The sequence below is a fragment of the Salipaludibacillus sp. CF4.18 genome, assembly GCF_051262595.1.
Lineage (GTDB): Bacteria > Bacillota > Bacilli > Bacillales > Salisediminibacteriaceae > Salipaludibacillus > Salipaludibacillus neizhouensis.
Map to the genome: position 1 here is coordinate 115,344 of NZ_JBIMEV010000005.1, position 57,671 is coordinate 173,014.

A 57,671-nucleotide genomic window follows, 5' to 3' on the forward strand; every position below is an offset into this window, starting at 1 on the left:
ATGAAAATTCAGAGCAAGTTGCAAATGCAGTAAAATGGGGAAATGTTATGCTTGAATTTTGGACTAAATGGAAAGCAAAGAAGGATGCTAAGCAATCAACGGAATCATTTCAGTCGGATTCAAACAATGTTTAAAAGGTATTAAACAAACGAGGGGGAATGAGCAATGAGTGAGCAGAATATGAATACAAAGGATTTTTTCATTGGGGTTTTAATAGGTGGAGTTGTAGGAGCATCTGCCGCGCTATTATATGCACCAAAATCAGGTAGTGAGTTGCGTCAAAATATTAATGATCAAGCGAAAGTAGCTAAAAATAAAACTACTGATTGGACAAATCAGGCAGTGGAAAAAGGAAGTTCAATGGCTTCAACGGCAAAAGAAAGTACCACAAGTATTGCAAGAAGTGTATCTGATCAATCTTCTCAATTGATGGACAGAGTAAAAAAGCTTTCAAAATCTGTCCGCAGGGATATGGAAGAATTAACGGAATCAGCAGATTATCTTATGGATGATATGGATGGAATTGGTGAAGACATCGCAGCCTCGGTTAGGAAAGAAGTAGAAGATTTACAACTTTCTGTTGAGAAATTAGTCAAAGAAGTGGAAGAAAAAGAACGAGCCAGAAACCAACAGTCATAGACTTCCTAGGAGGAGTTACAATATGGAAATGAAAAAACTTGAAAGTAATGAGGAGTTATCGCAACTCTATGATACAACGGACATTTTCTTCTTAATGAAAAACAGTACTACTTGTCCTATCAGCAGTGAAGCCTATTCAGAAATGGAGTCTTACACGAAGGAGGAAGGTGCTCTTCCAGTTTATTATTTAAATGTTCAGGAATTAAGGGATGTATCAAATCAAGTTGCTGAGCACTTTCAAATAAAGCATGAGTCTCCGCAAGCATTTCTGATTCAAAAAGGAAAAGTAGCATGGCATAGTTCGCATTGGCACATAAAAAAAGATGCCTTGAACAAAGCGGTATCAGATAATAAATAACAAAAAGCACGAGGGATTAAATCCCCTTGTGCTTTTTATTATCGGCTTCTTAAAGTTTTATCTCAAACATAGTAGCAAAAATAATTTTAATTGATGTCTACCCAATTTAGTTCAAGGGTATCCCCGTGATGAATGTCAGAAGAAAAGGTTGTTTCATTATTATTTCTTATTAATACAGGTTTTTTACTTTTAGTATTGGATCGATCGATATGAACTTTTGAAAATACATCTTGGAAAATAAATGAGACACTTTCTTTTTTACTGACCGTAATTTTATCTTCATGTCGTAATTGAGAGTAAGCAGTGAGTAATTCTTTATCTCTGAAACACTCATAAAGATCTTTTTCCAAATGAACAGGTTGGTTATTAAATGTGACAATTATCTCTCTGTTAGCTGGTTCATATACTTTTTCTAATGCTGTTTTAAGTAGAATATTTTCATGAATGTCTTCTTTAATTTTGATGGAATCCGAATTTTTGATTGGTGTCGTATAGGATGCTTCCTTATCATTGATGAAAATAGTTGTTTTATTTTCGAATAACGTCACCGCCTGGTCATTGAGAAATACCTGAATTCCTTCTGAATCAAAGGAAGGCTCCTTGTTTTCGATAAAAGTAATAACATCTTTTACTGATGATGGTGGAACGTATTCAATAACGTCACGGTCTGCTAATGGTTCTTGCACATCCGTTATTTCTCCATTTTTATAAAGTATAAATGGTATATTTACCTGATCTCCATTGTAATCAATGGTTAGAAATTGTTTCGTATCCACTAAATCTTCAATTGTTCCTGTGGCATCCTTTCCACTAGAACCTTTTTCTATTCCAATAACATCACCATGGACTAAAGCTGAATCAAGTTCTGTATCCTGACCGTTATTTCTTAGGATTGGTGGCGTACCATGTTCTCCAGGTATCGTAACTACCCTGTCATTGAACTTTATCATCATCGCCATTCCTGGTTTTCCAAAAAGCTTTGTAAGTTCTTGACCACTAGATAAAAGTCCATCCCCGACTGTTAATTTCTTAATGTCGAATAACCGAACCGGCTGGTCATTTACCTTAATGCTTATGTATTCTACAGGTGTTTCTTTTGCCGCAATAGCTATGCCGATTGGCGTGACAAGTTCAGGTGTGGCTTCATACTCATGTTCAAAGGTTAATCCTTTAATTGCGTCGATTCCTCGGATAGCAACTCTATTAGCTGGAAGTTGTAGATGCTCTGCAATCTTGTCAGTAAGTCCTGGAGTCATACTTCCTCCCCCGACTAACATGACAGCTTTTGGAGTTTTCCCGTTTAACGCTAATATTTCATCACTAATTTTTTCTGCTAATGAATAAATAGAGTTATCAATAGAAGCTACTATGTCATCCTTTGAATGATAGGTTTCCATCCCTAAAATATCAGTTAAAACCACTTCATCTTTCGTGGATAATTCTCTTTTTATTTTTTCAGCATCTGGAAAGTCCAAAAGGTACAGGTCACTTAGTGCTTCCGTTATCTCATCTCCTGCAGTTGGAACCATTCCATAAGCGGTTACTGTTCCGTAATCCGTAATAGCAATATCTGAGGTACCTGCGCCAATATCAACTAACGCTACGTTTAATCGTCGCATAGACGGAGGGATTAATACGTTAATTGCTGCAATAGGTTCTAATGTAAGGGCTTCTAGTTCTAAGTTTGTTCTTTGCAGTGCAGAAATAAGGGATTCTACGACTACTTTTGGTAAAAAAGTAGCAATTACTTCGACTGAGGCAGTATCTCCTCTTTGGTCGACAAGACTTCCTATTGGTTCATTATCTAAACGGTAATCAATAACAGAATAACCCACACAGTAGTCAGTAACTTTATAATTTGATGCATTTGTTTCATTGGCTAATTGAAATTGAGCTTTTTGAACAGCACTTAATTCCAAGTGTAAAATAGATGGCTTATCAAAAATTGTTTTTCCTTTAATGTCGATTTGTTCCGAAGCTCGCTTTGTTTTCAAAGATCTACCGGCAGCAGCAACACATACTTTAGTTAACAGACCGTATTTTCCTTCTAAAAACTCTTTTACCTGACTAATGACTTCGGCTACGGCAAGTACATTATGTATTTGCCCATCAAGCATGGATCTTTCTTCGTGTTCTAGGCTATATACATCGAGTACATGATAGCCTTTTAATCGTTTTTCAAGAATGAGACCAACGACGGAACGGGTACCTATGTCCAAGGCAAATACCAAGTCTGGTGACGATTCATTCATCTACATTCACCTCATTATATTTTAAAAATGGTTATTAAGATACATAGCACTTTATCCGAAACTATATCTAAATTTATTGACGCTTTCACTATTCTTACTAGCAATTATAACAGTTTTCTAGTGGTTAATTGAACATTATCAAAAAAAATTTTTTGAGATAAATGGCGGCAGATTAACCTTCAAACGCTTTAGCGCTTAAAAGCGGTTATCTAATAAAGGAAAAATGATGACATTTTACAATTTATCATATATAATGGGGCTACAATAAAAAAAGTCATTAGAAGAGAATTCAAAGAGAAAGAAATTTGAAATACTTACTAGAGGACTTTGTGCAAAGAGAGGAGATTTTTAATATGGGAAATGAACAATTGGAAGAGTTGAGAACACAGTTGGATGGAATTAATGATCAACTGTTAGAGTTAATTAATGAGAGGGCCAGTATCGCTCAAGAAATCGGTAAGGTTAAAGGTTCACAAGGACTTAACCGATTTGATCCGGTGAGAGAACGAAAAATGTTAAATTATATTGCTGAAAAAAATGAGGGTCCATTTGAAACAACTACCCTTCAACATATTTTCAAGGAAATTTTCAAAGCTAGTCTAGAGCTTCAAGAAGATGATCACTCAAAGGCAATGCTAGTATCGCGTAAAAAGAAGCCAGAAGATACTATCGTTACTATCAAAGGTGAAGAAGTAGGAAATGGTCAGCAACGTTTTATTGTGGGACCATGTTCTGTGGAAAGTTATGAGCAAGTAGACGAAGTAGCAAAAGCAATCAAAAAAGAAGGAATTAGATTCTTACGTGGTGGAGCATTTAAACCCCGTACTTCGCCATACGACTTCCAAGGTCTTGGATTAGAAGGTTTGAAGATATTAAAACAAATTGGAGATAAGCATGATCTTGCAGTAATTAGTGAAATTGTTACTCCACATGATATTGAAACAGCAGTAGATTACCTCGATGTTATTCAAATTGGTGCACGTAACATGCAAAATTTTGAGTTACTTAAGGCAGCAGGCAGTGTGAATAAACCAATCTTATTAAAACGTGGGCTTTCAGCAACTATTGCGGAATTCATCAATGCTGCTGAGTACATCGCTTCGAAAGGAAACAGCAATATCATCCTTTGTGAACGTGGTATAAGAACTTATGAAACAGCAACTAGAAACACATTAGATATTTCAGCAGTGCCAATTCTTAAACAAGAAACTCACTTACCAGTATTTGTAGATGTGACACACTCAACAGGACGCCGTGATTTATTATTCCCTACTGCAAAAGCAGCTTTGGCGGTTGGTGCAGATGGCGTAATGACAGAAGTTCATCCAGATCCAGCGGTTGCTTTATCAGATTCAGCACAACAGATGGATATTCCACAATTCCATGAGTTTATGGATAACTTAGAGAAATCCGGACTTTATAAGCGAGAAAAAACAGCAGTAAAATAAAAGTTAATTTAAAAGGATGCCTCAAAAGGTCAATAAGATCTTATGAGGCATTCTTTTCGAGCAATGAGCTAAGTCGCTTCTTTTTGTAAGTGGATAAGTGATGCAGAGCCATTATCTTTCATAATTAAAAGGAAAGAGCACTGAAAAAGTAAAATTAACTTTTCCAGTGCTCTTCTTTTGAGTAAATGGTAATATTATTTTATGAAAAGCGGAGAATGAATCGTGTATCATCCAAATAAAGGGATATTTATCCGTCAAATCCGGTTATTGATTAAGAATTTTGTAGATACTTATAAACATAACAGGTGTGCATGTCGATATAATGAAAGAATTTGCGTGCCTCCGAAAAGTGTCGTATCATAGCATTAAGTTATGAAAAAATGAAAGCCATAATATGTAAGATCCCAAGGAGGAGCAATTTATGAATATTACCATTTATGATGTAGCAAGAGAAGCAAGTGTATCAATGGCAACCGTATCCAGAGTAGTAAACGGAAACCCGAACGTGAAACCAACTACTCGGAAAAGAGTACTGGAAGCCATAGATCGTTTAGGATATCGACCAAATGCTGTAGCAAGAGGTCTTGCTAGTAAAAAAACAACAACAGTCGGTGTTATCATCCCGGATATTTCAAGTATCTTTTTCTCTGAATTAGCCCGAGGTATTGAGGATATTGCTACTATGTACAAATACAATATCATTCTATGTAACTCAGATCAGAATAAGGAGAAAGAAATTCATCTTATAAATACATTATTGGAAAAGCAAGTAGATGGTATTGTATTTATGGGTGGCGAAATAACTGCAGATCATGTAGATACATTTAAAAAATCTCCAGCACCTATCGTTTTATCAGCTACAATTGATGATAAAAAAGAATTTCCATCAGTTAATATTGACTATAAGCAGGCAGCATATGATGCAGTTAAATATTTTATTGATCATGGTCATGAAAAAATTGCAATGTTAACTGGTACGTTGGAAGATCCGATTAACGGGTACTTGAAGTTTGCAGGATACAAGGAAGCACTTTTGGAAGCTGATATTGAAATGAATGATGATTTCGTTGTAATTGGAGATTACACGTATGACTCGGGATTAGAAGCAATGGAAACCTATTTGAAATTAGCGGACAAGCCATCGGCAATTTTCGCATCTACCGATGAAATGGCATTAGGACTTATTCATGGGGCTCAGGATGCTGGTTATAAGATCCCTGAGGATTTTGAAATCATCGGTTTTGATAATACAAGGCTAGCTACGATGGTTCGTCCGACATTAACAACAGTAGTACAACCAATGTATGATATTGGTGCAGTATCCATGCGTTTATTAACAAAGTTGATGAATAAAGAAGAAGTATCAGATAGTGTCGTGCTATTGCCCCATCGTTTAGAAGAGCGGCATTCGACTTCCTTTCAGGAAAACGACTAAGGGAATCGTTTTCTTGAAATTATTTTATTATAAAAAGGAATTCGGTCCATTAAAAGTGTGAAAAAAGTAGTAAGAAGTCTTCACATAACATGATTTTCCGGACATTTGATTATCTTCTTAATGGGGTTAATAAGAGACATCATGTAGGGTTAGGGTGAGGTTTATGAAAAAATTAGATATATTAACTCCAATTGGAATTTTTATTGGGATAACAGCTGTTTTGTTAGCTGTATACTCCAATACGGGTGGCGGATCGATCCTTGATTTTGTGCAAATTGCTTCTATACTGGTTGTATTTGGTGGTTTATCAGGTGCGATTTTAATTAACTTCTCTCTTGCTGATTTACGCCTTTTACCAAAGGTGATGAAAGAAGCATTTCAGAGTAAGAATCAAAATTTACAAGATCTAATTGATACTTTTGTAAATTTATCCGGGATAGCAAGGCGTGAAGGACTTTTAGCGCTTGAAGCTGGATTAGAGGATGTACAGGACCCTTTCATTGAGAAGGGAGTACTTCTTGCAGTAGACGGTATTGAACCCGATATCATTAAAGATATTATGATGGCTGAAGTAGTTGCTATGGAGGAACGTCACCGCAAGGGGCGTAATATCCTTGAAAAAGCAGGCGAGTATGCACCTGCTTGGGGAATGATTGGTACATTAGTCGGTTTAGTACTTATGCTTCAAAACTTAAATGATCCAACAACTCTTGGTCCAAATATGGCAGTTGCTTTATTGACAACGCTCTATGGTAGTCTTTTAGCAAACTTAGTATTCATACCTATGGCTAATAAACTGGCAATGAGCACGGAAGAAGAAGTATTTATTAAACAAATTGTTGTTGAAGGTGTTATTGGGGTTCAGTCTGGTCAAAATCCTAAAATTCTTCAAGAGAAGCTTAGTGCTTTCCTTCCAAACCATATGAAAGGAAAGAAAGAGGAAGATATAGAGGAGCCTGTATTAAATGAATAGGCGACCTCAATCCCGAGAAGACAAAGGTGCTCCAAAATGGATGGTCACCTTTTCAGACTTAATGACATTAATTCTTGTTTTTTTTATTATGTTATTTTCGATGTCTGTAGTTGATGCCAACAAGTTTCGAGCGATAGCAGAATCATTTCAGGATAGAGCAGTGTTTGATGGTTTTCCGTCTGTTATTCCTTTTGAAAATCCTTCTGATAATGCGGAAGTGAATGACGATACAGATGAATCACCAGATCCATTTGAAGAAACAACAGATCCATTTGAAGCTTATATAGACGAAGATGAAGAAAAAATGAATCAGGAATTAGATAATCTTATGGATGATGTTAATGAATTTTTAGAAGTGAATGAGTTAACTGAGGAAATTTCGGCTTCAAGAGATGATCGAGGAGTAGTTCTTGTTCTCCAAGAACAAGCATTGTTTGAGAGTGCAGCGGCGGAAATAATTCCCGATGCTTATCCGTTTTTGGATAAGGTCGGAACGCTTCTTGATACGATACCTAATATGGTGAAAGTAGAAGGACATACAGACAGTAGACCTATTAGTACAGCGCAGTTCCCTTCGAACTGGGAATTGTCAGGAGCGCGGGCAAGTAGTATTATTCGCTATCTGGTAGATAGTGAGTCCTTAGCACCTGAGAGATTCTTAGCAGTTGGCTATGGAGATACTCGTCCAGTAGTACCTAATACAACAGTCGATAACTTACAACAAAATCGTCGAATTGTGATTGTCATTTCAGACCCAAATTATGGTGATGATGACCTATATTAATAAAAAAGCTTAGAAAACTTCTAAGCTTTTTTTATTTGTTTCATTTTCAGCTTGGTGTTTTCAATCGAACAGAGAGGCTCGAATCCACTCTAGGAGGCTGCTTTCCGCGGCAACGACTTCAGCCAAACTCCTCGGGGTGGTGAAAGATCACGCTGTATTAAATGTCCAAGTTGCAGATATACTTAAGAGTTTTTATAAATATTTTGTTTGTCAAAAATCGGTTTAAGAGCTTTCAAGAGCATGCGTTCATTTTTTTCTATGATTTCTTTCTGTCTGGGAATATCCGGGTATATTCCTTCAGAGTCATGCCATTCCTCAGGTAATTTTACGGGAGCTTCTTTTTCCCATTGGCTGATCCAAGAGGATGGAATGGACTGAAAAGTCTTGTCCGTTTGTTCCGTCATTTCTAACCATAGATGAGACCAAGCCCTTGGCACGACTCGCCATATATCATAACCGCCACCGCCAACAGCAATCCATTTACCATCGCAATACTCATGTGCAAGTTCATGTGCAATTTTTGGTATTTCCTGAAACATTTTCATCGTCCCGCAAAGATGAGTCAATGGGTCGTAATAGTGAGCATCCGCTCCGTTTTGAGTCAGAATGACATCCGGTTTAAAATAAGCGATGACCTCTCTTATTGCCGCTTTATAAGCTAACAACCAAGATTCATCCTCAGTAAATGCTTCAAAAGGTACATTAAAAGAGTACCCTAAACCTTCTCCATGACCTCGTTCATTTACGTGTCCAGTACCAGGGAAAAGAAACCTGCCACTTTCGTGAAAGGATAATGTGCACACATCAGGATCATTATAGAAAGCCCATTGGACGCCGTCACCGTGATGGGCATCAGTGTCGATATACAGAACTCTAGCATCATATTTTTTTCGAATATACTCTATCGCAACAGAACTATCATTATAAATACAAAATCCAGACGCCTTTCCACGAAATCCATGGTGAAGGCCGCCACCTAAATTTAATGCATGTTTATAACCATTGGCAAATACTTGATCAACAGCCTCTAATGTTCCTCCTACTAACCACGCTGCCGCGTCGTGCATTTGCGGAAATACAGGAGTATCCTCGGTACCTATTCCATATGTTGTTCGGTATGAAGAGCGAAATTGTCCCTCACTAGCACCAACAACAGCCTGTACATAGTCTTCATCATGTACCAATAATAGCTCATCTAAGGTAGCCATTCTAGCGGGAATAATCGATGAAGGGTTTAACGCACCGATTTTAAACAGAAGGTCATTTGTAATAGATAATCGGTCCTGATTAAACGGATGATCTTGATGAAATTTATATTTTAATTGCTCCGGTGAAAAAATAAATGCTGCTTCTTCTCTCATACTTTCATCTCCAAATCTACAGGCCAGATTACTTCATACCTCTTCTTTTTCAATGTGTTGAGAAGGGGTCGCATATTCAAACTTTGAATGCGAAATACGAGTATTTTTTTTTCGTTCGTTTCAAAAGATTGATAGACGAGAGCACTTTGAATATTTAGCTGATGATCACTAATAATTGAAGAAACTTCTGCTAATTTACCAGTTTCATTTGGTACTTCTACTTCTAATCTGGATGTAGGCAAATTTGCTCCTGTGAGACGAACCAGGGTATGCAAAAGATCAGTCTCTGATATAATACCTTCGAGTTTCCCATCTGTTTCAACCGGAAGACAGCTAATCTTATTTTCTATCATCGTGTGAGCAGCTTCTTCTACAAAATCATCCGGCATTGCTGTAATCATATCTGTGATCATTACTTTAGAAACCGGTAGATTATGAAATTTCTCATTGTTATTTTCAAAAATTGATGGCTTCACATCACGAAGGTCTCTATCTGAAATGATTCCTATAAGGTAAGAATTTTCATCTATAATAGGTAAATGTCGAATTCGATTTTTATCCATCAGTTCTATGGCTTTGTAAACAGGCATAGTCGGATCAGCTGATATAACTTCTTTTTTCATAATGTGATGTAGGTTCAAAAGAAATTCATTCCTCTCATAAAAGATAAGCAAGTTAAAATTACTTTGGCATCAAAACATATATTTGTGTTTAAATCGAACCCTATTAAACTCATGAACTGCGTCAGGACCAACTCTCTTGCCGATTCTTGCCATCAAACAGTTAGCGGGGTGAGAACATATTTCGGGATCGTCCGTGGCATACCATTCCAATCCGCCGGTATTCATGACTTTTTCCATTACTTTTCGATAATCCCATATAGATAGTCCGGTGCCTCTAAGGTCCCAATGCCAATAATATTCGGTTGTGATTATAATATAGTCTTCAACAGCATCATCTGACATAGACACTTTTAATAAATTTTTGGCTAGCTGATAACCACGGTATTTATTTGAAACTTCGATCGCACCTAACTCTAGTAAATTGTCCAACTTGACTTCTGACCATCTTTCTAACGGATCCGGATACAGAAAAATGGCATATCCGACAATTGTATCTCCATCACGAGCAATAATAATTCGACTTTCTTCGAGCTCTGCAACCTTCAGCAAGGCAACCTTCTGTTGTTTAGGAGGTCTAAAAGCAACTAGGTTATCGTCGAAAGCGCTGTCATTTAGACGTTCTTTTGTTATTGGGCCTTCAATCACTATCTCATTCCCATCTTTAGTTTGAATAGTTAGTGAATGATGTCGCTTTTTGTGTTTCATAGCCATCTCACCCTTCAGGCATTTACGAATTGTAACCTTTCTTTTACTATACCATAACCCTATCTTTTTGAGGAAATGCCAAGGGATATTATATAGGTGAAATAATTTATTATTGGTGTGACTTGTGGAGTACTAAAAGAAGCATAAAGCGGCGACGATGCATGCAGGAAAAGGATCAAACGGTCTTCATTCGAAGAGGCTGAAACGCTTCCCATGGAGAGAGAGCATGGGCCGAAAGCGAACTAAAGCGCCTTTCTGTTCTTTCGTAATTAAAACAATCAAAAGAAAAGGACACTGAAAAAGTAATATCGACTTTTCAGTGCCTTTTCTGTTCTTCTGGTGTCAAAAATGTTACCCACGTTCTTAAATCAATTTCCTGTGCTGTTAGCATTGTTACTGGTGTTTGAATTACTATTGTTGTTACTGCCATTGTTATTAGCACTTTCGTTATCATTGGATTGAACCTCATTACTAGTCTCATCATCATCTTCTTCTTCTGGAGTAGCATTTGAGTTGTTATTTTCAGAGTTATTAACATTATTGTTACCTTCAGGTTGTTCAGGTTCAGGCTCAGGATCAGGTTCAGGTTCCGGTTCTTGTTGATTGTTTTCATTTTCTGCATCTGGTGCACTGTTATTGTTATCTGTATTATTATTTGCATTATCATTATCATTGGCATTGCTATCATTGTTTTCTTGACCTTCGTCTTCGTTGTTTTCTTCAGGCACTTCTTCTTCCACAGGTTCTGGGGCACTATATGTGCCCATGATGACTTCTGCGCTTCTGGAAGATTCTCTACCAGCAGAGTCTACGGCAGTTACATAGTAAGCACCTTGGCTTCCTGAGTAGCTGTTACTCTCATCCCAACGAACACTGCCTACTTTGGTAAAACTAGAGCCCTCTTCAGCAGAGTAGTAGATGCGATAGCCGACAACATCACCATCTGGATGGTTATTCCATGAAACATTTCCATTTGAAGATGATACGGATTGCAGCGAACCTGGTGTTTTCCCATTATTAGGAGCCTCACGATCAGGAACAAGATTATTCCAGTCATCTGGAATATATTCCGAAATATCACCATCATCAGCAAAGTCGAAAGAGTCTTCATCGATGGATACGCCGCTTTTTGTGAATTCATTTGGCGTAGAATCAAGTGCTTTATAGATCCCTTCAGCTACTGTCACGTAATCAACTCGCTGAAGACTGTCATCTTTTTCTGTTGGAACATACCTTGAATCAAATATGTCTGTTGTAACAAATCCAGCCTCGCGACATAAATCAGATGCAAGCTTGCCTGATAGACCGCAAATAGTTGCACTGACAATCCCACCAGGAGACTCAAAACTCTCCTCAGGTGCCATTAGATTAGGATCAACCTCATGGGCAGCATTAGCAAGGGCAGCCCAAAGCTTTTGTGTGCGCTGTCCATAGCTTAGACCATAAGCTTGTTGATCAATAGGGGTACTGTCATCATAGCCTAGCCAAATACCTTGTGTAACATTAGGATTTAAAGCTACAAACCAGGCATCTTTAACATCTTGTGTAGTACCTGTTTTTCCCGCCCAGTCTGCACTAAAGTTTAAATATCCCGGAACAGCTGAACCGGTACCCGGAGATTTCAAAACATCGCGCATAACGTCGAGAGTGAGATAGCTTGCTTGTGGTGAAATTACTTCCACTTCATTTTGCTCTTGTTCAAAGACAACGTCACCATCAGCGGTTTCTATTCTGTCAATAATATGGCTCTCGAGTCGCTTCCCATCATTAGCAAACGTTGAGAACGCACTTGTATTCGCTTCAGTGGATAAACCTAATGTCCCAAGAGGTGTGCCTTCAAATGGTTCTCCTAGGGCCATAAAATCTTCAAAACCGTAGTTAAACATTGCTTGTTGTGCTGTTTCATAATCAACATCATAAAACTCTCTAACGGCAGGGACGTTTCTTGATCTCACAAGGGCTTCTCTAGCAGTGATTAACCCTGAGTGCCTGAAATCAAAGTTATTAACAGTTTTCCCGGCATGTCTGTATTCAAAAGGAGTATCAGGAGTGATGAAGGCAGGTTGTAACGAACCTGTTTCAAAACCAAGGGCATAGGTCAATAACGGTTTCATTGTCGATCCAGTGTGCCGTATTGATTGAGTAGCGTGACTGTAGTTTTGAACGTCATAATCCCGACCAGCAACAAAACTGATAATTGCCCCTGTTTTATTATCTATTAAAACAGAACCTGTCTCTTCTAAGATAGAAACTTCTTCTGTTTCTCCATCCTCAGAAGTGACTTCTTCTGTTCGATCCACAAAGTATTCATAATCAGCAACTGCTTGCTGTTGCGCATCGTAAATCTCTTTATTAATTGTAGTATGGATTTTATATCCATTTCGTTGAAGAGCTTTCGCAGCTTCTTCTGCATACCTGTTTTCTAATAGTTGGACTCGGGATTCATCCTCAATTTCGCTAAGATCAATGTCATCTTCTTCCATCAAAACAATAGCTAACTTATCTACTGCCCGATTACGAACCTCATCAGTAATGAATGGGTATGCCTCATAGCTGCTAGGTTCAGGTTCAGTGAAATTCGCCCGGAAATCGTAGTCATTTGCTTCTTTTAATTCTTCCTCTGAAATATAACCTTTGGAAAGCATGCTGTTTAAAACGATATCCATTCTATTTAAAGCAGCTTCAAAATCTTCCTTTACTTCGCCATCTCCGGTAAACGGTGTATAAGCAAATGGACTTTGAGGTAACCCTGCGATAAATGCTGCTTGTGGGATATTTAAATCAGAAGCATCCACTCCAAAGATTCCTTGTGCGGCTGATTGAGCACCAGCAATTTGTTGACCTGAAGCATCTCGGCCAAATGGCACAATATTTAAATATGCTTCAAGAATATCTTCTTTTGCAAAGAAATTTTCTGTTCGCAGAGCCAACAGAATTTCAATAGCTTTGCGATCATGTGTTACTTCACTAGTAAGCAACTGATTTTTAATTAACTGTTGGGTTAAAGTACTACCACCTGTTTGCGTGGATGCGTTTGAAAAATCTTGATAAACAGCACGAAATAGTGCTTTCGGAACGATTCCATTATGTTCGAAAAAATATTCGTCTTCCGTAGCGATAACAGCATCGATTAAATGAGGAGAAATATCCTCCAAATCTACTTCACGTCTTTCCAGTGGACTTGGCATATCACCCAAGTATTCCTCACCAGCAAAGTATATTTCAGTTGCTTCTTCATAGTCGTAGATGCTTTGTTCCATTTCTTCAAAGCTTTGTATAGGTTCGTCTTGAACCAATGAAGCGAAGTATCCAGCACCAGCGCCACCGGCAAATGCTGCACCAACTATGCCCAAGATCGCAATAATTAAGAATAAGTTCCAGAATACTTTAGATGTTACTCGGACACCTTTTAATACATATCTCGGCTCTTTCCGTTGAAAGAGTTTTTTTAACGAAAATCGGTCTTCACTCATCGTTCATACCTCCTAAAAAGTCAATCATATTATAGCATATTAGTTAATTGATAAGTATAAGTAAACGAAATAAGTTTTATGTTTTTATTGACTTAGTCTGTGATATTGTGGTAAAAATAATAAACATATCAATTTGATACTTGCATTCAATGAAGAGGACCTAGTAGTTAATGTCTCCCTGTTTCAGAGAACCGGTGGTGCTGTGAACCGGTACAAAGACAGAAATGAATTACCACCTTGGAGAAAATCTATGGAAACATAGAACGTAGAGAGGCGTTAACTCTATTTTGAGCTGGGAAAACAACTTTTTCCAATCAGGGTGGTACCGCGATCAATTCGTCCCTTTATACTGAAGGGGCTTTTTTGTGTTTCTGGGATTGTTAACGCAGTTGAAAAGTATTCAATTTTGTTCCTGTAACGATTTCCATGATAATTGGTCATTAAAAGCTTAATAATAAAATGAACATATGAGGTGAATCACATGACATTACTAGAGGATTTAAAATTTAGAGGGCTTGTAAACCAGATGACAGATGAAAAAGGTTTAGAAAAATTGTTAAGTGAAGATAAAGTAAAGCTTTACTGTGGTTTTGATCCCACAGGAGACAGCCTCCACATTGGCCATTTATTGACAATCTTAACATTACGTAGATTTCAACTAGCAGGACACCGCCCATACCCGTTAGTAGGAGGAGCTACAGGTCTAATAGGGGACCCAAGTGGTAAAAAAGCGGAACGAACACTCAATGAGCAAGAGGTAGTAGAGGGATTTAGCGATAAAATCAGAGATCAACTATTGAAGTTTCTTGATTTCAAGGGTGAAAGTAAAGCTACGCTTGTAAACAATTATGAGTGGATAGGTTCTATGACTGTGATTGATTTCCTACGTGATGTTGGAAAATATTTTGGAGTAAATTATATGCTTGCGAAGGAATCAGTGGAATCACGTATTTCTTCAGGTATCTCTTTTACCGAATTTAGCTATCAAATCCTGCAATCCTATGACTTCTATCGATTGAACAAGGAAGAAGGAGTTAAACTTCAAATTGGTGGAAGTGATCAATGGGGGAATATCACAGCAGGTCTTGAGCTAATTCGCAGAATGTCTGGAATGGAAGAAAGCGAACGACCTGACGCCTATGGATTTACAATCCCACTAGTGACAAAAGCAGATGGATCTAAATTTGGGAAAACGGAAGGGGGAGCAATCTGGCTTGATCGAGATAAAACTTCTCCTTATGAATTCTATCAATTCTTATTAAATACAGAGGACCAGGATGTTGTTAAATTTCTGAAGTACTTTACGTTCCTTTCCAAAGAAAAAATAGATAAACTAGAGGTGGAAGTTCAGGAGCGTGCTCATGAACGTGCTGCCCAGAAAAAACTGGCTGAGGAATTAACTAGGGTTGTTCACGGAGCAGAAGCAGTAGAAGAAGCATGGAAGATTAGCGCCGCTCTATTTGGTGGAGGGGATTTAAAACAACTGACAGCAAATGAAGTGCTTCAAGGATTTAAAGACGTTCCTTCTTACAAAGTTAGTGAAGAAGGACTTGGATTAGTTGAACTTTTAGTTGAAGCTGAGATCGCATCTTCTAAACGCCAAGCGAGGGAAGACATTAAAAACGGAGCGGTTTACATCAATGGGGATCGTTGTCAGGAGATTGACAAGGTAATGGACGAAACAGATAAAATTGATGGGGAATTTACAATCATTCGCCGCGGGAAAAAGAAGTTCTTTCTAATTAAGTATTAAAACTAATAGGTTAACGGGTACCTTCACTATGGAAGGTACCTTTTTGGTGTTTTAGGGGCGTTAGCTGGTCTTAGCAGGTCGTAGAGAGGAAATGAGACTGACACTCGGTGGCGTGGAGCTGAAATGATCGCGTTGTGCGATGAAATGAATGGAAGAGGAGCTCAAATGAGTACGTTGCCCCGGTCATCAAATAAAAACGATTAAGTCCAACGTTGAGATAGAACGAAACGATCATTATGAAACAACAAAAAAACACAGCCGCATTGGGCTGTGTCTGAAATATTAACGTGAATACCACTCAACGATTAGTTGTTCATTGATTTCAGCAGGTAATTCAGAACGTTCAGGTAAACGAATGAACTTTCCTTCTAACTTGTCTGCATCAAATTCAACAAATGATGGTGTAAAGTCGTTCATTTCAAGTGCTTCTTTCACGATGTCAAGGTTACGAGACTTTTCGCGAAGTGTAATTGTTTGACCAGGACGTACGCGGAATGACGGGATGTCAACGCGAGCACCATCAACTAGGACGTGACCGTGGTTAACAAGCTGACGAGATTGACGACGAGTACGTGAAAGACCTAAACGGTAAACGATGTTATCCAAACGTGATTCTAATAGAATCATGAAGTTCTCACCGTGAATACCATCTTGTTTACCAGCATTAACGAATACCTTTTTGAATTGTTTTTCGTTCATGCCGTACATGTGGCGAAGCTTCTGCTTCTCTTGAAGCTGAAGACCGTATTCTGTTACTTTTCTTCTTGAGTTCGGGCCGTGTTGTCCAGGTCCGTATGGGCGTTTTTGAAGCTCTTTTCCAGTTCCGCTTAGAGAAATTCCTAAACGACGGGAAAGCTTCCAACTTGGTCCAGTATAACGTGACATATTGAGATCCTCCTTAAGGATATATAAGATTTCGTGAAATAATTAACAGTAGTAATCCCATTCACGTAGACATTTCATTTTCGGCACCTTCGCCTCGACAGCTGTAGGTTACGCAATACCCCTCGCATGTGCGGGAATGAAATGAGCTATATGATGTTTACTTTGGCTGTCTTATTTGCACAACGAATATTGTATAATTTTTAAGGCTCAATGTCAATACTACACAGATTTTAATAATAGTTTCTCTCTTCTATTATAAAATCCTAACATGATTTTCTGCGAAAACTTCAAACTAGGATACAAAATCAAAACCACCTTAGAAGCTTCCCAGAATCATAAAAGAATTAAAAATACAAAAAGCAAACTGTAATCTATTAATAATAAAAAAATTACCGATTTAATAGGAAAGACTTGATGAAAACGTGTATAATTAAGTTATGAATACAAAATTATATTAGAGATGAAAAGTGAGGGGAAAGAATGGCTAAAAAAGAACAATGTGATAAAAGTTCTAGGGGGGGAAGTCTTTGTCTGGTCGCTAAAATGCTGGAGAAAACTGGATTCACGAATGAACTAAGCCAATTCTCGCTAACATTTATACATATGTTAAAAGAGGAATTAGACTTACAGGAAGATTTTATTCTTTTCTTTAAAGATTCGTCACAACCATGCTTTCAACCTTATGAATCATCAAACATAAATGTACTAAATAGTAAAGACTATGAAAAGGTAGAAGCGTCTTCAATTCTGGAAGTATTTACGAACGAAGAAATGGAAATACGTCCCTTTTTAAAAAAACATGAGGTTACTTTAAAATCTCAATTATTTACGAATATTAAAAGTGACTATGTTTTATTCCCTTTGTATGCTAACAATGAAATGTTAGGCTTCGTTATGGTCCTTCTTTTAGAAAACGATAATTTTTCAACTAGTTCCGTTGAAGCTATTGCAGATATAAGTGAGCTGCTAGCTCCATGGTTTAAAAGATTGATAGATTATAAAGAAACGATGAATGAAAAAATTCAGAAAGAATTACTTCTAAAAGTAAATCGGAAGTTCTATTCGTCGATGGATGTTAACGGTATTTTAAAGGAAATTCTTCATGCATTAAGTGAAGCATATCCAACATTTACTATAGAATTACTTTTATCTAATGATTGGAAGGTTTCTGAATACTTATCAGCTCAGCCACTTGATATAAATGATGGTAAAGAAAATTATGCAGCAGAAGCCTATCTAACTGGAAATGTGTTAACAATGGATCTAATTGAGAAGAAAAAAACAATGCTGTATATTCCCCTTAAAGGAAAACAAGGAGTATACGGAGTATTTAAAATGACAGCTACATACTCTCAAATATTCAAAGATCAAGAAATTGATTTCATTCAAGTGTTAGCAGATACCGGTGGAATCGCAATTGAAAATGCAGAACTGTATCAGCAATCAAGGAAACATATAGCTGACCTTCAATTAATCAATCAAACGTCCCATGAGTTAAATGGTAATTTAAAATTAGATGAAGCAATAGGCATTCTTGTAGAAAAAATGAAGAAGGCATTTTCAGCAGATGAAGTTTGTTTTCAGATGGCGGATCGGCACTTGTTAAATGATCATTCGGAAAATAAGCTTTTTTCCTGTGAACAAGTTAAAGTCTTAAGTGAGCAACTTTTGACTCAAATGGAAGAAACGCAAAAAGAAATATTTCACAGCGATTTTCAAAAAACTACTAACGAAGTCGTTCCATATAAATCAGTAATAGGTGTACCAATGCTTCATGATAATCATATTTTAGGCGCCGTAATTGTGTTCGGTAAAGAAGAATATGCATTCAGCTATGATGCATTTAAACTGTGTCAATCACTTGTGCATCACTCTACTTTAGCTTTTGTTAATGCGATGTTACATGCTGAAATGAAAGAATTGATCATAACAGACTATCTTTCAAAATTGTATACGAGAGAGTATATGGATGAACAGGTTCTTGGATCTATGAATGCAGATGGATTTGGCTCATTTGTTTTATTGGATATTGATAATTTTAAAAAAGTTAACGATCAGTACGGTCACCAATCTGGAGATGATGTCATTATTCAAGTAGCTAAGGTGATTATTGAAAACATTAAATCCGGCTATGATATCCCTGTGCGATGGGGAGGAGAAGAATTGGCAATATATTTGCCTCGAACAAAGATAGTAGATGCTAAAAACGTAGCGGAAAGAATTAGAAAAAAAGTGGAAATACTTACACTTCCAAAAGTGACGGTTTCCTGCGGTGTATCTTATTGGTCTAATACATTGGGAGTACCTTCAGCGACTAAGCTTTTCAACCAAGCAGACAATGCCATGTATGAAGCGAAGAATTCCGGTAGAAATACCGTCATAGTTTATCAAGAAACGGATTAGTAAATTAAAAGTGAACTGTAAATGTGTCTCTAGAACCGTATAAAATTAAAGAATCTAGTTATTGCGATGCCGCTAGTCTCAATGGAAAAGATCTTATGAGATAAAGCGGCATAAGCTAACACTTACTGTAGTCCTGAATTACAAATGTTTAAGCAAGGTAGAAGCAAATTGTTCGAGTCCTTTTTGGTCTTCTTCAGAGAATCTATTTTTACTAGGGCTATCGATATCCAGAACGCCAATAAGACTTCCATTTTTCAATAAGGGCACCACAATTTCAGAGTTTGAAGCTGCATCACAGGCTATATGACCTGGAAACGTGTGAACGTCCTCGATACGGAGAGTACGTTCCTCTTTCGCAGCAGTTCCACAAACACCTTTTCCATATTTAATTCTTACGCATGCAGGCATGCCTTGAAATGGTCCTAATACTAATTCATTTTCTTTCCACAAGTAAAAACCAACCCAATTTACATCAGAGAGAAATTGATTCAACAAGGAGGAAGCATTGCTAAGGTTAGCAATTTGATCTTTTTCGCCTTCTAGAAGGGCATCTAATTGCTTAGTAAGTAACGTATACTTTTCCTCTAAAGATCCTTGATACGTATTTGTTTGAAACATACATCGTCATCCTTTCAGACATTTTGAAAAAGTATATCATATCGCTTATTGCAATGAAATATATAATCTTGTCGATTAGTTTTTGCAGGAGAATAATTTGCAATCATGAATATGTTATATAGAGAGTAATAGATAGGAGGAAGTGACGACGATGGAGAAAAAAGCCTCTAAAGAAAAAGTCCTTGAAGCGGCCATTTCACTTTTTAATGTGCAAGGCTATTCTGGTACCTCTGTAAGAGATATTGCGAAAAAAGCGGAAACTAACGTTGCCCTAATATCATATTATTTTGATGGGAAACAAGGATTATTAGAGTATTTGATGACAAAATTTTTAGAGGGATATGTTTCAGCAATTGAATTACAGGTTCAAAAACGAAGAAATGATAGCGAAGCGGTGTTCGATTCATTATTAAAAGCTATATGGGGCGTGATGATTTATCAAAAGAAACATCACGAATTAGCAAGATTTGTACATCGGGAAATCACCTTGGATACAACTCTCGTTCGTGAATTGATGGCTTCTTACTTAGCGAAAGAGAAGCATTTATATGAGTTGTTACTTGAGATGGCGTATGAAGAGGGGGAGTTGAAGACCTTGCCGAATGAGTATTTTGTGCTGCAACTGCGCGGAATGTTGACATTGCCTTTTTTACATCCTCAATATATTCGGGAGGTCTACCATCTCATGCCTCATGAAAATGATTTCCTGGATCAGTATTTCTCGGAATTGTGTCAGTGGGTTTCTACGCATTTTAATGACTCTGTTACGAGTGTTCCATCAATTGTGAGGTAGACACATTCCTAATTAAATAAAATTATCAAGTTCAGCCTTTCCAATTCCAATTTGTTTAGCTTGGTGTGAATCTGAGCCGTATACACATTGGATGCCTAACTGTTTAGCACGCAACAAGACTTCAATAGGGGGATAGACCTCCATACAATGTTGTTTAACAAGCCCGGCAGCGTTTACGTCTAGTGACATGTTATGTTCTTTCATACTACGTAACACGAGATTGATATAGTTACTGTCATCAAAGTTTGTAGGGAAAAGTTTTTGGAATTTCCTTACCAAAGTCATATGTCCTAAGCGTTTAGGCTTGAAAGGTCCGAGATCCCATCGAATAGATCGGAGCAAACATAAATAATACAGTTTATAAACATCTTCTACTGTGTCGCATTTTTTAATTAAAAATTCAAAGCTCTCAGGTGAAAAGTCCATACAAGTATAGTGGCCTTCTGTTGTCTGAAGAAAGTGAAGAGATAAAATCGAATCATCAATAAAAGGTCCCCACTCATCTAAAAATTCTCGTGTTTCTTGCTCAAAACCCTCTATATAATCTACTTCCAATCCCGTGTAGATAGTAATGTGCTGGCTATATTCCTGCTTCATTTCGTTACATGCTTCTATGTATTGAGGTAATAAATCAAGGGCTAATCCACTGTCCTTATCAGGAACTGGATCTGAAAAACCCCGTGGTAAAGGCGCGTGTTCTGTGAATGATATGGTTGAAAATCCTTGTTTAATAGCTTGTTCAATATAGCTGCTAAACATATCTTTTGACCCATGGGGACAAAAAGGGGTGTGAATATGACCATCTCTTCTTATCATAATTAAATGTCTCCTTTTAGCTTTTTAAAAATTAATATTCGAAAGAAGTGAGTGACATTTCTTTTGGGAAAAATAGAAATTATTTCGACAAAATTATCTTATTACGTGATATGATAGGGATAAGTATATGTAGAACCTGAAGAAAAATGTAAAAAAAGATAATTAAGTAAGTAAATATAGTGAAATAAATAGCTAGGTTAATAGTTTGTCGATTTTACGATTAGGATATATTATATCATAATTTTATGAATATTTTCATGAAAATGCGTTGGAGGAGGCCTCATATGTTTATGTATGTCATTTATGGCTCTATTCTTCTATTTTTAATTATAATTATTTATGGGGCTTGGTCGCGAAAAAAATTATATAAAGAAGTAGACCGATTAGAGAATAAAAAGATGAAGATGATGAATGAACCAATAACGGAAGAGCTTTCGAGAATTAAAGGGTTAAGGATGTCCGGTGAAACGGAAGAGCGCTTTGGACAATGGCGGGAAGAGTGGGATAATATTGTAACGATCCAACTTCCGGATATGGAAGAAAAGCTGTTTGATATTGAAGAGTTGGCTAACAAGTACAGATTTTTTAAAGCAAAGCAATATGTTAGATTTGTAGATACTGAACTTGATGCTGTCCAGCAGCAAATGAAAGAAATGGTTCAGGAAGTAGATCAATTAATACATAGTGAAGAGCAAAACCGTAAAGATATAGATGGTGTGAAGGACCTATTTCACGAAACAAAGAAGAAATTGTGGGTACAAAAAGGAACCTTGGGTCAAGCGGCATCAACTTTTGATCAAAAGTTGAAAGAAATCCAACTAATGTTTGAAAGCTTTGACGAGGAAACAGAAAAAGGTAATTATTTTCAAGCGCGTCAACTACTTTTGAAAATGTCCGAGCTTTTAAAGGAATACCAAGATGTGATGGTGGAAGTCCCTCAATATCTAGTAAGAATAGAGAAAGAAATTCCTAAGCAATTAGAGGACTTGGAAAAAGGTTTTACCGAGATGGAGAAGGAAGGTTACTCCCTTCATCATTTTTCATATCAACTACAAGTAAATGAGATGAAACGGCGATTGATTGTTCTTTTACCTTTAGTGGAGAGTTTAAATCTTGAAGAAGTAAAAGAGCCGATAGAAACTACAGATAGTGAAATAAACGATATCTACGAAAAACTTGAACACGAGGTGTTATCTAAAAACTTTGTTGAGAAAGAATTACAAGTATTAAGAGAACATCTTTCAAAGCTACCACAATCCTATCAATCACTAAGCGCTGAAATTGAAACATTGAAATTAAACTATCAATTAACAGAAGATGATGACAAACAGCAAATTAAAATAGAGAAAAATATTAAAGAACTTTTTAATCAACTCTCTGTAATTGAAGATGCTATGGAGGAAAAGAAACAGTCCTTCACAACATTGAGAAGTATGACACAGGATTTTAAGATTGAACTTGATAATGTCGAAAGTGAAGTGAAAGAAATGCATGATAACTTTCAACACTTGCGAAGTGATGAACGAAAAGCAGAAGAAACAATTCGTCAAATGCAAACGGATTTGACTCAAGGGCAGAAACGATTGAAGCAAAGTAATATTCCTGGAGTTCCAGAGTTACTGCTGATGCAATTGGATGAAGCGGAAGAAATATTAAATAAAGCATTAGAGAGTTTAGACCAGATTCCAATTTCCATTCAGAATGTTAATAAACATGTGGAAGAAGCTAAAAAACATATTGATTCGTGTCTAGAAAACTTAGATCAGACCATTAAGAAAGCAAAGAAGGCTGAACTTGTCATTCAGTATGGGAACAGATATCGCAGTGAGTATGATCACGTCAATATTAAGCTATTACAGGCGGAGGACCGCTTTCGGCATTATTTGTACGAGGAGTCGCTTGAATTTGCTTTAGAAGGTGTGGAATTAGTCGATCCGAAGGTTTTAGAGAAAGTTCAAGAACTGGAAAAGCTTCAGGTGTCTTATTATTAGGGGGGCTTTTATGAAAAAAGGATACATGAAACGAGTACTCTAATCATAAACGTTCTGAGAAACAACTTGCATTTACTTCAAATACTTCAGAAATAAAAATCAAAGACTCGGAAAAATGGTTGACCGAAGCTATACCTATTAATGAAAAAGGAATTTTACCAGGAGATTTTAACGATTTGACTTCTAACGGTGTCATATCCGTAGATGTTATACTAGACGCATTAGAAGAAGAAAGAAATAGCGAGTGAAGGACAAAAGCCGGTACATTGAGGAATCTCTCAATATACCGGCTTTTTGCAAGGTTAAAAAGTATAAGTTGACATCTACCTTTACGCTTGGTAAATCAAGGGGCGAAAGCTCATGCCGTATTGAATAAAAGACGGCTAGGCCGTTTTCTTACTGACTTAGTTTATTTTCTTAGATGGCGCTGGTTGAAAGATTCCGGAGTAAATAAAACCAATAGCTGCACCTAGAATAGCAGGTAGAATCCAAGCCAATCCCTGTTCTGTAAAGGGAAAAAAGGATAAAAAATTTATCTTGTCCTCTGTCATTACTCCACCGGCAATCAGACCATCTGAAATGCTGATAATTGCTGTTCCGAAAACTGCTCCTGCATAAACCTCTTTTCTGCCATGAAAAAAAGTATCTAATAGTGTTAGGATAATTAATACAATAGCGATGGGATAAATGATTATTAATATAGGCAGAGAAAATTGAATAAGTTGTGTCAGTCCCATATTAGCCATAATTAGACTAAAGAGGGCCACACAACCTGTTGAGACGACATATGGAATGGAAGGTATGGTTTTAGAGATATACTCTCCGAATGCTGAGATTAACCCTACAGCAGTAGTTAAACAAGCAATCGTAATAATTAATGATAAGAGAACTAACCCAGTAGAACCAAGTAACGACCGTGAAATACTGGTTAGAGCAAGCCCTCCATTTTCTTGATAACCGAGGATCGAGACACTTGTCGAACCAAGATAAGCTAAAGAAATATAAACGAAAACTAGACCAACCCCAGCGATAAAGGCTACTTGCACGGAATGGTGAATTAACCTTTTTCTATCTGATAATCCACGTTCTTTCATACGGGTGATGACAATTGTACCGAAGACTAGTGCACCAATTGCATCCATGGTAAAAAACCCTTCTTGAAAGCCGGTGAAAAAAGCAACATTCGTATATTCATTAATAGGATCTAGTGCAAATCCAATCGGTGAAACAATTCCTGCTACAGTTAACGTCAGTAAAGTTATCACTAAAATGGGAGTCAAGACTTTACCGATTCGTGGTACAAGCTTTGAGGGATTCAAACTCAGCCAATAGCTTATCCCTAAAAAAATAATAGTGAAAATAAACAGGGGGAAAGTTGTCATCCCCTCATCTAAATAAGGTAATATTCCAATTTCAAAGGCAACAGAGCCTGTTCTGGGAATACCAAAAAGAGGTCCGATAGCTAAATAGACGATAAAAGGGAAAATAAGTCCAAATATTTTGCCGACTCGGCCAGAGATTTGTTGCAAGTCACCACCCGATTTTGCAATTGCAATGATAGCAAGGATGGGAAGGCCAACGCCTGTAACAAGAAAACCAGCGACCGCCGACCAAACCGAAGTGCCAGCTTCTTGTCCCAATAATGGTGGGAAAATCAAATTGCCAGCACCCAGGAAAAGTGCAAACATCATTAACCCAATGATCATAGTGTCTTTATATGTGTAAGGTTGAGTTTTAATCATGTCATGTACCTCCAGTAAATATTCAAGATTGTAGTGAGTTAAATAATAACAAGGGAAATTTTATCACAAATAGAAGTAGGTAGAACAAATAATTTCTTCCTCGTTTAAAAAAGTTTTAAAATGTTGAAATATTCGTTGTTCATTATGCTTAAAGTATGCTATGATTCTTTGTTGAGCAGAAGCAAACCGGAAAAACAAAAGGAGTTCACCAAATGATATATTTTGATAACAGTGCAACGACTCGGCCGTATCCAGAAGTTGTAGACACTTTTTCTACTGTAGCACGTACTTATTTTGCCAATCCCTCTTCTCTTCATCCATTAGGAAAAGAGGTTGAACAATTACTCCATTCAGCGCGACAAAAGGTCGCAGAGAGCCTTGAAGTAGAGCCTCAGGAAATAGTCTTTACTTCTGGAGGAACAGAAGGAAATAATATCTCAATAAAGGGTATCGCCTCACAATATCGTGATAGAGGAAATCATATTATAACTTCTACAATTGAACATTCAGCTACGTATGATGCATGCAAAAAATTAGAAAAAGAAGGATTTCGCGTTACGTATTTGTTGCCAAATGAACATGGGGTAATTTTAAAGTCACAAGTGGAGGAAGCTATTACTGATCATACGATTCTAGTCTCACTGATACATGTCAATAACGAAATCGGGTCGATTCAACCAATCGAAGAAATTGGTCAGTTATTAAAGACATATCCGCGAATAAATTTTCATGTAGATAACGTGCAAGGAATAGCAAAGGTTACGCTCCCTTTAAAAGGTATCGTTGATTTATGCACAATGTCAGCTCATAAATTTCATGGCCTAAATGGCAATGGAATTTTATATGTTCGCAAAGGTTTGAAGATAGACTCGCTCTTTACTGGTGGGAGTCAAGAACAAGGCATTAGACCAGGAACAGAAAATGTTGCTGGGGTAGTGGCAATGACGAAAGCATTAAGACTGGCGCTGGACCAACAAAAAACAAAAATTTTTATGGTAGAGGAAATTTCCCGTTGGATAGAACAGGAGTGTGAAAAAATAGAAGGAGTTTTTGTTAACTCCCCTAAAAAAAGGGCGCCGCATATTTTAAATATCTCCGTTCCTCATCTAAAACCAGAAGTGATTGTGCAAGCCTTGGCGGAAAAAGAAGTGTATATTTCCACTAAATCTGCCTGTTCTTCCAAGAAAAATGAGCCTAGTCGAGTGTTAATTTCGAGTGGTTATAACAAAGAGCGTTCTTCATCAGCAATTAGATTGTCTTTCTCTTTTGAAAATACGATGGAAGAAGCAATTGAATTTATGGATATTTTCAAAGAAGTTGTGATTTCGATGAAAAAGGTTGTGAAAAAATAATGAATTATGAACATATTTTAATTCGATACGCTGAGCTTTCCTTAAAGGGAAAGAATCGAAAGAAATTCGAGTCGAAATTAGAGCAAAACATTAAACAAGCATTGATTACCTTTCCGAACGTAAAAACAAATCGGTCTTTTGGAAGAATGTTTGTAGAATTGCATGGAGAAGATGAAAAAGCTGTATCAGAAAAACTGAAAGGTGTTTTTGGCGTTTATTCATTTAGTCCAGCACTAAAGTTATCGTTGACTGAAACGAATATTGTCGATGGAGCACTTTGGGCAATGAAGGATGCACTTCCATCTGGGAGTGGCTCTTTTAAAGTGACAGTGAGACGTGTAAATAAAGATTTCCCAATCGGATCTCAGGACATGAATAAGGTTGTTGGAGGACATATTTTACGTAATATGCAAGATCTTACCGTAGATGTTCATCAGCCTGAAGTAGAACTAAAAGTGGAAATTAGACAGGAGGCAGCATACATTACCTGTAAATCTGTTCGTGGGGCTGGAGGATTACCTGTAGGCACAAGCGGAAAAGTTATGCTAATGTTGTCTGGAGGGATCGATAGCCCGGTGGCGGGGTATTTGGCCCTCAAACGAGGAGTCACTATTGAAGCGATTCATTTTCATAGTCCACCGTATACAAATGATCGAGCCCGGCAAAAGGTGGAAGACATTGCAAAAGTACTAACGCAATATGGTGGGGATATCAAGCTCCATATTGTACCGTTTACTGATATTCAGACGAAAATCCATAAGCAGATTCCAGATAACTATGAAATGACAGTAACGAGAAGATTTATGTTACGAATTGCGGCTGTACTTGCTGAAGAAAGAAAAGCAAAAGGGATCGTGAATGGAGAAAGTTTGGGTCAGGTTGCCAGTCAAACTTTAGAGAGTATGCATACAATCAATGAGGTAACCAATTTGCCGATTTTACGCCCATTAATTACGATGGATAAACTAGAAGTAATTGATTATGCCAAGGCTATTGGTACCTATGATTTATCCATTCTCCCTTATGAAGACTGTTGTACGATATTTCTTCCTACCGAATCGAAAACGAGACCGACTAGAGAAAAGTCAGAACGGTATGAACACTGGCTTGAAATTGATGACATGGTCCAACAAGCAATTGATGGAATAACAACTGTTGATCTTAAATTAGGAGAAGCTTCACAGCCGGATTTTGAGCAGTTGTTTTAGTGGAATTTTAATAACATTCAATCCATCACAAATCAGTTAAATGATTATCCTATTTTTGGAGATATCCCCATAGTTTTTCTTGAATCACTTTTCACCTTGTAGCGCATTCTATGTGTACAAGGGAGGTGAGAGAACATGGCGAACAATAATAGTTCCAATCAACTAGTAGTCCCTGGTGTCCAACAAGCTTTAGATCAAATGAAATATGAAATCGCTCAGGAATTCGGTGTTAACCTTGGAGGGGATGCAACTTCCCGTGCAAACGGTTCTGTGGGTGGAGAAATCACAAAAAGGTTAGTTCAAATGGCTGAACAACAAATGGGTGGATCTCGCTAAAATTAAAACTAGGCTAAGGGTATCCTAAAGGGATGCCCTTTCTTTTGATTTTCCTTCCATTTTTCTGTATGATGATTCATAGAAGTGAACTAAATATTGCAAGACAGATTGAAAGGAAGACGCACCTATGGGAACATTATGGCATGGTGGTAAGATTCGTACACTAATAAACGAGACGGATGTCGAAGAAGCAGTTTATGTTAGAAATGGGAAGGTGATAAATGTTGGAGACTACGATGTTTTAAGGCGTGACTTCCAAGAAACTATTTCCGAGGAAATAAACCTTCAAGGGGCTACGATGTATCCTGGTTTTGTTGATAGTCATTTACATATGATAGGACATGGTGAAAAGTTACTGAAATTGGATGTATCAGAAGTGTCTAGCATTCAGGAATTAAAAAGCGTATTAGGTTCCGCACTTGAATCGGTCAGCGAGGGAGAATGGTTGTTAGCTGAAGGCTTTAATGAAAACCTTTATCAGGAACATACAGTGCCGGATCGTTATATACTCGATGAGGTTTCAATAAATCATCCTATTATGATTACAAGAGTGTGTCGACACGCTCTTGTAACTAATTCCTTAGGTCTTCAGCTTGCGGAGGTAAATGGACAAACGATTGATCCGCCTGGAGGACTCGTTGAGCGAGACGATAAGGGTATACCCACAGGTTATATGCATGATCAGGCTCAAGAACTAATAAAGAATTTAATTCCCGAAGAAGGTTTTAATTATATAGAAAAGGCTCTAAGAACATCTTTGAACGATTTATTTCGTAATGGGTATACAGGCGGACACTCGGAAGATTTAAACTATTACGGAGATGCAACACAGACGTTGGAAACTTTTTATCGAGTGATCGATGGCGAAAAAACGAAATTCCGTGCGAATTTGTTGGTCCACCATGAAGTGGCAGATGAAATTATTGAACAATCAGAAGATCGACTTTCTCACCCATATGTAGAATTAGGTTCTATTAAGATTTTTACGGACGGTGCTTTAGGTGGGAGAACTGCATTATTGAGTGAAGCCTATAGTGATGATCCTTCTACAAATGGAATGGCGATTCATACAAAAGAGGGATTAGAGCTCATTGTAAAACATGCTAGAGAACTAAAGATGCCAGTGGCAATTCATACAATTGGGGATTTATCATTGGAGTATGCGATCGATGCTTTGGAAAAATATCCGGTTTTACTTGGGAAAAGAGATCGATTAATTCATTTGCAAGTAACAAGAAAAGAACTTTTAACTCGTCTCCAAGAGCTACCAGTCGTTCTTGATATTCAACCGCGATTTGTGGCATCGGATTTCCCATGGGTAGAGGAGAGGTTAGGTCAGAAAAGATTAGAGGATGCGTTTGCATGGAAAACATTACTCAATCATCATTTAATTTGTGCCGGTGGATCTGATGCTCCGATAGAACCAATAAATCCTTTATTAGGATTACACGCTGCAGTAACTAGGCGAAAACCATATGAAAATCATAAAGGATATAGTGAAAAAGAGAAGTTGTCGTTGTTTGAAGCACTGCAATTGTTTACTAAAGGAAGTGCTCAAGCAATTGGTAGGGAAGAAGAAAGGGGAATTATAGCCCCTGGATACACAGCTGATTTCACGGTACTCACGGAAGATTTATTTGAGTTGAGTCCTGATGAATGGCTGAACGTGACAGTAGAAAAAACGATAGTGGATAATAGCGTGATGTATGAAAAATAGGTGTCTCAAAAGATCGAAAAACTTCTTTGAGACACGGAATGTTAATGTTATGAATCATCGCTTGATTTAATTGAAAACCGCTTTGAGAGGGCTTCTCAAAGCGGAGGGCAGCGCGAATGATCGCATCCTATATTTATGAAGAAACTAGCTGACTTTTTTACTTGGTTTGCTGTATTATAGAAAGCTTCTTTTTAATTTATGGAAAAACAAATTGTCTTTCATACGTAATGTTTTGATTGGTGTTTCGGATACTTTTATGCGAATTTCTTTTGAATGTTGAATGCTTAGTGCTTCATTGTCAGCTCCGATAATCGGGTGATCGTTGCCATCTTGGATTATTTTCAATACTAATTCACGCTCATGACTTAGAATAAGTGGTGAACCTAATGTCCTGTATTGATTATTGTTCAGGGAAGCAATCTCGGTTAGTTGCATTGATTTCAGCTTAGGATCGACGATTGCGCCACTAAGAGATTTATTATAAGCAGTACTACCGGTAGGGGTAGACACTACCAATCCATCACCGCGGAAAGTTTCTAAATATATCCCATCAATAAATACATCGAGTGCAAATGTCTTGATAATTTGAGAACGAATGGACAACTCATTTAAGCAACGGAAGGTTTGCCTTCCATCAACGGTGACTTCTAAAGTTGGATATTTAAGTACTTCAATCATATCTGATTGCAGACCTAATTCGATTTTTTCCAAATCATCCGTGCTAAAGTCTGTGTAAAAACCTAGTTTCCCATCATTTACGCCAATGTAGAGACAATCATCACGGAAGTTAGTTTTACGGATTGATTGAAGGAAGGTTCCATCACCACCAAAACTAATAATTATATTTGCATCTTTTGGATCCTCCACCAAGTGAAATCCGTACTTGCGACCGATATCACGGATAACTTCAACTTTTGATTCAAGTTCTTGAGTAGGTGTGTAATATAAATAAGCATTTTTACGTTCTGGCATAGTTTTAAACTCTCCTTTTCAGTAAATATGTTTATCTTATCATAAATGAAAGCGGATAATAAAGCTTGCAATACAGTTTTGCGGCGGAAAATTACATAATGCTGCAAAGCTTTTATAAAGAGATAAGAAAGTATTTAATAAAAGACGGCTATGCCGATTTTTATTAAGTAAGTAGAATAATGGAGTTTGCTTTAAACATCAAGGAATACTAGAAACGAAAAAAGAGGTTAGTGGAATAGAGGAGGATTTAAAATGTACGGAAAAAGATGGATCGCGCTAGGAGTGGCAGCTGCATTATTTTTAGTATCGATCGCTGCAGGTATAATAGGTAATGGATCTGAGGAAAATGAAATGGCAACAGGAGTCGGTAGTTTTTTTGGTGGAAGCGGAGAAAATTTTCATGAAAATATTTTAGAAGAAGGTGATGGTACAGGGAAAATTGCTGTTATTCATTTAAGTGGTGTCATTCAAAGTGAACCATCTGGTGGGCTGTTAGCAGCTGGCTACGATCATAAGTTGTTATTGGAGCAATTTGACCATGCTGCTGAAGACTCTGATGTACATGGTATTATTTTACGTGTAAATACACCCGGTGGTGGAGTTGTTGAAAGCGATGAAATTCATGATAAGGTACTGGAAGTCCAAGAGGAGTTTGGAAAACCTGTCTATGTATCCATGGCTGGAACGGCTGCAAGTGGTGGTTATTACGTTGCCGCCCCTGCAGAAAAGATAATGGCAAATGCACAAACTCTCACTGGATCGTTAGGGGTTATCATGCAATCGATAAATTATGGGGAACTGGCGGAAGAGTGGGGAGTAAAAACGGAAGTGATCAAAAGTGGGGAATTTAAAGATATTATGTCTTCCACTCGTGATATGACGGATGCCGAACGTGATATTCTTCAAGCACTTGTTGATGAGGCTTATGAGCAATTTGTAGATGTGATTGAAAATGGGAGAGATCTTGACAGAGATGAAGTCTATGAATTAGCGGATGGGCGTGTTTACACGGGATCTCAAGCGTTGGATCTAGGCTTAATTGACGGAGTTGGTCATTTAGATGACACGATTGAAGAGTTAATAGCAGATATTGGGCGCGGTCAATTAAGTGTTGTAGAGTACGAGGCAGACCTTGGATTTCCTTCCTTTCTAGGGGTGACGATTCAAGAAATGATTTCGAACCAACAGCTATCAGAGGTTAAAGGGTTTCTTCAACAAAACCAAGGACCTCAATTAAAATTCTTATATACAGATTGAGGTGAAGGAACATGAGTGAAGAAGAAGGTAATGAAGTAAGAGGGACGAACAGAAACGACCAAGAAGTGGGATTGACAACTAGTGATACTCTTTCAGAAGATACTGGTGTACTCAACACAATTGAAATACCAATAGCTGGATTTTGGATCCGTGCCTGGGCTTATCTATTTGATCTTTTAGTTGTTGTTAGTTTAAATGGAATTGTAATCGCTCCTGTTTATTTACTGGGTGATGTCGCTGAATTCTCGATAGGTACTTTCACTATTGTTGGAATTGTTAGCACGCTCATCAGTTTTGGATATTTTACAGTAATGACAAAATTGCTCGGTCAAACTTTAGGCAAAATGGTGTTTGGTTTAAAAGTTTATTCTTACGATCATCTAGAAATGACATGGTTAGACGTCATTTTTCGAGAAGTTGTAGGAAGATATATTCATCAGTCATTACTAGTTACAAATGTTCTTTATCTAATCGTAGCTTTCTCTCCGGAGAAAAGAGGCCTTCATGACAGGGTTGGAAGAACGTTTGTGGGGTTGGAATCTCGGAAGACTAAATCAATTATCCAAAAGAAAAGTGAAAAAAATAATGAATTAAAACCTGACATGGCATAATGTCAGGTTTTTTTTTTCGTGTTTTGGTCATAATAAGTTGGAAGATGTTGGACCGTGAAGGAGGAAAACCATGTATGTAACTTTAACCGTACTTGGGATTGTATTTTTGCTACTGATTCTTGTATGTATTATGAAGCTTACTATTGAAACAAAGATAAAGACTGAGAATAAAGACTTTGATGGCGAAATAAGGTTTTTTCTTTATTTCAGATGGCTAGGTTACAAGATGAAAATACCCGCAATCGATTTAGACAAGGAAAGCCCCTCTATTGTTTTTAAAGAATCAGACGGAGCATTAGAAGAGGATGGAGAAGATAAGAAAAAGAAGTTTTCCATTTTTGAGTTGATGTATGATTTAGAGTTATTTAGTGAGTTTTTACGGAATACGGTTGGCTTTTATAAGATTTTGCAAAAGTTTTTAAAAAAGATTTCAATAACGAACCTCAGTTGGGATACTAAATTTGGTTTAGAAGAAGCGGATAAAACAGGTGCAGCTTGTGGAGTAGTATGGTCTTTGAAAGGGGGGATACTAGGCATACTGGCGAAATATATGAAGCTAAAGTCTTCTCCAAACATGCAAGTGCAACCGCTTTTTAATCAGTTGTATTTGTCATCTTCATTTCAATGCATGGTTTCCTTTAGGATGGGTTATGCTATTCTTACGGTTATAAAGGTACTTTTGCACAGAAGAAAGGTAAAAGGTAAACGAAAGGTTAAATTTAAACATTCGAAAGGGAGGAACATACATGTCTGAGCATCCAATTCAAGGATTAATGAAAACAGCAATGGAAAATCTTAAGGATATGGTGGACGTCAATACAATTATTGGAGATCCGGTAGAAACGCCGGATGGAAGTGTTATCCTGCCGGTATCTAAAGTTGGCTTTGGTTTTGCAGCTGGTGGTAGTGAATTTGTGATACAAGACCATACTGTGGGATCCGAAACCGAACATAAACATCCATTTGGCGGAGGTAGTGGTGGTGGTGTTTCTATTACTCCAATCGCATTTTTAGTCGTAAGTGGAAAAGGTGTTAAAATGATTCATTTAAATCACCAAGCCCATTTCTATGAAAAATTAATGGAATTTACACCACAAGTAATTGATAAAATTCAACAGATGGTGCAACCTTCTTCATCTTCATCAGGTCAGCAATCTGGAATGAGTTCTCCACCGCCACCACCTCCAACAACTCCACCTGAAGAACCATATGGCGGTTAATACAGTTTCTGAATCGTAGCTCTGTTTACGTGCTGGGTATTTGTGGTATTCTTACTATGTGATAAGAAATTATTATAGGAGGAGATCTACAAATGGCAGCAGTAACATTTAAAGAGAAACCAGTAACACTTACAGGAAAGCAACTTTCTGTAGGCGATAAAGCTCCAGAATTCACAGTACTTGCTACAGATCTTTCAGAGGTGAAATTATCTGATTCCAAAGGGAAAGTACGCCTTATCAGTGTTGTCCCATCTATTGATACAGGAGTGTGTGAAGCACAAACCCGTAAATTCAATGAAGAGGCAGCAGAGCTTGGAAACGTAGAAGTATTAACGATAAGTGTTGACTTACCATTCGCACAAAGAAGATGGTGTGCAGCTGAAGGAATTGAAAATGTGCAAACATTGTCAGATCACCGCGACCTAGATTTCGGTAAGAAGTTTGGTGTTGCTATCGAAGAACTTCGTCTACTTTCTCGTTCTATTTTTGTGGTAGATAGTTCAGATACTGTGACTTATGTGGAATATGTTCCCGAAGTGACAAACCATGTTAATTATGATGCTGCCCTTGCAGCCGCTAAACAAGCTAAATAAAACTCCGAAAAGCACCTTCTCCCACAGATGGTGCTTTTCTTATGGTAAAAAATGGGGGGGCTGACCCCATAGAGTATAAAAACACACGATTGTCATCCTATGTTTTGCCAATTAGTATTTGATTCGGTACAATACTTAGATATGCAACGAAACAGATAAAAAGGAAGTGACAATAGTGGAAGCAACTACCAATACAGAAAAAATATATAATGTCCTTGATGAAGGGGCAGAATTACTAAAGAAGGAATTAGATTTGTTGTACATTGATGCACTTGGCCATATGGGTGAAAATATGTTCCAAGGTCAATCAGTGCAAAAGCTTTCAGATAGTAACAGTAAAGAAATGGAATTGCTTTTAAAAAGTTTGCCCAATAGCCAGGATGTGGCGCCTGAAGAGTACCGACGGGCTGTTCAACTAGCTGCTCTAAAAGGGATGAAAGAGGCAACTCAGCCTCATCATGCGATGACTCCGGATGCTGTTGGACTGTTCATTGGCTACTTAGTTAATAAATTATTGAGCTATGACACAGAGGCAATTAAACCAGTATTAATGGACCCGGCTGTTGGTTCTGGTAATCTTATGACTTCGGTAATGAACCAGGTTGAAAAGCAAACACACTTCATCGGAGCTGAGCCTGATGAGACACTGCTACGGATTGCTTACGTAAACGCAAATTTACAAAAGCATTCTGTTGATTTGTTTCATCATGATAGTGTTAATGCGGATACTGTCAAGGATGTAGATTTAATTGTTTCCGATTTACCACTTGGTTATTACCCTAATGACCAGGTAGCCAGTAAATTTGAAACAGTTGCAGATAAAGGACATTCTTACGTTCATCATTTATTAATTGAACAAGCTATGACACGCGTAAAAAAAGGTGGTTTTTTAGTATTCATCGTCCCTAATCAGATTTTTCAAACGGACCAATCTAAAAAGCTTCATTCGTTCATTAAAAAAGAAGCTGTCATTTACTCCTTTATGCAATTACCAGATACGATGTTCAAAAGCAAAGAGGCAGGGAAAAGTATTTTAATACTGAGAAAAAATAAACAAGGAATGGCCGAACCGAAACAAGCACTCTTGGCTGAACTGCCCTCATTTTCGAAGGAAGCAGCACTTGCCGATATGATGAAAAGAATTTCCGCTTGGCTGGATGATCATCTTAAAATTGAAAAGAATCATTCATAAAAATTTCACATTTTATTTATCTGTACTATGTACTACTCAAATTAAATGCTGTTTAGGTACAGCTCGATGTTAAGGGACTCCTTGGTAATTGACCATAGCAGTATTTTATGTTCCATATTGTGTTATAGTTCTGTTTTTCATAATGGGTGAAACAGAGGTTGCAATCTATCTTTTTGCATGGTTTAATTGTCTATGGTGTACGTATAATTATAAATAACTAATTAGGGAAAATACTACGTGTTACATGTAATTTAGAATAAAGGAGCGAATTCCATGACAAAAATAATTGCGATTAATGCTGGAAGCTCATCATTAAAGTTTCAATTGCTGGAAATGCCTAGCGAAGAAATTATTACAAAAGGTCTTGTAGAACGAATTGGACTTGATGATGCTGTATTTATGATAGAGGTAAACGGGGATAAGCGAGAGCAAACGTTAGAAATCAAGGATCATTCAAAAGCAGTAGAAATTTTATTGGACAAGCTTATTAGCTATAAAATCATCGGTTCCCTTGATGAAATCGGTGGAATTGGTCATCGAGTAGTGCATGGGGGAGAAAAGTTTAATCATTCGGTTCTCATCACTGAAGAAGTTATTAAAGGCATTGAAGATGTTTCAGAGCTAGCACCACTGCATAATCCCGCCAATCTTGTAGGGATACGCGCATTCAAAAAAATATTGCCTAATATACCGTCAGTGGCTGTCTTTGATACAGCATTTCACCAGACGATGCCAGAAGGGTCATACTTATACAGTCTTCCTTATGAGTATTACGAGAAATATGGGATTCGTAAATATGGTTTCCACGGGACTTCTCACAAATATGTCTCAGAAAGAGCGGCTGATATGCTCGGCAGACCACTGGAAAACTTACGACTGATCTCTTGTCACCTGGGTAATGGAGCAAGTATTGCGGCAATTGAGGGCGGTAAATCTATTGATACATCCATGGGATTCACCCCACTTGCTGGTGTTACGATGGGAACACGTTCTGGTAATATCGATCCGGCACTGATTCCGTATATTATGGAAAAAGCAAATCTATCAGCGGAAGAAGTGATGGATGTTCTTAACAAAAAAAGTGGAATGTTGGCTTTGTCTGGTTTTTCGAGCGATCTTCGAGATATCGAGCTTCGCGCAATTGAAGGAGACGATCGTGCAACATTAGCTCTAGAAGTGTTTACGTCCCGTATTCACAAATATATTGGCTCATATGCTGCAAGAATGCACGGGTTGGATGCTGTTATTTTCACAGCTGGAATTGGTGAGAATAGCGAAACGATTCGAGCTAAAGTTATGGAAGGTCTAGAGTTTATGGGCATTTATTGGGATCCGAAATTAAATAAAATCAGAGGGAAAGAGGCATTTTTAAATTATCCTCACTCTCCAGTTAAGGTAATGGTTATTCCGACGAATGAGGAAGTTATGATCGCTAGAGATACAATGGAATTAAGCTAGTCATTACTAGATGTATAAACATTAAAAAGACACTAAAAAGTTATTTAAACTTTTTAGTGTCTTTTCCCATTCGGGTATTAGAAGTGTGAGACCTGTACTTCTTCTCCAGTTCGATACCATATCCATAAGTCATTAATAATAGAAGCCAATTCTGCAATATCGCTGTTTAATTCGCAACTGCGGGTAAAATTAGATTCACGATATAGTTGATCTTGTAAATCATTAATCTGCATTTCGATTTCTTTTATACGATCTGGAATATTACCGCGATACTGCTCCCACTTTGCCAAGATATCTCCTTGTGCAGTAATATCAAGATCTTCCCATCTTTTGTTTAAGTCCGGTAGATTTATACCGAGGCGAGTGTTAAAGGTGAATTCTACATCCATACTGACCTCCAACTATTGAGAATCAGTTCTAACTATTAGAACATCGCATTTAGCATGGCGTGTAATATGCTCGGATACGCTGCCTATCAAGAATCGTTCCACTGCATTTAAGCCTGTCGCTCCTGTGACAATAAGGTCGACTTCATATTTAGATGCTACATCTTTAGCAATCTTTACTTTAGGAGAACCATAGTCAAGCACAATAGTAACATCAGTTACACCATTAGATATCGCTTCTTTTTTAAAGTCTTCGAGCATGTCTTTTGCATATTTTTCGGCTTCTGAGAGAACTGTTTGGTCATAATGTTCGATGGAAGCGAAAGATCTGGTATCAACAATGTGAGTTAGAAACAGTTTTGCATGATGATCTTTTGCCAACAATGAAGCTTTCTTAAAAGCACGCTTAGCTTCTGAAGAACCGTCCACAGCGACTAAAATTTTATTGTATTTTACTGACATAGAACTACCTCCTTCTATAATCGTAAAGATGAACTAGTACATCTTAATTATAACAAATCTTGATTAAAACAACGAATATAGAAAAGACTTATTCATTAATAGTTGACGTTTTTATAGAAGGGCATTTATATTTTTGAGTCTATTTATTTTTCTTTTACATATTTAAATCAGTATAATATAAAAGAGAAGTCAGATGAAAAATAATAACTTCGAAAATTTTCTGCAGAAATGAGGTTGAACGAATGCGTCATGCATTAATCACCGCAGGAACGAAAGGTCTTGGGAAAAAAGTAACAGAAGAGTTTTTACTGAAGGGGTATTCTGTAACAGTGAATTACCGAAATGATAATGGAACAATCGAAAAACTAAAGCAAGAATGGAAAGAGTATAGTGACTATGTCCAATTTGTAAAGGGTGATGTGACAAAAAAAGAAGATTTAAAGAGACTTGTCACCGAAGCTTTTCAACAATTTGAAAGAATAGATGTGTTAATACTTAATGCTGGTCCTTATATTTTTGAAAGAAAAAAACTTGTTGATTATAACGACGAAGAATGGGAACAAATGATGAATGGGAATCTAAATTCAGCTTTTCATTTATTGAAAGCTGTGATACCTATTATGAGAAAACAACAGTTTGGAAGAATCATTACCTATGGTTTTCAGGAAGCAGGTAATGCACCGGGATGGCTTTACAGGTCAGGTTTTGCTGCTTCAAAAGTTGGGTTAGTTTCTTTAACGAAAACGATTTCTATTGAAGAGGCTGAAAATGGCATTACAGCAAACATGGTTTCTCCGGGAAAGATTTCAGGGGATATGAAAGAAGCTACAATTGAACAATCTACTGCTGTTTTGGATGAAGAAACACCAGTGGGAAGGTCTGGTACAGGCGAAGATATTGCAAGAGCTGTTTTATTTTTATGTGATCCAAAATCAGGGATGATTACAGGAACAATCATGGAAGTTACTGGAGGAGTTGACGTTCTTCATCAATTCAGATAATTTACGAATGGTTATCCATCTATTTCCACATACTATTCCAGAGGTGTTGTAAAATGTGGATGAAGGTTATTCTTCTTATCTGTTTGAGTATGGGATTGAGTTCCGTTGTTTACGCGGATTATCCTTGGCTCCAAGATGAAACGTTAAAAGTGACAATTGTGACGGACGATATATTGTATGAATGGGAATATGAAAACCCTGATCAATTTGAGTACGAAGAAGGAAATACGATTTACCGAGGCGATAAGGCCAAAAAGTCATTCGAAGAAATTCTTCAATATATAGATTTGTCTGAACCAGAGTTAAAGGAACGATTGATTCAACAACTTTCGGACAGGTATGCTGGCTTGAATCGAATTACGGTAAAGAAAAAAGATATGAACCAATGTCTCCAAACATGGTTGTGGGATAAAAAACAAATATAAAAGCTGCACTGTAAGAGTTAAATAGAGGTTTCTATCATGTATAAAGAAGGGGACAGGAAAAGTTTAAGTTAACTTTTCCTGTCCCCTTCTTTTGGCTCTATTCTACAACGGAACGATGGTTAAATCTTTTGGGAATTGTGTCAGTATTTCATAACCATCCTCAGTAATGATAATATCATCTTCAATTCTCACGCCTGCTTGATTAGGGATGTATATACCTGGTTCAATGGTGAATACCATCCCTGTTTTTAGTGAATCTGTATTCTGATCACTTAAAGAAGGAAATTCATGAACTTCAATTCCAAGTCCATGTCCGATTCGATGAGGGAAATAGTCTCCATATCCCTGTTTCGAAATAAAGGACCGTGCTTCTGTATCTAACTTGGAAATAGGATTTCCGGGCACACAAGATTGTAGGGATCTTCTTTGGGCTTCCAGTACTGTATTATAAATTTCTTCATCTTCTTTTTTTATATGATCAAAAAACACAGTTCGGGTAATGTCTGAGGCATAACCTTTCCACATCACGCCGAGATCGAATAAAACCGCATCTCCTTTTTTCAGTTGGCGGTCTCCTGGATTTCCGTGAGGATCTCCAGCTTTCTCACCGAATAAAACCATAGTGGAGAAAGACATTTCTCTAATCCCGATTCGTTTAAGAGAATATTCAACAGCTGCTAGTACTTCCATTTCCGTAACACCTTCACGAAGAGCATTAATACCAGCCAAGACCCCTTCGTCGGCAAAGTGGGCAGCTTCTTTAAGGATAGCAATCTCTTTGGAGTCTTTGACTAATCTAAGCTCATTTAGAAGGGAATCGGCTTCCTGGAATTTCACATTTTCAATAACTGACTCCAAGGCTTTCATACGTGCCCATGACATGCTCGTTTCAATAGCAAATTGAGTTGGTTGAAGGTTTTGATCAATGAAGTATTCTGAAATTTTTTGCCAGGGATTCTCTGTATCACTGTAGCTGATAATATCTCCATCGGTGAAGACTGTTTTTACTTGATTTACTTCCATGTTAGGACAAATCATTATTGGGGAACTGGTCTGAAATATAATGACTGCTACAAGTCTTTCATGGGGATTAGTATCGAATTGGCTAAGGTAAAACACGTTAGCTCTCGTTTGGACCATCAAAGCGTCAATCTTTTTATGTTTCATTTTATATTTCAATTCTAGGATGCGTGTATTCATTTCTATTCCTCCTAAGGGCAGTACAATAATTTTATGATAGCATAAACGAATAAATCAGATGCATAATTTAAAACGAGATAGGGTAATTAAATTAAATATAGCTTATTAAAAAAGGAGAGAGATCTTACATGAAAATATCTTATCACGGTCATTCTGTCGTAAAAATTGAGACAAACGGAACAAATATTTATATTGATCCTTTTATAAATGGAAATGGTCAAACCGATCTTGTAGCAGATGATACAAAAGCAGATATTATTTTATTAACGCATGGTCATAATGATCATGTTGGAGATACTGTAGAGATTGCCAAACGAAACGACGCACTAGTAGTGGCGCCTTTTGAACTAGCTACATATCTAGGATGGCAAGGAGTGAATACTCATCCAATGCACATAGGCGGAGCACATGAGTTTGGCTTTGGTACAGTGAAGTATACCTTGGCTTTTCATGGATCATCTTATACAGAAGAAGAAAACCAAAAAATTGTTTATACAGGAATGCCAGGAGGAATTCTGTTTACTGCTGAAGGAAAAACGATTTATCATGCGGGGGACACGGCCCTTTTCTCTGACATGAAATTAATTGGTGAAATGAATGATATTGATGTTGCTTTTCTTCCAATTGGGGACAACTTCACTATGGGACCTGACGATGCACTGAAAGCTGCTGAGTGGACTGGTGCAAAAAAGGTTGTACCGATACACTATAATACATTTCCGGTTATTGAACAGGATCCTAAAGCTTTCTCTGACAAGGTTAAACCAGGTGAGGGTTTACTACTCAACGCTGGTGATGAAATAAATATTTAGTAGGAGATAAAGAATAATGAGTGAAAGGTATTTTACTATTGGTGACACTGATGCACGGAACATGGTTTGAGTGGAATATTGAGGTAATACTTTAGTATTGCACTAACAGGCAGTGCTTAGTTTAACAAGATCAAATAGAAAACAGAACACTTGGATTACAAGTGTTCTGTTTTCTGTTTGATCTATTATTTATAATGCGAAACAACTGTGTTTTGTATGTTTATTTGACCTGTTCCTTTCCATTTTGTCCACGGTATCGGGACTACTAATTCAGGAACACGACCCTTAATTATTCAATGGATTGAAAATTAGTTAATATATATATATATGAAGTTATCAAGATTCGCGTTGATCTAAATATTCTAATACTTCCTGGTCATATTTTTGACTTAAATACACTCCATCCAGTCTTTCGGAAGACTTAGCCAGATGTTTTTCAAATAATGTCGGCATAAGTTCTTTCCAAATGACTGTCCGAGTGACATAGTCGCGATCAAATCCCTTCATAAACTCATCAATTGACAGATCCAATCCTTCAGACATGCCAATAATCGAGGGGGGGATATTTTGTTGATATACTTCTAAATTATACGAGGCCTGAGACGCGACGGCATCTTCATTTACAGAAATCGAATATTCCTCAAAAGCATAGTCCTTCCAAGCATTTTCATATTCGGCTCTTTCTTGAGCTCTCTGAAATATTTCCTCATTTGAATAACTTTCATTGTATTCATGATTCTGAATGTAGTAGCGAATAAACCACTTCCTTTGTAATTCTTCGTGTAAAAGCGGCTTTTGTACTCGTAACACATGCAAGGCTTCTATAGTTAATGCTTTGTAATCCTCACTAGTTAAGCTTATTTGCTGTTCACCAAAAATAGCTTCAACTGGCTCATTTTCATAGATAGTATCAGTTTGTATATCATTTTGGTCACTGCAGGATATTAACAACAGGATTGATCCTATTGCACTAGCTAAGATGGGATGGATTCGGACCATACACGAACCTCCATTTCAATCAGATAAATTCTAGGTATTTAATTATTTAGTAACAGAGTAGAAATACACATGTCAGCTTAAGATTTATTGAACACTTAGTCCACTTCAACTATCGAACGGTAATAACAAAGCAATAAATTCACTAAAATAGAGATAAAAGATAATAGTTTTTTAAAGACTTCAATGCAGTTTTTCTTAATTATACCTCTTTATTTCCCTATATACCCTAATACGAAAAAATTGTAAGCATTATTTAATAAAAATGTTCTGTTAACAGGTAAAATCTTGATGTGGAGATGAATGAAGATTATACTTGTAGTAGTACAGAGCTGAAAAAGTGAGTAAACAGTTTAATATAGGAGGGATTAAACCAATAATGACAAAGCATGAACAAATACTACAGCACATTCGTTCCTTAGAGGTAGGGAATAAAATATCCGTGCGGCATATTGCAAAAGAGTTAAATGTCAGTGAAGGAACTGCTTATAGAGCTATCAAAGATGCCGAAAATCAGGGCTTGGTCAGTACCATTGAAAGAGTTGGTACTATCCGCATAGAAAAGAAACAGAAAGAAAACATTGAGAAACTAACATATGCAGAAATTGTAAATGTTGTTGAAGGTTCTGTTTTAGGTGGGCGAGATGGTTTATATAAGACTTTGAATAAATTTGTAATTGGAGCTATGAAGGCCGAACAGATGATGAGATATGTTGAAGCGGGTAACCTATTAATCGTGGGTAACCGGGAACAAGTGCATAAACTCGCATTGGAAGAAGGATCTGCTGTATTAATCACAGGTGGTTTTGATACAAATGAAGAGGTTAAGCAAATAGCAGACAGACTAAACCTTCCGATTATTTCAACTTCATACGATACATTTACGGTAGCTACAATGATCAATCGAGCAATTTATGACCAGTTAATTAAAAAGGAAATAATTTCCGTGGAAGATATATTAATCCCAATAGAGAATACAAATTTTTTAACTCTTTCCCATACAGTAGAAAAATGGCATGAGTTAAATAACAAAACAGGACATAGCCGTTATCCGATTGTGGGAGAAGATTTAAAACTTCATGGTATTGTGACTGCCAAGGATGTAATGGGAATAACACCATTTGTCGAAGTGGAAAAAATTATGACGAAGCAACCTATTACCGTTACAAGCGGTACCTCTGTAGCTTCTGCTGCTCATATGATGATATGGGAAGGGATTGAATTATTACCCGTAATCACTAAGAGTAAGAAACTTATTGGTGTTATTAGCCGGCAAGATGTTTTAAAAGCCTTGCAAATGATCCAACGTCAGCCTCAAGTTGGCGACACAATTGAGGATCTGGTGACACGACATTTTGAAGATGTTTCTACACCAAATGAATATGCATTTCAGCTTGAAGTGACCCCGCAAATGACAAATCATTTAGGGACAATTTCTTATGGAGTAATGACAACAATTGTCACAGAGGCAGGGAGCAGAGTTTTACGGAAGCATAAAAAAGGGGAACTAGTTGTAGAAAATATAACGTTATTTTTCATTAAGCCTGTTCAAATAGATTCGGTGATGTATATTCGACCGCAAGTATTAGAGGTAGGACGCAAATTCGGGAAAGTAGATGTGGAACTATTCCATGAAAATCAGATGGTTGGAAAAGCGATGTTGATGGCTCAATTGATTGATAGATAAGTAAGAAAAACGCGAGTAGCACCTACGTAGTGCGTGTAGGTGCTACTCGAAAGGAGGGTGGGTTTCCCTTGACACGCGTGGCGTAAAGATAGCTGTAAACTTATAAATTCTTATCTTGTAAAAAATAAGAAAATGAAATAAAGCTAAACCTTATTTCATTTTCTTGCACATTAAACAAACATTACCTAGTTACTTCTTTGAGTTGCAGCTTTTTCCATCGTTTCAGCTTCTTTTTTTGCGTGAGGTGCAATTTCCTTGTGTTGCTTTAATCCGAAATATAGATTAGCAATTCCGTAAACAAAGAAAAGTAAAGCAATAACAGCAGCCACCGATGATAACAGGTTTAAATAGCTGTTAATTGCGAAGGATATAAAGAAAATACCTACCGTAATACTCCCTTTTGTTCCATACCATCGTTTAGCCATTGGTCCAGTAGAACGTACTTGTTGCACCTTGAAGTATACGAAAAATAGTAAAGAACTGATTATAAGAAACATGAGAAGAAAAGTCATCGTTAATTACTCCTTTTAATTTTAGTGAGTGATATATAAGCCTCTCTATTGTAAAGTAGCATGAAGAGAGAGGCAACAGCAATTTAAGAGTACTTTCCAAGGAGGAGAAAAAGTGAAAAAACAAATCATTGAAAAAATAAAACAGTGGGATACGATAATTATACATCGTCACGCTCGCCCCGATCCTGATGCAATAGGTTCTCAGGCTGGCTTAAAAGCATTAATTAATCTGTACTTTCCTGATAAAAGTGTCAAATTAGCCGGTGAGGAAGAAGCGTCATTATCATTTCTTTCCCCAATGAATACTATTTCTGATGAGGAATTTTCTAATTCTCTTGTCATTGTGTGCGATACCGCGAATGTGGATAGGATAGATGATGAAAGATATAAGAATGGACAAGAAGTAATTAAAATTGATCATCATCCAAATGTAGATGAATATGGGTCTGTTTCATGGGTAGATACTTCAGCAAGTTCCACAAGCGAAATGATTTTTGAACTTTTCTTGGAATTGGAAAAAGAAGCGGTTAAATGGTGTGACAACATGGCAAGGCTTCTGTATGCCGGTATCGTGGGCGACACAGGAAGATTTCGATTCCCGAACACTACGCAAAAGACATTTCTTTATGCCAGCAGGCTCATACAAGGTGCATTTGCACCAGGAGATATTTTTGACCGTCTTTATGAGAAGTCACTGCCATTACTTCGATTAGAAGGATATGTATTATCAGAAATAACAGTATTGCCTTCAGGTGCCGGTTACATAACCCTACCTAAGGAAAAATTGGTCCAATTCGGTGTTACTTCAAAAGAAGCTTCGATGATTGTAAATAGTTTTTCCGCGTTAAAAGGAATCAAAGCTTGGGTATTTTTTGTAGAGGAATCTGATACCATTCGGGTTCGTTTAAGATCAAAAGGTCCTCATATTCATGAACTAGCGGCGAGGTTTAATGGTGGTGGCCATCCACTTGCATCAGGAGCATCGGCAAATTCCTGGGATGAAACAAAAGAAATTTTGGCTCAATTAGATAAATTATGTCAGGATTATAAGTAGAAGGAATTAAAGGAACTTCGGGGGTGATGAGTGAATTTATACATCACCCCTAAATTCTTAAGCTTTCTTTTTTGGTGTGATCCAAGAACCTACGTCTGTGGTTTCTTCTATAAAATCAATGTCATGTAAAACAAGCTCTTTTTTAATTTTATTCAGTACTTCTTGGGACTCCGCAAAGGCAGTATATCCTAATCGGATTGATTTAATCTTATCCTCAGCAATTTTACTACGACTAATTACTTTCATATTCGTACCCCCTTCATTCTCTGATACTTATAGTATACCGAAGAGAACGTTGAGGTGTATCATTCTTCATGATTGTTTAATAAATTGACATAAATGAAAGAAGTGACCTTTTGATTGCTTCATTCTTACTCTGCTAAAACAATCTCGACATGTATTTCTACCGTTGTGTATAAAAGTAATTGCCGTACTTTAAGCTTGTATCGTTTATCATTCACAATAAATGTTTTATTCTCGACGGATTTAATAATAAAATCATGTGAAGCAAAAACGGTCTCAATATTGCGTGACCTAACCTCTTCAAGTTCACTTTCTAGAGACCCGCGTAATTCGTGTAACGTTAACTCGCTTAACTTAACCTGTTCTTGATTGATAAAATTTATATGAATATCTTGAACCGTTAGTAATTGTTCGTTGTCTCTATTTTGTTCATCTTGGTCTTCTCTAAGGATTTCTATCGTTTTTTCGTTTTTTTCAATTTCAGTCGACTGATTTCCAATTTGCAAGATTAATTTCTCGTGAACAGTGCCAAAATGAAACAGGAAAAAAAGCCAACCGAAAATTAGCCCTAGAAAAAAACCAGCAAAAAAACGTTGCCAGCTAATTTCACGATGAAAAGGGGGGATTCTCATTTGACACCTTCCTGTGTAATCCATTGAATGAGTACAGTGCCGCTGTGTGCTCCTGATAATGCAGCAAAAATAACGACAATCGTTCGGAAAATATCGGCATGAGTACCTTCGAATATTCCTCGTTCTAATGAAGAAATAGCTTCAAATGTCCCTCCAATTGCAGCTACAAGTGCCCAAATCTTTAAACTTGAGGCTAAATCATACATAATAGACAATGGCGGTTTTCCTATAAGGTAGGCTCCAATTCCACCTAATATTGTCCCGCCAATGATCACACCAAAGGCGACAAAAAAATCAATAATTAACGTAGCTAGAAAGTCTTTATCCATCAGGAGTCCTCCTTGTAAATCAGGCTCTGTTTCATATATATGGACAAAGCCTCTGAGGTATTCCTGTATATTTAAGGATGAATCAAACATGTGTTTGCGTTATAATGAAAGTGAATCATTTGAAAATTAAGGGGGGATACCCATGTCATTTGTTCATCTACATGTTCACAGTGAGTTCAGTTTGCTTCAAAGTGCCGCCAAAATAGCCGATATCGCAAGCCTTGCAGCGGAACTAAACTTTCCAGCCGTGGCATTAACAGATATTAATGCGATGCATGGCGTCATTCCATTTTATAAAGCATGTAAAGAAAAAGGAATTAAACCCATTATCGGTGTGGAGCTTCATTACAATGAAAAGGAACTTTCTGGTCGGGAAGGGCCAAAATACAGTTTATTATTTCTAGCAAAATCAAATAAAGGATATAGGTCTCTATTAACACTTACTACACTTGCTCAAACGAGAGAAAATAAGCAATTTCCATACATTACATATAGTGATTTAGAAAAACATGCAGTTGATATAATCATTATCAGCCCTTTTGAAACAGGCGAAATGCAGTTCTTATTGCAAAATGGTCAAAAAGCAGAAGCAAACCAGGTTCTTGACAATCTTAGAAAGATTGTTGTTGAACAAGATGTTTATGTAGAAATTCAAAATCACTGGCGTCGTGAAGAAAGAGAACGACTTCTTGCTATTCGTGAGTGGCAGCTAGAAAGGACTATCCCAATAGTTGCTTCTAATCACGTTCACTTCCTGAAGAAAGAACAAAAAGATGCGCATCGAGTTCTGAATGCGATAAGGCTAGGAGAGAAGTTAGACACGTTACCTGCTGGCGTAACCTCAGAAGAATATACCTTCAAGAGCCAGCAGGAAATGAAAGAGCTTCTCCCTTCATGGGAGAACGCCTTAAATGAGACTGAGAAAATCTCAGAGCGCTGTGAAGTTACGATAGCTTTAGGAGAACCGGTTTTACCCGAGTTCCCTGTGCCTCATGGGTTTACATCCCACACCTTTTTAAAACATCTATGTGACTTAGGTGTGAAGGAACGCTTTCAACATCCGCAAGAAAATGTATGGCAGCGGTTAGCATACGAATTGGAAGTTATATCAACCATGAATTATGAAGATTACTTTCTTATTGTTGCTGATTTCATGAAATACGCTCATGATAATGATATTTTAACAGGACCTGGAAGAGGTTCGGCAGCTGGTTCAATAGTCGCTTATGTTCTTAAAATTACGAATGTTGATCCGTTACAACATGATCTTCTTTTTGAAAGATTCTTAAACCCGGAACGTGTATCCATGCCAGATATTGATATTGATTTTTCGGATACTCAAAGAGATGAAGTGATTCAATATGTAGCTGGGAAATACGGCAAGACTCATGTATCGCAAATTGTGACGTTTGGAACACTTGCTGCAAAAGCTGCATTGAGAGATTCTGCTCGAGTATTAGACTTGCAGCAAAATAAAATTGATCGTGTAGCGAAGTTAATACCGAGTAAATCGCATATCACACTTCGCCAAGCTATTGCCGAGACACCTGCTCTAAAAGATATGATAGCAGGAGATGAAGAACTGATAACATTATTTCGGATAGCCGAAAATATAGAAGGCCTGCCGCGTCATACATCCATACATGCGGCGGGAGTTGTTATGAGTAAAGAGCCTTTAACGAACGTTGTCCCTTTACAACAGGGAAACGATGGCCTCTATTTAACTCAGTATCCAATGGGCGATTTAGAGGAAATTGGGTTATTGAAGATGGACTTTCTGGGTTTAAGAAATTTAAGCTTCATCGAACGAATCATTCAATTAGTGTTTTCAAATAAAGGGATGAAGATTGAATTAGATCATCTTCCCTGGAATGATAAAAAAACGTTTGATCTATTAAGTGAAGGAGATACGAGCGGAATTTTTCAATTGGAGTCAGCTGGTATGAAACGTGTATTAAAAGGATTAAAACCAAGTGAGTTTGAAGATATCGTTGCTGTCAATGCTTTGTACCGTCCAGGACCGATGGAAAATATTCCGCTTTACATCGCACGAAAACATGGCGAAAAATCAGTTAGTTATCCCCATGAAGATTTAAAGAGGATTTTAAAATCCACATACGGAGTAGTTATTTATCAAGAACAAATTATGAAAATAGCTTCTCTCATGGCTGGGTTCACATTAGCTGAAGCGGATGTGTTAAGAAGAGCTGTCGGGAAAAAGAAAAAAGAAATATTAGAGGAAACACGTGAACAGTTTGTTCGTGGTGCTAGTAATAAGAACTACTCGTTGGAGGAAGCAGAGAAAGTTTATGATTTAATTGTTCGATTCGCCGATTATGGTTTCAACCGGAGTCACGCCGTAGCGTATAGTATGATTTCATATCAGCTGGCTTATTTAAAAGCGAATCATTCTCAAGAGTTTTTAAGTAGTTTAATGGACATGTCTATTCATAATCAGGAGAAGCTTTCTGAATACATCTCAGAGGCTAGAAGAAAAAATATAACAGTCATGGGACCTTCCATTCTTCACAGCGGAGCTTTGTTTGAAGTGAAGCAAGGGGCTATTTTTATTGGTTTAGCTGCCTTGAAAAATTTAGGGCTTCAAGCTATAAAAAATATCATTGAGGAAAGAAGAAACGGACCATTCAAAAACTTGTTTGACCTGTGCTCACGTGTCTCCGGTAAAACCCTTTCCCGTAAAGCATTGGAGTCACTTGTATTTGCAGGAGCGCTGGATGATTTTGGCGTCGAAAGAGCAAGCCTGTTAGCATCTTTAGACGATGCGATGGAATTTGGTGAAAAGGAAAGAGAAAAGCAGTTGCAAGGACAGGATCTTCTCTTTTACGAGGAGGATAGTAATCCAACCTATACGGAAGTTTCTCCTTTGTCTAATAAAGATCATCTTCGTTATGAGAAAGAAGTTTTAGGATTTTATGCTTCGGGACATCCTGTGCAGGACGCCGAAAAATTATTGCACAATTACGACCGATTGAAAATACTACAAATAAAAGAAAAAGATATATGGAAAGATAGAGAATCGGTCAGACTTGCAGGTCTTGTAGAAAATATACGAGTCATCCAAACTAAAAAGAAGGAACAGATGGCTTTTGTTCGTTTATCTGATGAGACTGGAGAAATAGAAATGACTGTTTTCCCGAAAGCTTTTCGTGAATTTGATACAAAGCTGCAAAAAGAAGAATTAGTGTTCATAGAAGGAAAAATTCAGGAGCATCAAGGGGAACGAAAGGTTTTAGTTGATAAATGCACGACTGTAGAAGCGTTACAAAAAAGGGATTCGGAACGAAAAAAACCTGTTTTATTTTTAAATATTACACTTATACATGAACGAGACGGTACGTTGGAAAAGTTAAAAGAACTGCTTCAGGATACACCTGGAAGTGTTCCTGTAATTCTGAAATATGAATCAAATGGGCAAGCAATACGATTATCAGAAATGTGGAATACTTCTTCAAAACAAGAATTTATATATAAAATTCAAGCAGTTTTAGGACAGAAAAATGTCTTTTTGAAAAATCCATAGATGTAACAGGACTATTAATTTGGTATAATAGGTTTGGTCAAGGGTGGTCAGACCACTATAATTTCATGGAAAAGGGAGAGTGGCAATAGTGACGACTTTGAGAGAAGAAGCATTACATATGCACAGAAAACATAAAGGGAAGATTGAAACAAAGTCTAAAGTAGCGGTTCGAAACGCAGAGGACTTGTCTTTAGCCTATTCACCAGGAGTTGCAGAACCGTGCAAAGAGATATTTGAGGATCCTCAAATGGTCTATGAATATACAGTTAAAGGAAACATGGTAGCTGTCGTTTCAGATGGAACGGCTGTTTTAGGTTTAGGGAATATAGGACCAGAAGCCGCAATGCCAGTAATGGAAGGTAAAGCAGTGCTTTTTAAATCTTTTGCTGGAGTGGATGCATTTCCTATCTGCTTAAATACAAATGATGTCGACAAAATTGTTGAAACTGTGAAACTAATGGAGCCGACATTTGGAGGAATTAATTTAGAAGATATTGCTGCGCCAAGATGTTTTGAGATCGAAGAACGTTTAAAAAAGGAAATGAATATACCTGTTTTTCATGATGATCAACACGGAACTGCAATTGTTACTGCAGCGGGATTATTAAATGCTTTAAAGATATCCGGGAAATCGTTATCAGAAGTAAAGGTTGTTATTAATGGAGCAGGAGCTGCAGGCATTGCAATTATGAAACTTCTCAAAAGTATGGGCTGCAAACAATTTATTCTTTGCGATTCAAAGGGAGCTATTTATGAAGGGCGTCCTTACGGAATGAATAATTTAAAGCATGAATTATCATTGTTGACGAATTTTGAGAAGCTTGAAGGTTCTTTGGAAGAAGTTATTAAAGAAACAGATGTTTTTGTTGGGGTTTCGGTTGCAGGAGCTTTAACAAAATCAATGGTGGAGTCTATGAATGATAATCCAATCATTTTTGCAATGGCTAATCCTGTTCCAGAGATTATGCCGGATCTTGCTAAAGAAGCGGGAGCAAGTGTTATAGGAACAGGTCGCTCCGATTTTCCGAATCAGGTGAACAATGTCCTCGCTTTTCCGGGAATCTTCCGAGGTGCTTTGGATGTGCGGGCTACTCATATTAACGAAGAAATGAAAGTTGCAGCAGTTAAAGCAATTGCTGAATTAGTAAGTGAAGAGGAACTAAATTCAGATTATGTCATCCCGGCACCATTTGATCCAAGAGTTGCTCCGGCTGTTGCTAAAAGCGTTGCACTAGCTGCCATGGAAACAGGTGTTGCACGAAAAAAAGTTGATCCGGAAGCTGTAGCTAGAAAGACGCGTGAGCTAACAATTATTGAGGACTAGTATACCTGAGTAACTGAAATAGCACATAGGTTTATATTGGAGGATCAGAAATTATCATGAGTCACAGTGGGAAAATCTATCTAAATATTTTGAAAGAAATTGACCAAATTATTACCCATGATAAGTTGACAAGTGGTGATAAGCTTCCTTCAGAAAGAGATTTAGCAGAACGCCTTAAAGTAGGCAGATCTTCCGTACGCGAGGCATTGAGAGCGTTAGAATTATTGGACCTTATTGAGACACGAAAAGGCGAAGGTACCTTTATTCAACAATCCGGCAGTCATCGATTGGCTGAAGTTCTAGCAAATTTTTTCTTGAAGGATAAGCAAGCAAGACGTGATGTTACAGAGACAAGAAAGCTTATTGAGGTCGAAGCTGTCCGTCTTGCATGTACGCGAGCTACAGAGCCGCAACTTCATAAACTTAAATCATATATCGAGGCTTCACACGCCACCTGGTCAGGTGGTGAAATTCCGGTAGAAGAAGACTATTTGTTTCACAAAACATTAGTAGAATGCAGTCATAATAATCTTATTTTAAATATTTGGAAACCGTTAGTAGAATACAGTAAGATCGCATTAAAAAAATCTCTCTCAAGACAAGGAAGACCTGAGGATTCCATGAAAGAACACTTCATTATTTATGAATCAGTTGCTCTGGGAGACGAAGAGAAGGCTGTCTCGGCTTTGAAAAATCACTTGGAAAACAGCAGGTTTTGACAGAACTAGTGCAAAAATCCTGGAGGCTACCTTGTTTTTTAGATGAGTACAAGGTATGATAAAACGAAAATTATTCTAGCCGAATGAGATTGTTATGGGGTGAAACAGTGATAAGAGATTTATTTACGAAAAAGAAAAAATACGCAACAATTCCTTCTGAACAAGCGAAACAAGAAGTACCAGAAGGTTTAATGACGAAGTGCCCACAGTGTAAGTCCATTATATATTTCAAAGAATTGAAGAAAACCCTGCTAGTTTGTGATCATTGTGAATATCACCACCGTTTATCTTCAACCGAACGTATCGAAATGACATTGGATGAAGGTAGTTTTCAAGAGTTTGATAAAAACATGGTTGCAAAGGACCCACTGAATTTCCCGGATTATAAAGAGAAATCAGCATTGGATCGAAAAAATACGGGGTTAAATGAGGCCGTAGTAACTGGTAGTGGTACAATTTCCGGTATGGAAGTTATTATCGGAGTGATGGATCCAAGATTCCGAATGGGGAGTATGGGTTCCGTTGTCGGAGAAAAGATGTGCAGGGCGATCAAGATTGCAGCAGATGAGCGAAAACCGTTTATCATGTTTGCAGCTTCTGGTGGAGCCAGGATGCAAGAAGGTGTATTCAGTTTAATGCAGATGGCTAAAACTAGCACTGCTCTGAATCTTCTGCATGAAAAAGGGATTCTATTTATTAGTATAATGACGCATCCTACAACCGGCGGAGTATCAGCAAGCTTTGCTTCACTCGGTGACATAAATCTTGCTGAACCGAAAGCATTGATTGGCTTTGCCGGACGTCGTATTATTGAACAAACAATTCGACAGAAGCTTCCAGATGATTTTCAAACATCTGAATTTTTGTTGGATCACGGACAGTTAGATCAAGTGGTACCGAGAAAAAATATGAAGTCAACATTAACCAATATTTTAGAAATTCACCAAACTTCGTAAAGTCATAAAGGAAGGAGGATTAGAATGTCTGAACAATTGCCATTTGAGAAACCTATTATTGAGCTGAGAAATAAAATTTCCGAGCTGAAAACATTCACAAGGGAGAAAGATATTGATCTTTCTGATGAAATTAAAAAATTGGAAGTGAGACTCGAGCAACTGGAAGAAGATATCTATGGAAATATGACAGCCTGGGATCGGGTTCAACTTGCCCGACATAGTAAGCGCCCAACTACATTGGACTATATTGAACATCTATTTACTAACTTCATGGAGCTTCATGGAGACCGGTTTTACGGCGACGATGCAGCTATTGTTGGTGGGATTGCAAAGTTTGAGGGGGAACCAGTAACTGTTATCGGTCATCAACGAGGCAAAGGAACAAAAGACAATTTAAAAAGAAATTTTGGAATGCCCCATCCTGAAGGTTTTCGAAAAGCATTAAGACTCATGAAGCAGGCAGAAAAATTTAATCGTCCGGTAATTTGTTTTATAGATACAAAAGGGGCATATCCTGGAAAATCTGCGGAGGAACGAGGGCAAAGTGAGGCTATCGCAAAAAACCTAATTGAAATGGCAGGACTTCGTGTTCCTATCGTTTGTATAGTCATTGGGGAGGGCGGAAGTGGCGGAGCATTAGCGCTAGGCGTTGGAGATAGAATATGTATGTTGGAAAATTCGACCTATTCTGTTATTTCGCCTGAGGGTGCTGCTGCATTACTTTGGAAAGACGCGGGACAAGCTAAAAGGGCTGCAGAGACAATGAAAATAACTGCTCCTGATTTGAAAGAATTGGAATTAATTGATGAAATGATTCCTGAAATACGTGGTGGGGCTCATCGTAATTTAGAAGCTCAGTCAGGTTATATTCGACAAACGTTGAAAAGTGCTTTGTTAGAATTAAATAAAATAGACAGAAATGACCTTGTGAAAAAAAGATATGAAAAATTTAATAAAATAGGCGAATTTGACGATGAAAACGGTCTCATTGCTAAAGAATAGGCATTCAGCTTTCTCTTATTTGAGGAAGCCTTTTTACATACGTCCCGTTTCTATTGTTTTTAATAAATGAAAATGGTATTTTTAACACATATTAAAAATTAGGTAGCTAAAAAATTGAGGTGACTGGAAAGAATGAAACGAATTGGTGTTTTAACAAGTGGTGGGGATTCACCAGGTATGAATGCAGCTATTCGAGCAGTTGTTAGAAAAGCGATCTACCATGATCTTGAAGTATATGGCATTTATTATGGTTATGCTGGACTAATCAACGGAGATATAAAAAAACTTGAGCTTGGATCGGTGGGAGATATCATTCACCGTGGAGGCACAATGCTTTACACAGCTCGTTGCGAAGAATTTAAAACGATTGAAGGTCAAAAAAAGGGTATTGAGCAACTTAAGAAATTTGGAATTGAAGCACTTGTAGTTATTGGAGGAGATGGTTCTTTCCGAGGTGCTGAGAAACTTGTAGAACATGGTTATCCAACAATTGGCGTTCCCGGAACGATTGATAATGATATTCCTGGTTCTGATTTTACAATTGGGTTTGATACAGCTCTTAATACAGTCATTGACGCTGTTGATAAGATTAGGGACACTGCCACTTCACATGAACGTACATATGTTATTGAGGTAATGGGTCGTCATGCAGGTGATTTAGCCCTATGGTCAGGATTGGCTGATGGTGCGGAAACCATAATGATTCCTGAAGTCGAAGATAATATGGATGATATTATTAAGCGTTTAAAAAGAGGCCATGACAGAGGTAAGAAGCACAGTATTATTATGGTCGCAGAGGGAGTAGGCTCTGGAGTTGACATCGGTAAAGAAATTCAGAGTAAAACCGACTTGGAAACAAGAGTGACAGTTTTAGGCCATATTCAAAGAGGTGGCTCTCCTACAGCGCAAGACAGAGTCTTAGCAAGTAGATTAGGGGCGAAGGCTGTGGAATTGTTGTTAGAAGGACAAGAAGGCAAAATGGTAGGAATTGAAAATAATAAACTTGTTTCACATAATATCGATGAAGCGCTAGCCAGAGGTCATAAGATTGATGAAGAAATGTATAGGCTGTCAAAAGAACTGTCTATTTAATTTAAATTAAAATTTTACTTCTGTGCGATTTCATTGCTAGGACATTATGTTGTCCTAGCTTTCGTGTGAGAAAAATGACAGACTCAGAAAATAAACAGATAAAGAGTTAGAATTTAAAGGAGGAATTACAATGAGAAAGACAAAGATTGTATGTACAATCGGACCAGCAAGTGAGTCACCAGAAAAATTAACAGATCTTATCGCTGCGGGAATGAACGTAGCACGCCTTAACTTTTCACATGGCGACTTCGAAGAGCATGGTGCGCGTATTAAAAATATCCGTGAGGTAGCTGAAAAAACAGGCCACAACGTAGCCATTCTTTTGGATACGAAAGGTCCGGAGATCCGAACGCAAACTCTAGAAGGCGGAGTAGCTGAGTTAATTAAAGGCAGCACTGTGAAAGTATCAATGACTGAAATTATAGGTAATAAAGATCAATTTTCAGTTTCTTATCCGAACTTAATTAATGACGTTCATGTAGGTTCAACAATCCTTTTAGATGATGGTTTAATTGAACTTAAAGTGATAGAAATTGGTGAAGGTGAGTTAATTACCGAAGTTATTAACAGTGGTGTTCTTAAAAATAAAAAAGGCGTGAATGTACCTAATGTCAGTGTAAACCTTCCAGGTATTACTGAGAAAGATGCAAGTGACATTGTGTTTGGTATTGAACAAGATGTAGATTTTATTGCTGCATCTTTTGTAAGACGAGCTTCTGATGTATTAGAAATACGTGAATTACTTGAAAAACATCACGCACACCACATTCAAATCATTCCGAAGATAGAAAACCAAGAAGGTGTCGATAATATCGATGAAATTCTTGAGGTATCTGACGGATTAATGGTTGCGCGTGGAGATCTAGGTGTTGAAATTCCTCCTGAAGATGTACCTTTAGTGCAAAAAGAACTTATTAAAAAATGTAATAGATTAGGGAAGCCGGTCATAACTGCTACGCAAATGCTTGATTCCATGCAGCGTAACCCGCGTCCAACCCGTGCAGAGGCAAGTGATGTGGCGAATGCTATTTTTGATGGCACTGACGCAATTATGCTCTCTGGAGAAACAGCAGCAGGGATTTATCCAGTAGAATCTGTTATTACGATGAGAAATATCGCCGTAAAGGCAGAAACAGCATTGGAGCATGAAGACATTCTTAAGAGAATATCAAAAGAAAGTGAGCATACTGTCACAGAAGCTATCAGTCAATCTGTTTCCCATACTGCATTAAATTTGCATGCAGCAGCTATATTGACAGCAACGCAAAGTGGACATACAGCAAAAATGATCTCTAAGTATCGACCGGAATCACCTATTATTGCTGTTACTCATAGTGCGCGCGTTTGTCGCTCTCTAGCTCTAGTTTGGGGAGTTTTTCCTCAGGTCGGTAAAACAGTGGAATCTACAGATGAAATGCTACAACTTTCAGTCGATGGAGCGCTTAAAAGTGGTCTCGTGAAAAATGGTGATTTAGTAGTAATTACAGCTGGTGTTCCAATTGGAGAAAAGGGTACTACAAACCTCTTAAAAGTACATGTTATTGGAGAAGTAGTAGCTAGAGGTCAAGGTATTGGAAGAAGATCGGCTACAGGCAACGTGGTTGTTGCAAATACCGCGGAAGAAGCAATTGCTAAAACACAAAAAGGGGACATCATTATTACGAAAAGCACGGATCGTGACATGATGATTGCCTTTGAAAAGGCATCTGCAGTTATCACAGAACAAGGTGGACTAACCTCTCATGCAGCAGTTGTCGGTTTAAATCTTGGAGTACCTGTTATTGTAGGCGTTGAAAATGCTACTCAAATGTTTACTGACGGTGATGAAATAACGGTAGATGGAACACACGGAAAGATTTACAAAGGGCATGCAAGTATTTTATAATATATAATAAGGATGTCATCAAAGGTCACAGAGATCTTTGGTGACATTTTTTTAGAAGGTAAGAAAGTATAAGATGACAGCTATCTTTACGCCACAATCATCAAGGGAAGGGCGTCCTTGAAGCTTTGATGGTGGCGAAAGATAACGCTGTATTTAACAAAAGACGCTTTGCGTTAGAAGCATCAATCTTTTAGGTAACAGCCATTTTCAAAGATTTATTCTATAAAAGTTACTTGAAATTGAAAGGAAGAAAACAATGGGTAAAATATTTTTGTTACTTTTAATCGTAGTTCCTGCTTTGGAAATTTTTGTATTAATACTTTCAGGGAATGTGATCGGTATTCCAATGACGATTATTTTAATCATCCTTACCGGAATTATTGGTGCTACGTTAGCTAAGAAAGAAGGTTTGAATGCTATTAGGACAGCTCAAATGCAGGCTTCT

At 37.5% G+C, this 57,671-nt stretch carries 53 protein-coding genes and 1 other annotated feature (2 of these 54 cut by a window edge); of the genes, 35 read left to right on the top strand and 18 right to left on the bottom strand.

What is annotated here, in order from left to right; genetic code table 11:
- The 3 genes in view from ACHABW_RS05470 to ytxJ are tightly spaced (at most 31 nt apart) and all read left to right on the top strand, a layout consistent with a single transcriptional unit that may run on beyond the window.
- A protein-coding gene (locus ACHABW_RS05470; RefSeq protein WP_435754418.1) for a DUF948 domain-containing protein crosses the window boundary here: on the top strand, positions 1-134 show its end. It extends 325 nt beyond the left edge of the window; only the last 134 of its 459 coding nucleotides appear in the window; its start codon lies off the left edge, out of view; it ends in the stop codon at positions 132-134.
- A 31-nt stretch (positions 135-165) separates the two neighbouring features.
- Positions 166-639, top strand: a complete 474-nt coding sequence (locus ACHABW_RS05475; RefSeq protein ID WP_110934824.1) for a YtxH domain-containing protein — start codon at positions 166-168, stop codon at positions 637-639.
- A 22-nt stretch (positions 640-661) separates the two neighbouring features.
- Positions 662-997 (top strand): bacillithiol system redox-active protein YtxJ, encoded by a 336-nt coding sequence (gene ytxJ, locus ACHABW_RS05480; RefSeq protein ID WP_435754419.1) that lies wholly within the window; start codon positions 662-664, stop codon positions 995-997.
- Between the two features lie 86 nt (positions 998-1,083).
- Here ytxJ and ACHABW_RS05485 read toward each other — a convergent pair whose 3' ends face one another.
- On the bottom strand, positions 1,084-3,249 hold the full coding sequence (locus ACHABW_RS05485; RefSeq protein WP_435754420.1) for a cell division protein FtsA: 2,166 nt from the start codon (positions 3,247-3,249) through the stop codon (positions 1,084-1,086).
- A gap of 353 nt (positions 3,250-3,602) precedes the next feature.
- Here ACHABW_RS05485 and ACHABW_RS05490 point away from each other — a divergent pair, with 353 nt between their 5' ends.
- The 4 genes from ACHABW_RS05490 to motS all read left to right on the top strand — a co-directional run bounded on the left by ACHABW_RS05490 (position 3,603) and on the right by motS (position 7,889).
- The gene (locus tag ACHABW_RS05490; RefSeq protein WP_110934827.1) at positions 3,603-4,697 is read left to right on the top strand and encodes a bifunctional 3-deoxy-7-phosphoheptulonate synthase/chorismate mutase; all 1,095 of its coding nucleotides are present in this window, start codon (positions 3,603-3,605) and stop codon (positions 4,695-4,697) included.
- A 421-nt stretch (positions 4,698-5,118) separates the two neighbouring features.
- Positions 5,119-6,132, top strand: coding sequence for a catabolite control protein A (gene ccpA, locus ACHABW_RS05495; RefSeq protein WP_110934828.1), 1,014 nt, complete (start codon positions 5,119-5,121; stop codon positions 6,130-6,132).
- Positions 6,133-6,295: 163 nt separating this feature from the next.
- Positions 6,296-7,105, top strand: coding sequence for a flagellar motor protein MotP (motP, locus tag ACHABW_RS05500; protein ID WP_110934829.1), 810 nt, complete (start codon positions 6,296-6,298; stop codon positions 7,103-7,105).
- Positions 7,098-7,889, top strand: a complete 792-nt coding sequence (gene motS, locus ACHABW_RS05505) for a flagellar motor protein MotS (protein ID WP_435754421.1) — start codon at positions 7,098-7,100, stop codon at positions 7,887-7,889. Before motP ends, motS begins: the two co-directional genes overlap by 8 nt.
- A 182-nt stretch (positions 7,890-8,071) precedes the next feature.
- Here the strand turns inward: motS and ACHABW_RS05510 are convergent, their stop codons facing one another.
- The 4 genes from ACHABW_RS05510 to ACHABW_RS05525 all read right to left on the bottom strand — a co-directional run bounded on the left by ACHABW_RS05510 (position 8,072) and on the right by ACHABW_RS05525 (position 14,051).
- Positions 8,072-9,250, bottom strand: coding sequence for an acetoin utilization protein AcuC (locus ACHABW_RS05510; RefSeq protein ID WP_435754422.1), 1,179 nt, complete (start codon positions 9,248-9,250; stop codon positions 8,072-8,074).
- Complete coding sequence (locus ACHABW_RS05515; RefSeq protein WP_435754423.1) at positions 9,247-9,891, bottom strand: CBS and ACT domain-containing protein; 645 nt, start codon at positions 9,889-9,891, stop codon at positions 9,247-9,249. Before ACHABW_RS05515 ends, ACHABW_RS05510 begins: the two co-directional genes overlap by 4 nt.
- 51 nt (positions 9,892-9,942) lie before the next feature.
- Positions 9,943-10,578 carry a GNAT family N-acetyltransferase gene (locus tag ACHABW_RS05520; RefSeq protein ID WP_110934833.1) on the bottom strand — a complete coding sequence of 212 codons (636 nt, stop codon included), beginning with the start codon at positions 10,576-10,578 and terminating at the stop codon, positions 9,943-9,945.
- Positions 10,579-10,946: 368 nt separating this feature from the next.
- A complete protein-coding gene (locus ACHABW_RS05525; protein WP_435754424.1) occupies positions 10,947-14,051 on the bottom strand; it encodes a transglycosylase domain-containing protein in 3,105 nt (1,034 codons plus the stop codon).
- A 140-nt stretch (positions 14,052-14,191) separates the two neighbouring features.
- Positions 14,192-14,398 (top strand) — a binding site (T-box leader).
- Positions 14,399-14,532: 134 nt separating this feature from the next.
- Between ACHABW_RS05525 and tyrS the strand changes: the two genes are divergently transcribed.
- Positions 14,533-15,804: a tyrosine--tRNA ligase gene (gene tyrS, locus ACHABW_RS05530; protein ID WP_435754425.1), complete on the top strand. Its 1,272-nt coding sequence runs from the start codon at positions 14,533-14,535 to the stop codon at positions 15,802-15,804.
- A 282-nt stretch (positions 15,805-16,086) separates the two neighbouring features.
- Here tyrS and rpsD read toward each other — a convergent pair whose 3' ends face one another.
- On the bottom strand, positions 16,087-16,689 hold the full coding sequence (gene rpsD, locus ACHABW_RS05535; protein WP_435754426.1) for a 30S ribosomal protein S4: 603 nt from the start codon (positions 16,687-16,689) through the stop codon (positions 16,087-16,089).
- Between the two features lie 480 nt (positions 16,690-17,169).
- Between rpsD and ACHABW_RS05540 the strand changes: the two genes are divergently transcribed.
- The gene (locus ACHABW_RS05540) at positions 17,170-19,092 is read left to right on the top strand and encodes a sensor domain-containing diguanylate cyclase (RefSeq protein WP_435754427.1); all 1,923 of its coding nucleotides are present in this window, start codon (positions 17,170-17,172) and stop codon (positions 19,090-19,092) included.
- A gap of 138 nt (positions 19,093-19,230) precedes the next feature.
- On the opposite strand, the gene ACHABW_RS05545 is transcribed toward ACHABW_RS05540, so the two are convergent.
- Positions 19,231-19,710, bottom strand: coding sequence for a GAF domain-containing protein (locus ACHABW_RS05545; protein WP_435754428.1), 480 nt, complete (start codon positions 19,708-19,710; stop codon positions 19,231-19,233).
- 151 nt (positions 19,711-19,861) lie between these two features.
- Between ACHABW_RS05545 and refZ the strand changes: the two genes are divergently transcribed.
- A complete protein-coding gene (gene refZ / locus ACHABW_RS05550) occupies positions 19,862-20,503 on the top strand; it encodes a forespore capture DNA-binding protein RefZ (protein ID WP_435754429.1) in 642 nt (213 codons plus the stop codon).
- Between the two features lie 12 nt (positions 20,504-20,515).
- Here the strand turns inward: refZ and hisJ are convergent, their stop codons facing one another.
- Complete coding sequence (gene hisJ, locus ACHABW_RS05555; RefSeq protein ID WP_435754430.1) at positions 20,516-21,319, bottom strand: histidinol-phosphatase HisJ; 804 nt, start codon at positions 21,317-21,319, stop codon at positions 20,516-20,518.
- Between the two features lie 284 nt (positions 21,320-21,603).
- Between hisJ and ACHABW_RS05560 the strand changes: the two genes are divergently transcribed.
- On the top strand, positions 21,604-23,310 hold the full coding sequence (locus ACHABW_RS05560) for a septation ring formation regulator EzrA (RefSeq protein ID WP_435754431.1): 1,707 nt from the start codon (positions 21,604-21,606) through the stop codon (positions 23,308-23,310).
- Positions 23,311-23,714: 404 nt separating this feature from the next.
- On the opposite strand, the gene brnQ is transcribed toward ACHABW_RS05560, so the two are convergent.
- Positions 23,715-25,052, bottom strand: a complete 1,338-nt coding sequence (gene brnQ / locus ACHABW_RS05565; protein ID WP_435754432.1) for a branched-chain amino acid transport system II carrier protein — start codon at positions 25,050-25,052, stop codon at positions 23,715-23,717.
- Between the two features lie 212 nt (positions 25,053-25,264).
- Here brnQ and ACHABW_RS05570 point away from each other — a divergent pair, with 212 nt between their 5' ends.
- The 4 genes from ACHABW_RS05570 (at position 25,265) to ACHABW_RS05585 (ending at position 29,665) form a co-directional block, all read left to right on the top strand.
- Positions 25,265-26,404, top strand: coding sequence for a cysteine desulfurase family protein (locus tag ACHABW_RS05570; RefSeq protein ID WP_435754433.1), 1,140 nt, complete (start codon positions 25,265-25,267; stop codon positions 26,402-26,404).
- The gene (gene thiI / locus ACHABW_RS05575) at positions 26,404-27,612 is read left to right on the top strand and encodes a tRNA uracil 4-sulfurtransferase ThiI (protein WP_435754434.1); all 1,209 of its coding nucleotides are present in this window, start codon (positions 26,404-26,406) and stop codon (positions 27,610-27,612) included. Before ACHABW_RS05570 ends, thiI begins: the two co-directional genes overlap by 1 nt.
- A gap of 135 nt (positions 27,613-27,747) precedes the next feature.
- Positions 27,748-27,948, top strand: coding sequence for an alpha/beta-type small acid-soluble spore protein (locus ACHABW_RS05580; protein ID WP_110934846.1), 201 nt, complete (start codon positions 27,748-27,750; stop codon positions 27,946-27,948).
- Positions 27,949-28,075: 127 nt separating this feature from the next.
- Positions 28,076-29,665, top strand: coding sequence for an amidohydrolase (locus ACHABW_RS05585; RefSeq protein ID WP_435754435.1), 1,590 nt, complete (start codon positions 28,076-28,078; stop codon positions 29,663-29,665).
- A 174-nt stretch (positions 29,666-29,839) separates the two neighbouring features.
- On the opposite strand, the gene ACHABW_RS05590 is transcribed toward ACHABW_RS05585, so the two are convergent.
- Complete coding sequence (locus tag ACHABW_RS05590; RefSeq protein WP_435754436.1) at positions 29,840-30,637, bottom strand: NAD kinase; 798 nt, start codon at positions 30,635-30,637, stop codon at positions 29,840-29,842.
- A 252-nt stretch (positions 30,638-30,889) separates the two neighbouring features.
- Here ACHABW_RS05590 and sppA point away from each other — a divergent pair, with 252 nt between their 5' ends.
- The 7 genes from sppA to ACHABW_RS05625 all read left to right on the top strand — a co-directional run bounded on the left by sppA (position 30,890) and on the right by ACHABW_RS05625 (position 36,968).
- Positions 30,890-31,894 (top strand): signal peptide peptidase SppA, encoded by a 1,005-nt coding sequence (sppA, locus tag ACHABW_RS05595; protein ID WP_435754437.1) that lies wholly within the window; start codon positions 30,890-30,892, stop codon positions 31,892-31,894.
- Between the two features lie 11 nt (positions 31,895-31,905).
- Positions 31,906-32,505, top strand: coding sequence for an RDD family protein (locus ACHABW_RS05600; protein ID WP_435754438.1), 600 nt, complete (start codon positions 31,906-31,908; stop codon positions 32,503-32,505).
- A gap of 70 nt (positions 32,506-32,575) precedes the next feature.
- On the top strand, positions 32,576-33,259 hold the full coding sequence (locus ACHABW_RS05605) for a DUF2953 domain-containing protein (RefSeq protein ID WP_435754439.1): 684 nt from the start codon (positions 32,576-32,578) through the stop codon (positions 33,257-33,259).
- On the top strand, positions 33,252-33,725 hold the full coding sequence (gene ytfJ / locus ACHABW_RS05610) for a GerW family sporulation protein (protein ID WP_435754440.1): 474 nt from the start codon (positions 33,252-33,254) through the stop codon (positions 33,723-33,725). Before ACHABW_RS05605 ends, ytfJ begins: the two co-directional genes overlap by 8 nt.
- A gap of 92 nt (positions 33,726-33,817) precedes the next feature.
- A complete protein-coding gene (gene tpx, locus ACHABW_RS05615; protein WP_110934853.1) occupies positions 33,818-34,318 on the top strand; it encodes a thiol peroxidase in 501 nt (166 codons plus the stop codon).
- Between the two features lie 175 nt (positions 34,319-34,493).
- Positions 34,494-35,510, top strand: coding sequence for a class I SAM-dependent methyltransferase (locus ACHABW_RS05620; RefSeq protein ID WP_435754441.1), 1,017 nt, complete (start codon positions 34,494-34,496; stop codon positions 35,508-35,510).
- Between the two features lie 273 nt (positions 35,511-35,783).
- A complete protein-coding gene (locus tag ACHABW_RS05625; RefSeq protein WP_110934855.1) occupies positions 35,784-36,968 on the top strand; it encodes an acetate kinase in 1,185 nt (394 codons plus the stop codon).
- A gap of 77 nt (positions 36,969-37,045) precedes the next feature.
- On the opposite strand, the gene ACHABW_RS05630 is transcribed toward ACHABW_RS05625, so the two are convergent.
- Positions 37,046-37,357, bottom strand: a complete 312-nt coding sequence (locus tag ACHABW_RS05630; protein ID WP_435754442.1) for a hypothetical protein — start codon at positions 37,355-37,357, stop codon at positions 37,046-37,048.
- Between the two features lie 12 nt (positions 37,358-37,369).
- Entirely contained in the window at positions 37,370-37,816 is a 447-nt protein-coding gene (locus tag ACHABW_RS05635; protein WP_110934857.1) for a universal stress protein, read from the bottom strand.
- 242 nt (positions 37,817-38,058) lie between these two features.
- Here ACHABW_RS05635 and ACHABW_RS05640 point away from each other — a divergent pair, with 242 nt between their 5' ends.
- Positions 38,059-38,817: an SDR family oxidoreductase gene (locus ACHABW_RS05640; protein WP_435754443.1), complete on the top strand. Its 759-nt coding sequence runs from the start codon at positions 38,059-38,061 to the stop codon at positions 38,815-38,817.
- A gap of 53 nt (positions 38,818-38,870) precedes the next feature.
- Positions 38,871-39,242, top strand: coding sequence for a hypothetical protein (locus ACHABW_RS05645; protein WP_435754444.1), 372 nt, complete (start codon positions 38,871-38,873; stop codon positions 39,240-39,242).
- A gap of 102 nt (positions 39,243-39,344) precedes the next feature.
- On the opposite strand, the gene ACHABW_RS05650 is transcribed toward ACHABW_RS05645, so the two are convergent.
- Complete coding sequence (locus ACHABW_RS05650; RefSeq protein WP_435754445.1) at positions 39,345-40,442, bottom strand: M24 family metallopeptidase; 1,098 nt, start codon at positions 40,440-40,442, stop codon at positions 39,345-39,347.
- A 128-nt stretch (positions 40,443-40,570) separates the two neighbouring features.
- Between ACHABW_RS05650 and ACHABW_RS05655 the strand changes: the two genes are divergently transcribed.
- The gene (locus tag ACHABW_RS05655; protein ID WP_435754446.1) at positions 40,571-41,254 is read left to right on the top strand and encodes a metal-dependent hydrolase; all 684 of its coding nucleotides are present in this window, start codon (positions 40,571-40,573) and stop codon (positions 41,252-41,254) included.
- Positions 41,255-41,590: 336 nt separating this feature from the next.
- Here ACHABW_RS05655 and ACHABW_RS05660 read toward each other — a convergent pair whose 3' ends face one another.
- The gene (locus ACHABW_RS05660; protein ID WP_435754447.1) at positions 41,591-42,253 is read right to left on the bottom strand and encodes a hypothetical protein; all 663 of its coding nucleotides are present in this window, start codon (positions 42,251-42,253) and stop codon (positions 41,591-41,593) included.
- A gap of 376 nt (positions 42,254-42,629) precedes the next feature.
- On the opposite strand from ACHABW_RS05660, the gene ACHABW_RS05665 reads away from it, so the two are divergent.
- Entirely contained in the window at positions 42,630-43,937 is a 1,308-nt protein-coding gene (locus tag ACHABW_RS05665) for a DRTGG domain-containing protein (protein WP_110934863.1), read from the top strand.
- 185 nt (positions 43,938-44,122) lie between these two features.
- Here ACHABW_RS05665 and ACHABW_RS05670 read toward each other — a convergent pair whose 3' ends face one another.
- Positions 44,123-44,449 carry a YtpI family protein gene (locus ACHABW_RS05670; RefSeq protein WP_110934864.1) on the bottom strand — a complete coding sequence of 109 codons (327 nt, stop codon included), beginning with the start codon at positions 44,447-44,449 and terminating at the stop codon, positions 44,123-44,125.
- Between the two features lie 112 nt (positions 44,450-44,561).
- On the opposite strand from ACHABW_RS05670, the gene ACHABW_RS05675 reads away from it, so the two are divergent.
- Positions 44,562-45,503 carry a DHH family phosphoesterase gene (locus tag ACHABW_RS05675; RefSeq protein WP_435754448.1) on the top strand — a complete coding sequence of 314 codons (942 nt, stop codon included), beginning with the start codon at positions 44,562-44,564 and terminating at the stop codon, positions 45,501-45,503.
- A 57-nt stretch (positions 45,504-45,560) separates the two neighbouring features.
- On the opposite strand, the gene ACHABW_RS05680 is transcribed toward ACHABW_RS05675, so the two are convergent.
- The 3 genes from ACHABW_RS05680 to ACHABW_RS05690 all read right to left on the bottom strand — a co-directional run bounded on the left by ACHABW_RS05680 (position 45,561) and on the right by ACHABW_RS05690 (position 46,707).
- Complete coding sequence (locus ACHABW_RS05680) at positions 45,561-45,749, bottom strand: hypothetical protein (RefSeq protein WP_110934866.1); 189 nt, start codon at positions 45,747-45,749, stop codon at positions 45,561-45,563.
- Between the two features lie 125 nt (positions 45,750-45,874).
- Positions 45,875-46,378, bottom strand: a complete 504-nt coding sequence (gene ytrI, locus ACHABW_RS05685) for a sporulation membrane protein YtrI (RefSeq protein WP_435754449.1) — start codon at positions 46,376-46,378, stop codon at positions 45,875-45,877.
- A complete protein-coding gene (locus ACHABW_RS05690) occupies positions 46,375-46,707 on the bottom strand; it encodes a YtrH family sporulation protein (RefSeq protein ID WP_110934868.1) in 333 nt (110 codons plus the stop codon). The genes ytrI and ACHABW_RS05690 overlap by 4 nt, the downstream gene beginning before the upstream one ends.
- A gap of 142 nt (positions 46,708-46,849) precedes the next feature.
- Between ACHABW_RS05690 and dnaE the strand changes: the two genes are divergently transcribed.
- From dnaE to ACHABW_RS05730, 8 genes are all read left to right on the top strand, one after another.
- Positions 46,850-50,248, top strand: a complete 3,399-nt coding sequence (gene dnaE, locus ACHABW_RS05695; RefSeq protein ID WP_435754450.1) for a DNA polymerase III subunit alpha — start codon at positions 46,850-46,852, stop codon at positions 50,246-50,248.
- Positions 50,249-50,336: 88 nt separating this feature from the next.
- The gene (locus ACHABW_RS05700; RefSeq protein ID WP_110934870.1) at positions 50,337-51,572 is read left to right on the top strand and encodes an NAD(P)-dependent malic enzyme; all 1,236 of its coding nucleotides are present in this window, start codon (positions 50,337-50,339) and stop codon (positions 51,570-51,572) included.
- Between the two features lie 56 nt (positions 51,573-51,628).
- Positions 51,629-52,291 (top strand): FadR/GntR family transcriptional regulator, encoded by a 663-nt coding sequence (locus tag ACHABW_RS05705; RefSeq protein WP_435754451.1) that lies wholly within the window; start codon positions 51,629-51,631, stop codon positions 52,289-52,291.
- Between the two features lie 107 nt (positions 52,292-52,398).
- Positions 52,399-53,247 (top strand): acetyl-CoA carboxylase, carboxyltransferase subunit beta, encoded by an 849-nt coding sequence (accD, locus tag ACHABW_RS05710; protein WP_110934872.1) that lies wholly within the window; start codon positions 52,399-52,401, stop codon positions 53,245-53,247.
- 24 nt (positions 53,248-53,271) lie between these two features.
- Positions 53,272-54,249 (top strand): acetyl-CoA carboxylase carboxyl transferase subunit alpha, encoded by a 978-nt coding sequence (gene accA / locus ACHABW_RS05715; RefSeq protein WP_435754452.1) that lies wholly within the window; start codon positions 53,272-53,274, stop codon positions 54,247-54,249.
- A 132-nt stretch (positions 54,250-54,381) separates the two neighbouring features.
- Entirely contained in the window at positions 54,382-55,341 is a 960-nt protein-coding gene (gene pfkA / locus ACHABW_RS05720; protein WP_110934874.1) for a 6-phosphofructokinase, read from the top strand.
- 130 nt (positions 55,342-55,471) lie between these two features.
- Positions 55,472-57,226, top strand: a complete 1,755-nt coding sequence (pyk, locus tag ACHABW_RS05725) for a pyruvate kinase (protein ID WP_435754453.1) — start codon at positions 55,472-55,474, stop codon at positions 57,224-57,226.
- A 256-nt stretch (positions 57,227-57,482) separates the two neighbouring features.
- Positions 57,483-57,671 carry the beginning of an FxsA family protein gene (locus ACHABW_RS05730; protein ID WP_435754454.1) on the top strand. It continues 225 nt past the right edge of the window, so 189 of the gene's 414 nt are visible here — the first part of the coding sequence; its start codon is at positions 57,483-57,485; its stop codon lies off the right edge, out of view.

What these genes read in the sequence shown, in the direction of transcription:
- ACHABW_RS05475 (WP_110934824.1), top strand. Translation starts at nt 166, where the DNA reads ATGAGTGAGCAGAATATGAATACAAAGGATTTTTTCATTGGGGTTTTA.
- ytxJ (WP_435754419.1), top strand. Translation starts at nt 662, where the DNA reads ATGGAAATGAAAAAACTTGAAAGTAATGAGGAGTTATCGCAACTCTAT.
- ACHABW_RS05485 (WP_435754420.1), bottom strand. Translation starts at nt 3,249, where the DNA reads ATGAATGAATCGTCACCAGACTTGGTATTTGCCTTGGACATAGGTACC.
- ACHABW_RS05490 (WP_110934827.1), top strand. Translation starts at nt 3,603, where the DNA reads ATGGGAAATGAACAATTGGAAGAGTTGAGAACACAGTTGGATGGAATT.
- ccpA (WP_110934828.1), top strand. Translation starts at nt 5,119, where the DNA reads ATGAATATTACCATTTATGATGTAGCAAGAGAAGCAAGTGTATCAATG.
- motP (WP_110934829.1), top strand. Translation starts at nt 6,296, where the DNA reads ATGAAAAAATTAGATATATTAACTCCAATTGGAATTTTTATTGGGATA.
- motS (WP_435754421.1), top strand. Translation starts at nt 7,098, where the DNA reads ATGAATAGGCGACCTCAATCCCGAGAAGACAAAGGTGCTCCAAAATGG.
- ACHABW_RS05510 (WP_435754422.1), bottom strand. Translation starts at nt 9,250, where the DNA reads ATGAGAGAAGAAGCAGCATTTATTTTTTCACCGGAGCAATTAAAATAT.
- ACHABW_RS05520 (WP_110934833.1), bottom strand. Translation starts at nt 10,578, where the DNA reads ATGAAACACAAAAAGCGACATCATTCACTAACTATTCAAACTAAAGAT.
- ACHABW_RS05525 (WP_435754424.1), bottom strand. Translation starts at nt 14,051, where the DNA reads ATGAGTGAAGACCGATTTTCGTTAAAAAAACTCTTTCAACGGAAAGAG.
- tyrS (WP_435754425.1), top strand. Translation starts at nt 14,533, where the DNA reads ATGACATTACTAGAGGATTTAAAATTTAGAGGGCTTGTAAACCAGATG.
- rpsD (WP_435754426.1), bottom strand. Translation starts at nt 16,689, where the DNA reads ATGTCACGTTATACTGGACCAAGTTGGAAGCTTTCCCGTCGTTTAGGA.
- ACHABW_RS05540 (WP_435754427.1), top strand. Translation starts at nt 17,170, where the DNA reads ATGGCTAAAAAAGAACAATGTGATAAAAGTTCTAGGGGGGGAAGTCTT.
- ACHABW_RS05545 (WP_435754428.1), bottom strand. Translation starts at nt 19,710, where the DNA reads ATGTTTCAAACAAATACGTATCAAGGATCTTTAGAGGAAAAGTATACG.
- refZ (WP_435754429.1), top strand. Translation starts at nt 19,862, where the DNA reads ATGGAGAAAAAAGCCTCTAAAGAAAAAGTCCTTGAAGCGGCCATTTCA.
- hisJ (WP_435754430.1), bottom strand. Translation starts at nt 21,319, where the DNA reads ATGATAAGAAGAGATGGTCATATTCACACCCCTTTTTGTCCCCATGGG.
- ACHABW_RS05560 (WP_435754431.1), top strand. Translation starts at nt 21,604, where the DNA reads ATGTTTATGTATGTCATTTATGGCTCTATTCTTCTATTTTTAATTATA.
- brnQ (WP_435754432.1), bottom strand. Translation starts at nt 25,052, where the DNA reads ATGATTAAAACTCAACCTTACACATATAAAGACACTATGATCATTGGG.
- ACHABW_RS05570 (WP_435754433.1), top strand. Translation starts at nt 25,265, where the DNA reads ATGATATATTTTGATAACAGTGCAACGACTCGGCCGTATCCAGAAGTT.
- thiI (WP_435754434.1), top strand. Translation starts at nt 26,404, where the DNA reads ATGAATTATGAACATATTTTAATTCGATACGCTGAGCTTTCCTTAAAG.
- ACHABW_RS05580 (WP_110934846.1), top strand. Translation starts at nt 27,748, where the DNA reads ATGGCGAACAATAATAGTTCCAATCAACTAGTAGTCCCTGGTGTCCAA.
- ACHABW_RS05585 (WP_435754435.1), top strand. Translation starts at nt 28,076, where the DNA reads ATGGGAACATTATGGCATGGTGGTAAGATTCGTACACTAATAAACGAG.
- ACHABW_RS05590 (WP_435754436.1), bottom strand. Translation starts at nt 30,637, where the DNA reads ATGCCAGAACGTAAAAATGCTTATTTATATTACACACCTACTCAAGAA.
- sppA (WP_435754437.1), top strand. Translation starts at nt 30,890, where the DNA reads ATGTACGGAAAAAGATGGATCGCGCTAGGAGTGGCAGCTGCATTATTT.
- ACHABW_RS05600 (WP_435754438.1), top strand. Translation starts at nt 31,906, where the DNA reads ATGAGTGAAGAAGAAGGTAATGAAGTAAGAGGGACGAACAGAAACGAC.
- ACHABW_RS05605 (WP_435754439.1), top strand. Translation starts at nt 32,576, where the DNA reads ATGTATGTAACTTTAACCGTACTTGGGATTGTATTTTTGCTACTGATT.
- ytfJ (WP_435754440.1), top strand. Translation starts at nt 33,252, where the DNA reads ATGTCTGAGCATCCAATTCAAGGATTAATGAAAACAGCAATGGAAAAT.
- tpx (WP_110934853.1), top strand. Translation starts at nt 33,818, where the DNA reads ATGGCAGCAGTAACATTTAAAGAGAAACCAGTAACACTTACAGGAAAG.
- ACHABW_RS05625 (WP_110934855.1), top strand. Translation starts at nt 35,784, where the DNA reads ATGACAAAAATAATTGCGATTAATGCTGGAAGCTCATCATTAAAGTTT.
- ACHABW_RS05630 (WP_435754442.1), bottom strand. Translation starts at nt 37,357, where the DNA reads ATGGATGTAGAATTCACCTTTAACACTCGCCTCGGTATAAATCTACCG.
- ACHABW_RS05635 (WP_110934857.1), bottom strand. Translation starts at nt 37,816, where the DNA reads ATGTCAGTAAAATACAATAAAATTTTAGTCGCTGTGGACGGTTCTTCA.
- ACHABW_RS05640 (WP_435754443.1), top strand. Translation starts at nt 38,059, where the DNA reads ATGCGTCATGCATTAATCACCGCAGGAACGAAAGGTCTTGGGAAAAAA.
- ACHABW_RS05645 (WP_435754444.1), top strand. Translation starts at nt 38,871, where the DNA reads ATGTGGATGAAGGTTATTCTTCTTATCTGTTTGAGTATGGGATTGAGT.
- ACHABW_RS05650 (WP_435754445.1), bottom strand. Translation starts at nt 40,442, where the DNA reads ATGAATACACGCATCCTAGAATTGAAATATAAAATGAAACATAAAAAG.
- ACHABW_RS05655 (WP_435754446.1), top strand. Translation starts at nt 40,571, where the DNA reads ATGAAAATATCTTATCACGGTCATTCTGTCGTAAAAATTGAGACAAAC.
- ACHABW_RS05660 (WP_435754447.1), bottom strand. Translation starts at nt 42,253, where the DNA reads ATGGTCCGAATCCATCCCATCTTAGCTAGTGCAATAGGATCAATCCTG.
- ACHABW_RS05665 (WP_110934863.1), top strand. Translation starts at nt 42,630, where the DNA reads ATGACAAAGCATGAACAAATACTACAGCACATTCGTTCCTTAGAGGTA.
- ACHABW_RS05670 (WP_110934864.1), bottom strand. Translation starts at nt 44,449, where the DNA reads ATGACTTTTCTTCTCATGTTTCTTATAATCAGTTCTTTACTATTTTTC.
- ACHABW_RS05680 (WP_110934866.1), bottom strand. Translation starts at nt 45,749, where the DNA reads ATGAAAGTAATTAGTCGTAGTAAAATTGCTGAGGATAAGATTAAATCA.
- ytrI (WP_435754449.1), bottom strand. Translation starts at nt 46,378, where the DNA reads ATGAGAATCCCCCCTTTTCATCGTGAAATTAGCTGGCAACGTTTTTTT.
- ACHABW_RS05690 (WP_110934868.1), bottom strand. Translation starts at nt 46,707, where the DNA reads ATGGATAAAGACTTTCTAGCTACGTTAATTATTGATTTTTTTGTCGCC.
- dnaE (WP_435754450.1), top strand. Translation starts at nt 46,850, where the DNA reads ATGTCATTTGTTCATCTACATGTTCACAGTGAGTTCAGTTTGCTTCAA.
- ACHABW_RS05705 (WP_435754451.1), top strand. Translation starts at nt 51,629, where the DNA reads ATGAGTCACAGTGGGAAAATCTATCTAAATATTTTGAAAGAAATTGAC.
- accA (WP_435754452.1), top strand. Translation starts at nt 53,272, where the DNA reads ATGTCTGAACAATTGCCATTTGAGAAACCTATTATTGAGCTGAGAAAT.
- pfkA (WP_110934874.1), top strand. Translation starts at nt 54,382, where the DNA reads ATGAAACGAATTGGTGTTTTAACAAGTGGTGGGGATTCACCAGGTATG.
- pyk (WP_435754453.1), top strand. Translation starts at nt 55,472, where the DNA reads ATGAGAAAGACAAAGATTGTATGTACAATCGGACCAGCAAGTGAGTCA.